Here is a 57,671-nt window from a genome sequence, read left to right as displayed (position 1 = left end):
CCCCATTCCGTAATCATCGCCGGCAAGGATAACTAGACCAGTGCCATCAGCCATATATTTGCGTGAAGCATCGTAGATAGACATGACTTCCTTTGTCGGGAAATAAGTTGTGTAGCCACCTTCTGTACCTTCTGCGATTTGATTTTTGATGCGAATATTCGCAAACGTTCCGCGCATCATCACATCATGATGGCCTCGTCTTGAGCCATATGAGTTGAAGTCGCGAATCGCAACACCTTGCGCTTGTAAAAATTGACCTGCTGGAGTATCTTTCCCAATGGCGCCGGCCGGTGAAATGTGGTCAGTCGTAACGGAGTCACCGAACTTCCCTATCACCCGAAGGTCAGACAAAGTTTCCACTTTTCCTTTTTCCTTCGATAAGTTTTCAAAAAATGGTGGGTTAGCGATATACGTTGAAGTATCGTCCCACTGATAAAGCGCCTCATCTGTTGTATTGATGGCATTCCATGCTTTATTTTCATCAAAAACACGCGCGTATTGTTCGCGGAATAGTTCAGGTGTTACGGTTTCTTCCACAAGTTGTTTCACTTCGTTTGAAGAAGGCCAAATATCTTTTAGGAAGTACGCCTTTCCGTCATTTCCGTGCCCAATTGGCTCATTTTCTAAATCGATATTTGTTGTGCCCGCTAAGGCATATGCCACAACAAGCGGAGGCGAAGCTAAAAAGTTCGCTTTTACAAGCGCATGAATCCGACCTTCAAAATTTCGATTTCCACTAAGAACAGCTGACACAAGCAAATCATTTTCTTGAATCGCCGCTTCAATTTCATCTTTTAATGGACCAGAATTCCCGATACATGTTGTACAACCGTAGCCGACTAAATCAAAGCCTAGTTTATCTAAATAAGGTAGCAATCCTGCTTTCTCCAAATAACCGGTTACTACTTTTGAACCAGGAGCAAGCGAAGTTTTCACAAATTTAGGCACTTCAAGTCCAAGTTCCACTGCTTTTTTTGCGACTAAGCCGGCTGAAAGCATGACATATGGATTGGACGTGTTTGTGCAACTTGTAATCGCGGCTATGGCAACCGAACCTGTTTTCATCACGGATTCATCGCCGTTTCCGTACACGACTTTCGCATGTTTATTTAGCGCATCTGGTTCTAAGCCGAATCCTTGATTACCAGCAGGCGCTGAGATGGATTTTTGGAACGTTTCCTTCATATCAGATAAAGGAATTAAATCTTGCGGACGTTTCGGTCCTGAAAGATTCGCTTCAATTTCGCTTAAGTTAATTTCTACCGTATCTGTATAATCAGGCTCACGGTTTTCTTTCGTAAAGAATAAATCATTTTCTTTTAAATAAGCTTCAACAAGGCGAATTTGTTCCTCGTTGCGGCCCGTTAAACGCAAGTATGTCAGTGACTCAGCATCAACAGGGAAAAATCCACAAGTTGCCCCGTACTCTGGCGCCATGTTAGCCACCGTTGCGCGGTCTGCAAGCGGTAACGTCGACACGCCTGGTCCATAAAATTCCACGAACTTCCCTACGACTTTTTTCTCCCGAAGAACTTGTGTCACTTTAAGTGCAAAATCCGTAGCCGTTGCGCCGTTCGGTAGAGCGCCTGTCAGCTTCACACCGATAACTTCAGGAATTGGGAAATACGAAGGTTGTCCGAGCATTCCTGCTTCAGCCTCAATCCCGCCAACGCCCCAGCCGAGCACCCCAATACCGTTAATCATCGTTGTATGGCTGTCGGTCCCAACGAGTGTATCTGGAAACACGATAGTTTCGCCGCTTTCCTCTTTTGCGATAACAACGCTCGCCAAATATTCCAGATTGACTTGATGCACAATTCCAGTTGCAGGCGGCACAGCGCGGTAATTATCAAATGACTTCTGCGCCCAGTTCAAGAACTGATAACGTTCCATATTGCGCTGAAACTCAAGCTCCATGTTGATTTTAAGCGCTTCTGGATTTGCATAGCTGTCTACTTGAACAGAGTGGTCCACAACAAGGTCTACTGGAATTTCCGGATTGATTTTCTCCGGATCGCCCCCCAAGTCCGCCATCGCTTTACGTAGTGAAGCCAAGTCAACAACAGCAGGGACACCCGTAAAGTCTTGTAAAATCACTCGTGCAGGTTTAAACGGAACTTCTCCGTCGTTTTGACTTGCTTCTTTCGACCAATTGCTAAGCCCCTTAATATGTTCTTCTGTGATTGCCTTGCCGTCGCTCTGTCTTAAAACCGATTCCAAGAGCACTCGAATCGAATAAGGCAACCTTTCAATGTTCGCTTCTAACGATTTTAATTTAAAATAGTGATACGTTTTATCATCCAATTGAAAAGATGATTTTGCTTTCGCTTTCAAGTTTGTCATCCACGTTTCCTCCTTCATTTCGAAACGATTGATATTCCCTACTTTATTTTACTGGAAAGTACATGATAAGTAAACTAAGTTATTTTGCATAAACACAATAAGTTTTAGTTATAAGCATAAAAAAAGGCATAAAGTTATGCCTTTTTATGCCTATCTTGCGAGCAATAATAATTTACCTTCATCAAGTTCGCTAACAAAATGAGCGATTTGTTCATCTGTTAAATCGAAATCCTCTAGTAGACGTTTCACCGTTTTATCATTTGTACGTGAAAACCATTTAGCAAATGGGCCTGCTGCATAGAGTGCACCGTACTTCGGATTATATGCTTGCGGAATGACAATGGCGCCACTTAAACTTTGCAGAATACCGGAAATGATGCCGAATGCTTCTTCGTTTACTGGGCGTTCCTGTTCTGTTTCAGTTCGTTCGGCTATTTCCTCACTCATTTTCTTATTTTTAGCTAGAACAGAAATATCCTCTTTTGTATATCCTTTTTGAACAAGTTGTTCGATTTGTTTGACTGCTTCCTCTTCATTTTCTACTGACAAAACTTCCCATTTATCCATTTTTCAACGCATCCCTTCTTTATTAAATGTAAGTAGTGCTTTCATCTCATCAATGGTGAGTTTGTTAAGCAATTGTTCACCAGGTTGAATGAGCGCATCTACTAAGGCTTGTTTCTTTTGTTGAAGCTCAAAAATGCGTTCCTCAATCGTTCCTCTTGCAATAAAGCGAATGACTTGCACGACTTTCTTTTGTCCAATTCGGTGCGCTCGACTAGCCGCCTGTTCTTCAATCGCGGGATTCCACCACAGGTCGAATAGAATGACCGTATCGGCACCCGTTAAATTTAAACCCGTGCCGCCTGCCTTTAAGGATATTAAAAACACATTTTTTTCTCCTTGATTAAAAGCTAAGACATCGTCGACACGTTTTTTTGCATTCGTTTTTCCATCGAGATAAAAATACGGAATTTCTTGTTCTTCGCATCCTTCTGCAATTAATTGTAGCATACTTGTAAATTGAGAGAAAATAAGAACACGTTTCTCCCCTTGAAGTGCTGTCCCAAGCGTATCGAACAGTTGCGTAACTTTGCTTGACTCCCCTGTGTATTCTGGCATAAATAAGCGCGGATCACAGCAAATCTGTCTAAGGCGCGTCAAACCGGCAAGCAAACGAATATGCTCCTCACCTTGATTTAAGCCGCCGGAAGCAAGTTCAGCTTGAATTTTTTCCACATAGGCTAAATAAATTTGTTTCTGTTCAGTTGTAAGCTCTGAATAAAGATTCGTTTCGATTTTCTCAGGCAATTCACGCGCGACATCCTTTTTGAGCCGTCGAAGTAAAAACGGTCGAATGAGCGCAGCTACATGTTGATGGTCGACCTCTTTAAATTTGCGTAGTGACGGGAAAAAGCCTGGTAAAATCGTTTGAAAAATCGTCCATAATTCATCCACCGAATTTTCAAGTGGTGTTCCGCTAAGCGCAAACATCGATTTACGGTCGAGCAATCTGACTGCCTGAGAAACTTTCGTCGTATAGTTTTTAATCATTTGTGATTCATCTAAAATAATTGTATGGAACAAGTTGCCTTCAAGCAAATCCGCATCTTGGCGCAGCGTTTGATAAGAAATCAAATACACTTGATTTTTTTTGAGTTCCGCCAATTGTTCTGCGCGTGAAAACTTGCTTCCTTCCACTATTTCCACGTTTATGCTACTTGCAAACGTCTGGAATTCATTTAGCCAGTTATAGAGGAGCGAGGCTGGTGTCACAATTAAAATTGGCTCGAGTTCTGCGTTTTCCTCCAGCTCAGATAAAAGAAATGCAATCGTTTGAATGGTTTTCCCAAGCCCCATATCATCAGCTAACACGCCACCTAGTTGGTATTTCGAAAGGGATTTCATCCATTCAAAGCCAACAATTTGGTAGTCGCGAAGTGTGGTATTTAGGGCTTTTGGAACGTTATAATGTTCATCGGAAAAATGTTGGACTTCTTCAAGCAATTCGCGATATTTCTTACTGAATTTTTGCCGATCTTGTTGGCCTTTTTCCAGTTCATAAAGCTGGATGCCGCGATAGACGGGCAACTGCATCGTTTGTTTGACTTCATTTTGCCGAACGTCAAGCAATTCGAAAATCCGTTTAATTTGCTCAAAGCTTTCGTCTTCAAGCGATAAAAATTGGCCATTTTTTAAACGATGATACGTTTTTTTCTCACGTAAGGATAAAAGTACATCTTTTGTTTCATCTTCTGGAATGCCCAAAAATTGGAAGGACACTGATAGAAACGTATTGTTTTCTGCCACATCAAAGGAAGTCACTGGCTGAATATCTTGAAATGCCATGTTTTCCATACCGTCTGCCATGAAGATTGCAACATATTCGCTAAGCTTTGGCACAATATGCGCATAAAAATGGTATAAGTCTTGTTCTTTCGCGCTTAAAACCATGCGATTTCCAGAAAATAAAATGGGGGCATTTTCAATAAGCTGCATAATTTTTGTTTCTGTTTCAATGTCACGGATAACAATTCGCTCGGCGCTCGCTCCATTTTCCCCCGTGTGAAAAGGTTCAAAAACCCAATCTGCATACTCATATTGCAGGCGCAGCTCATGTTTGTCGTCTTCTGTCATTGAAATAAAAAGCTTTGCCTCAAGTGGAAAATTGATGATGCGATTTTGAATGGTCTCGTCCACATCGACTGTGCCACTTTTTTGTAGTGCTGGCAAAACGTAAGACACCATTTCGCTTAATCTAGCTTCGTTGAACTGTACAACATCACTTTTCGTTACTTTTTGGAATTCGAAAAGTGGCATTATGCTTAGCCATTCTTTTCGTTCTAAGTGATGAAATGTGCCGTCTAAAAAGATGAGTTGATATTTTTCTAAAAAAACAGCTTGTTGCAGCGATTCGAGTTCAATTTGGTATTTCCCGTTTGACGTGCTTCTGAAAATATAGTTGAAATCCAGTTCCCCTTTGACCATCTTAATAGCGGGATAGCGCATTAAAATTTCATTTTTTTCGTTCATTATTTGTAAACTCGCGTTTTCCCCTGTGAGTTTTTGAAGTAGCTCTTCTGCCAAATACGGCGTCACGATGAGCGTTTTGTCGTCTTCGTAACTTCTTGAAAAATAGCTGTCGGACAGTTCATACATCTTCTGGATATCGCAAATTTGCGTGAGCAGTTCGAGAATGGCGGAGTCTTTTTCTGAAAAAGTATGTTCATTTGGATCAAAGCTGAAATTTTTTGTAAAAACGAGCAACTGGTTGTAGCGCACGGCATCAAGAAAGGCTTGAATGTTTTTTACAACATACGTCCGCTCGGCGCCGACTTTTAGCTCCAGCACAATTTGTCGCTCTTCGTTTTCTGTTTTTAATGAAACATTGTAAACAATTTGTAGTGTTTTCTTTGCATCTAAAACAGGCACCTCAAATTGGTCCGCTAAACTTTCTTGAAAAAGTGCTAAAAGCGTGACGGATTCTTGTTCTAAAATGCGTTCTTTCAAACTGATTTTTTTCTTTTCGTGCAGCAACTCTACTTTTTTCAAATAAGTGGCATACATATGTTTACAGACGCGTTCCCCGTAAAGGTGGCTGTCGCACGTGCAGTCCAGTACATCTGGTTCCGTTTCCGTGACAACTTCCCCGTCAGAAAAGTAAAAATTGGTCTGCTCGTTTTCTTCATCTATTTTATATAAGGCTTCACTTTTTATAAGTCCTTTGGCATCTTGTTTCGTTTGATAAGGCACCATTTCATCTTGAATGTTGATTTGCCGTTTCATCATTATCCCTCGCTTTAAGAGTCCTCTAAACCTTTATTTTAACATAAAAAAAGGCGTGAGGCTTGTTTATATACACCTCACGCTTTTTTTAAGTTTTTTAATAAGTTTTCTTTACTTTAACATCGCCAAAATCATCTGGTGAAAAACGGCTGTTATAAACTGAACACCAATCTGTTTATGAAATACAAAAAGAGACTCGCGACTTCTCTTCGCCGCGAGCCCTTTTATGTGTGTAACACGAACTCCGTCTTGCTTCCTTGGTTCGTCGCTGTCACTTCAAGCCGAGCCGGAATGCGCTCTTTAAGCTCTGGTACATGCGAAATGATGCCCACAAGTCGTCCGTTTTCCTGCGTTTCCAGCAAACATTCAATCGCCGTTTCCAAAGATTCCGGATCAAGCGTACCGAAACCTTCATCGATAAACATCGTATCAAGCGAAATGCCGCCAGCCATCTCCTGCACCACCTCAGCTAAAGCCAGCGCTAGCGCAAGTGACGTTTTAAAACTTTCACCGCCCGATAACGTTTTCACATGGCGCGTTAAGCCCGTATATTCGTCATACACCTCAAGCTCAAGCCCGCTCTGCGCGTTGCCTTTTGCTTTATCGCGCTTTCGGCTAAGCTCAAAACGCCCATTTGTCATCTTCAGTAAACGCACGTTAGCATGCTGAACAATTGTGTCGAGGAAAGTCGCGAGCACGTACCGCTCAAACGTAATCCGCAAATCATTTTTCCCGCGCGCAGTATCCGCAAGCAGACCCAAATCTGCGTATTCCGCTTCAAATTTAAGCAATTCTTCTTTTTTGGAATTAAAAAGCGTATAGCGACTGGACGTTTCACTTCCACGTTCGCGCACAACTAGCATTTTTTGTTCGGCCTCACTTTGAATAGCTTTCGCCGCATCTAGTTCTGCTTGCAATTTGCTGACGTCTTTCTTCTCGACGTTTTTTAGTTTTTCTGCTAGCACCTGTTTTCGATCTTCCGCCACAAAAAGCGCTTTTTCATAGTTCGAAAGTGTCGTTTCGGTCGTGGGGATTTCATTTTCGCGCGCCAAATAGGACTTAAAAGTCGCCTCATCTTGGAATCCAAGGTTGACTCGTTTTTCTTCAAAAAGTGTCTGATCGGCTTGCCATTCGTTTGAAAGTTCCGCGAGTTGTTTTTCTGTGCCTTTTAAGCGCGTTTCCATGTTGCTGACAAGCTCTTTTTGCGCCGTAACACCTTTTGAAACTTCCTGTTCGCGTTTTTCAAATTCTAACAGCGATGCCGCAATTTGGTTTTGCAAACGCTTGAAAGCTTCTGGTTCGCGCAAATTTTCCGGAATATCTGTGTAAAGCCAATTGATTTCCGTCTCCAAAAGGTCCAATTCGCGCTGCAACTTATCTTTTTCAATTTGCGCTTCAGTCATTTGATGCGTCAAATTCTGTTTCGCAGTTTGCTGTTCGTTTAGTTGCGCTTTGAGTTTGTTTCGTAGTTCCAGCTGTTCATTTAGCTTCGCTTGTTTTTGTTTGGCAGTTTCAATCGTAGCGGTCAATTTTGCTAGCTGCTCATCAAACACAGCAAAATCATTTCCGCTTACGTCTCCCCACTGCTCAGTCTGCCATTTCAAACGGGCGATTTTTTCCTCAACTTGCTTTAATCCAAGCGTTTTAGTTTCCAGCTCTTTTGAAAGTTCCTCTAGCTTCCCAATATCCAAAGTTCCAGAAAACGTAGCCATTTGCGGGTGTTCCGTCGCGCCGCAGACTGGGCATGGATCACCGTTATGAAGGTGTGTCGCTAAGAGTGCGGCCTGCTCCTGTTTCGAAGCAGCAAGGAGTTCCGCTTCCTCTTTTTGGAGCGCTTTTACAACTGCCGTCTGCGCCTTTTGTTCTTGCCGCAAAACCGCAAGCTGCTCTTCTATTTGCAAAAGCTGGCTCGTTTTCTCAACATTTTCTGCCACTTGTTTCCGCTCGCCCTCTAGTTCGTTCATGTTCTCCAACAGCTGGAAACGTTCTTGCTCAAGGTTCTCAAGCGCCGCAATACGGTCCTCAAGCGAACTCACATCATGCGCAAGTATCTCGAAATCCACTTCAAATCTTTTAAAAGCTTCTTCTTTTGTAGTAAAAGCAGCCTTTTTAAACTCCAATTGTGTTAAGTTTTCCGTAAGCTGCCTCATCTTCGGCGCCATTTTCTCAAATTCAATTTGATTGCGACGCCATTTTGCTACACGTTCTGCCATCTCTAAAAGTTCCCGCTGCCCCTCTTCCCATTTTAAAAGTTCCATGCGCGCATCTTCCGTCTGATTTTCAAGTTGCTTCTTTTCTAGCTGCACCGTGCGTATTTTTTCATTCGTTCGCTCCCGCTGCATAAACGCAGCTTGCAACTCTTTCGCCGCCTTCATTTTCGTTAGCTCCCGCTTCAACTCCTGCATTTTCTCCCGTTCACCGTATAATAGTTCGAGCTCCTCCAATTGCTTCTCAAGCTGTACAAAGTCCGCTTCGATATTTTCCGCCACCGCAACGCTTTGAGCTGCCGCGATGCTCACCTTCTCAAGTGTTGTTAGCTCATCTTGCAAACTTGCCATGTGCTTTTTCTGCTCCGCCAGTTTCGTTTGAAATTGTTCTTCGATTTCGGCAATGGTTAGCGTTTCATCAGCGAATTCCGCTACAATCACTTTCCAAAGTTCGGTTCGCGTATTTTCTGCCAAAAGCTGTAACTCTTTTTGCTTTTCAAATAAAAGATTTTCGACATATTTGTAAAAATCCGTATGCGCCAACCGTTGTAAAATGACTTCCTTTTCCTTGCTTTCTGAAATGAGCAATTCACGAAACTCGCCTTGGGGAATCATTAAAATTTGCCGAAACTGGTCGACATTCAGTTGAATTAATTCTTCCATTTTTACTTTTACATCGCGCACGGAGCTAGCTAGCAATTTTTCGCCATCGTCCGTTATTTCAAACAACTCGGCTTTTTGATTTAAAGAGCGCATGCCGTCGCCGCGCGCCTTTTTTACTTCCTGCTGCGGCATTCGTTTAATGAAGTACGTTTTTTCGCGCAACATGAAAGTGAGTGTCACTTCCGTTAAATCTGAATCCGCCGCAAAGTCACTTCGCATTGATGCGCCTTCCCGGTCAGCTAAATTTGTAACGCCAAAAATGGCAAAACTAATCGCATCAAAAATCGTGGACTTGCCCGCACCCGTTTTTCCAGAAATAACAAAAATACGTTCTGTCCCAAGTTCAGTAAAATCGATTGTCTCCAGTTTTTTATAGGCACCAAATGCCTCCATCGTTAACTTTAACGGCTTCATTCTTTACCTCCCTCACGCGCTTCTTTAAAAATTTCCGTCATCAGTTCTTTTTGCGCCGTTGTCATACTTTTACCTTCAGCAAATTCAAAAAACTGATCAAACAATGCCACATCATCCTTTTTCATCAGCTCATCAAACTTCACTTCAAGCTTGTCTTCCATCTGGTGCCGCATTCGCTCTAAATGCAAAATATTCGGATAGAACTTACGAAGTTGCCCCATCGGATCAAGAAGCGCACCTGCGTCTTCTAACTTCACTTGCAAGTAATCTTCTTTCTTGTCTAAAATATTGGTCGTAAGTTCGCTTAAGCTTCCGCTCACAATTCGCATGTCGCGTATTGGTTGCAAGAATACTTCACGTACGTCGAGCGTTTCTTCGAGTGTAACGATGCGCACACTTTTTTTATCCTTGCTTTCTGAAAAAGAATATTTTAACGGCGAACCGCTATAATGGATGGTGGGGTGCGTGATGGCGTGCGGGTGGTGCAGATGGCCAAGTGCAACATAATCAAAACCAGCGAAGCAGTTTGTAGAAACACGGTCTACATTCCCGACAGCAAGTTGACGTTCAGAGTCACTTGAAATGCCGCCAGCAACAAAGGCGTGTCCAACTAAAATTTGCTTTTTCGTTTTATCAGCACGCGCCCGAATGGAATCGGTTATTTTTTGCATCGCATCTTCGTAAGTTCGAATGTCGCTATCATTAAATTTTTCGCGCACAATTCCAGGCTCATGAAACGGGACAAGCCAAATTTCAGCATTTTGAAAGGCTACTTTTTGTACTGGGTCAGTGATTTTCCCAGCAAGATAAAGTGCCGTTTTTTCATACCATGCAGCGCCAAATTGCAGCCGCTCTGCACTATCATGATTGCCGCTAATCGCAAAAATCGGCAAGCCAAGCATCACGTTCCACTCGTAGAAAATATCGTTTAAAACGTCAACCGCGCTCGCTGGTGGAACCGAACGGTCATAGAGATCCCCTGCGATAATGATGCCATCTACTTTTTCCCGTTTAATAATTTCGGTTATTTGTTCTAAAATATATGTTTGATCCTCAAGCATCGAAACACCTGATACGATTTTTCCAAGGTGAAGATCTGCTGTATGTAAAAGTTTCATCATGGCCTCTTTTCTACTGCTTTATTTTTTTAATGCAAAAATCTGCATTTTTGAGTATACTTATACTAGTTGATGTCTTTTAGGGAGTGAAGAAGTTGTTTTATAAATTTGCGAAAACTGTCGTCCATATTATTTTAATCATCATTGGTGGACGATTTCAAGTACAAAACAAAGAAAAAATACCTGCGGCTCCTTATGTTGTTGTCTCGCCGCATACTTCATGGATTGAAATTATTTATCTTGGCTTTGCCGTCTATCCTGTATCTGTTCATTATATGGCGAAACAAGAGTTATTTAAAGGGAAATTCCTTAATTGGTTGATGACGCATTTAAACGCCTTCCCAGTTAACCGTGACAACCCTGGTCCTAGCGCTATTAAAGCGCCGATTCGTTTATTAAAACAAGGCAAAGTCGTCGGTATTTTCCCAAGTGGCACGCGTAAACAGACGAACTTGCATTTAAAACGCGGTGCTGTAACCATTGCTTTTAAAGGAAAAGTCCCGATGTTACCAGCCTTTTATGATGGCCCGAAAAACTTCAAAGAAATTTTAAAAAGAAAAAAAGTTATCATTCGTTTCGGTGATCCGATACATTTAAATGATACGGATAAAGAACAAAAAGAAGTTTTAGAAGAAAAATCACTTGAACTTATGGCAACATTCGAAAGACTGGAACAAGAAATTCAAGCTACGAAGAAAAAATAAATTTAAAAAAAGCATTTTGGGATTACCCAAAATGCTTTAGCTTGTAGAAAACCTCTAAACTTAAGCCAAACAAAACGTACTACGCACAATCAGACTGATGACAAATGGTGAGATTCTAGGCAAAGCCGAGTACTGCACCGGAGCGTACTCGAGTACGTGAGGAGCGGAACGCAGGTTTTAACGACGAAGATTGCCGTTTGTCATCAGTCTGAAGCATTTTGGGATTACCAAAATGCTTTTTATTACATTGTATCTGTTAAAATATCCGAACCAGCTAAGCCATTATCTTCTAAGATTTTTGAGATATCAGCAGATGCTTTTTGAAGCTTCTCATCAGCACTTGTTGTGTCAACAGGTGTTGCGTTTAAAGCTGTTGCTTCATCGGCATAAGCAGCACTTAAATCCGAAACTGCCTTTTTAAAGTCGTCTGTAGATTTCCCTAAATCCGGAACTTTTTCAGCCGCTAAAGCATCGGAAACCGCTTGTGCAGAAGTCGATGCTTTTTTAGCAAGCTCCGCAAGTTCAGCTTCAGAAGGCTTAGGATCAGCAGTCGAAGCGCTTAGATAGGCACTGTAATCCGCGTTTTTATCACTAATAGTCGAAACTAAATCCATATAATAATTTAGTACATCTTCGCTTGATGTTTTCTTCGATTCTTCTTTTTTGTCTGTATCATTGTTGCTTGAAGATGAACAAGCTGCAAGCGTGAAAGCTAAAACAAACATAAGTAATGCAATTAACGTTTTCTTCAAAATATTTCCTCCTTTTTATCACATAAATGTGACCTTCCTCATTATAACTTTTACATAAATCTTACACAAGTATTTTTACGAATAAATCGCCTCATTCTGCCATTTCTTTAGCAGGTTGAAGGTTTTTAGCGACGTTTTTATATTGAAAATACATCGCAACACGCCACGGAACAATCATCGCGAACGCCATAATCCAAAACATTCCTGATAATTCCCCAACTTCAAGGCTACCACTAATTAAATATTTGATTAAAATTCGAATAAGTAACAGTGACATCAAAATGACCGGAAATGCCTTTGTACGTTTAATAAACACAAAATCCTTTTTAATTTCAAATTTCGTCGTCCAAATGAGAATGACAGAAAATACTAGCCCCATTAAAATGGCTTCGATAATATCAAGTCCCGAAACGCGGAAATACGGGACAACAAACATGAGCGCACCAGTCGACATCATCACTGGCGGTAAAATAATGCCTTTTATAGACGCTGGTCGTTTTGATGCTTTCATGCGAATTAAAATAATCATTGAACCAAAAATGAGTGTAACAATAATAGATAAAATAAGTGACATATCTGATTCCTCCTACAAAGCTTCGTTAGCCATTATAGCGCTTATTTTAAAGAAAAGAAACCAAAATGTTTACAATTCCATGCCACTATTTTGCAGTTGGTACATCGAATGATAAACTCCACCCGTTTGTAAAAGTTCGTCGTGTGTACCGCGTTCAATAATCTCGCCTTTGCTTAAAACTAAAATCAAGTCAGCATCTTTAATTGTCGAAAGTCGATGCGCAATCGCAATCGTTGTCCGACCTGTGCGCATGCGTTTTAAGCCCGTTTGAATTAAACTTTCCGTTTCCGTATCGATGTTCGCTGTCGCTTCATCTAAAACAAGAATTTGCGGATTCGTCACAACCGTACGTGCAAAGGAAATGAGTTGCCGCTGTCCACTTGAAAATGATGCTCCGCGTTCAATGACCTTATGGTCGTAAGTCCCATCTAACGTTTGAATAAAATTGTCTGCCTGTACAAATTTGGCCGCCTCTTCCACTTCCTGATCGGAAATTTCCTGGTTGTACAGCCGAATATTGTCCCGAATATTACCGTAAAACATAAAACTATCTTGCAGGACAAGACCCGTTTTTTTACGCAACTCACTCGTTTTATAATCTTTAATCGATTTTCCATCAATTAAAATTTCGCCGCGTTCAAATTCATAAAAGCGCATCATTAAATTAATAATCGAACTTTTTCCGCTTCCTGTATGCCCGACGAGCGCAATCGTCTGCCCAGATTCTGCCGTAAAGCTAATATTTTTCAAAACATCATGCTCCCCGTCATAAGCAAAGGATACATCTTTAAACTCAATTTTTGCGCTTTCAATTTTAGCTTGCGCATCATTTTTCTGAGCGGGCACTTCTTCTGTTTCGTCCATGATGCGGAAAACGCGCGCTGCCGCAGTAATCGCTTCCTGGTACATCGCAAGACGCTCCATCACATTATAAATGGCTTCTAAAAAGCGATCAAAATAGCTGACGAAAGCATAAATCGTACCGATGGCCACTGGACCGATGAGCGATTCTGCTCCGAAAAAGCCAAGGATAATTACGACCGCAATCGCATAAATGAAATCAATGGCTGGACCTAGTAACAGCGCATTAAATTTAATATTTTTTATCCCAACATCGTAGTAATCTTTGTTGATGACTTCAAATTCGCGAGCTAGACGTCTTTCCTGATTAAATTGTTGGACAATCGACATTCCTGAAATCGACTCGCTAATATTGGCGTTTAGTTGACTTAATTTTTCGCGCTTCGCCCGGTAAAATTTTGAACTTTTCTTCCGGTAAACGATAATAATAAAAGCGATGAGCGGAAATAGTGCCAAACAATACAGCGCAAGTTGCGCATCAAGAGCAAACATCGCTACGTACATACCAATTAGCATGAATAAACTTTGAATCGCAGTGGAAAGCACATTAATAAACATGTCTTTAATCGCTTCCGTATCGTTTGTCACACGCGACACAATACTACCCGCAGGGGTTTTATCAAAATAGCGCATGCCAAGCGTATGCAACTTCGAAAATATATCAATGCGAATGCGTTCCACAATCTGAAAGGCAATTTTTTGAAAGAAAAAGAGTTGGAAATACCAAATGATAACCTTTGCTAGCGCAAGTCCAAGGTATCCCGCCACAAGAATTGTAATCGCCTCTACTGCAAAGTTCATCGGTGTCAAATAATCATCTAAAAACTTCCGAATGATGAGTGGCGACACAACATCAATTATCGTCACAAACAACACGAGAAAACCAGTTAAAATTAATAGTGGAATATGGAAACGTGTGTAGCGCATCAGACGTTTTAAAACTTGCCGATGTTCTTTTCCTGTCATCGTTAATAAATCATCATTCATTTGCTCATTCACGTTCCCCACCACCTTTCAAATGTTCCGCTAATTGTTGCTCCCGGTATATCTCCGCATACCAACCATTTTCTCTAAGCAATTCTTGGTGTGTGCCACGTTCAATGACCCGCCCGTTATCCATGACGATAATGAGGTTGGCATGTTCGACGGAACTCAGGCGATGCGCACTAATGATGGTCGTTTTATCCGCTCGGCTCGCCTTTAAGTTTTCCAAGATGCGCTCTTCCGTCTTGGCATCAACTGCCGATAACGCATCATCTAAAATGAGCAATTCCGGATCCATAATTAAAGCACGCGCAATCGCAAGGCGTTGTTTTTGACCACCCGAAAGCGACACACCACGTTCGCCCACAACCGTTTGATACCCATCTGCAAAACCTTCAATATCATCATGCACCGCCACGGTTTTCGCAATCTTCCTCACATCTTCAGGCGCCGCTTCTGGCACCCCAAAGCGAATATTATCTAAAACAGTCGTCGAAAACAAAAACTGATCTTGCGGCACATAGCCAATTGCTTTCCGAAGCGCATTTGTCTGATAATCTTGGATTTTGACTCCGCCGAACGAAATCGTGCCTGCATAGTCATCGTATTCGCGAAGCAAAAGTTTTAAAAGCGTCGTCTTCCCTGAACCTGTTCGCCCAACAATTCCCAGTTTTTCACCTGCATTTATCGTGAAGTCAATATTTTCCAACACTGGCTCTTTTTCATCCGGATAAGAAAATCGGCTGATATGAGTGGCGAGAGCTCCGCTAGGCGTTTCTGCGCGCGCGTCTTCGTGGTCGACAATATCTTCTCTTTCGTTTAAAAGTTTGGTGATGCGGTCATATGAGGCACTTCCGCGTTGAATAATGTTGTACAAAAACCCAAATGCGAGCATTGGCCAAATGAGTAGAAATAAGTAATTGACAAACGCAATGACTTGCCCAATTGTGAGCGAACCTTCAATGACAAATTTCGAACCAAATCCTATTGCGAGCACAAAAGAAATGCTTACAACAATCGAAATCATCGGGTCAAACATGGCATCGACGCGCGCTACGGCAACGTTCTTCTTCACGACAGCACTCGTTTGTTTGGCAAAATCCGCAATATCTTCTTTTTCCTGTCCAAACGTGCGTGTCACTTTAATGCCTGAAATACTCTCCTGTGTCTTATCATTTAGTTTTGAGAAAGCTCTTTGTGCGCCGTGAAAGCGTTCATGTAGTTTTTTCCCTAAAATCGATGACCCAAAAATCATAATCGGCATTGGAATGAGCGCAATGAGCGTCAACCGCCAATCAATACTAATCGCCATCATTAAAATAACCGTGCTACCTGTTAAAAATGAATCGGCAAGTGTCAGCACCCCAATGCCAGCAACTTGTTGAACGGCTGCAATGTCGTTTGTCGCATGCGCCATTAAATCGCCAGTCCGGTACCTCTGAAAGAAAAACGGTGACATCTTCGTCAAATGTTCAAATAACCGTAAACGCAAAGTTCGTTGCAATTTATTATCCGAACCAAAAATCATCAAGCGCCAAACGTAACGTCCGAGATAAGTCAAAACCGCAACAACAATCAAAATCACAATCCATTTTATTAACGTCTCTTTTGTCAAAGTCGAATCCGCTATCGCATCAACAACTTTCCCTATGACAAACGGCGGTATAAGCTGCAAAAGCGCAATGATGAATAAAATCGAAACCCCAAAAGTATACTGCTTTTTTCGTTCTTTAAAAAACCAGCCTAAATCCTTAAAAATCTTCACATGGCAACCCCTCCTTTTCCCTTTTTAGACAACAAAAAATAATGGACATCACTTCTGCCCATTATTACTTAAAAAGTATTATTTGCCGTCTATTTTCCGCGCACAAAGCAAAGCATGCGAGAGGTCAATAAATCCCCTTTATACTTAAAGAATCGGTACGGAGCGACACAAATAATGAAATTTTAAGCAATAATGATTTTCCTACATATTTACGCATCTCGCATACCTCCTTTAAATTTTTTTATGCAACGCTTACATTTTACAATATCTTGAAAAAAATTACAACACCTTTTTTCAAAATTTTTCGTCATATAGCTTTTCCGCCACAACAAATAGCTGTAAATCAAGCGCAAGTCGATGCAGCTCACGAAGTGAACACCCGGATAAATCCTCTGGAATGAAAACGAGATCCATCGCTTGCTGTGCAAGTACCATTCTCCCTTCATCCGCCGCATTTTCCACCACAAACTGCCGCCCCAAAAGAGCAAGCACCTTCGCTTCCGCACCATGTTCCAGCTCCTCATCTAAAAGTAGCCGAATCACACCATTCTTCCTCGCGTCATGCTGAAACCGCGTCGAAAATAGCAACGCATAACCAATTTTCAGCCGATTCCCCGAATTATCCCCTAAAAATGGTGTCACATAGCCCGATAAAGTTTGCTCTACTTCTGATTCCAGCCGGTACAAACTGCGCTCTAAAATTAATGCTGCCTTCGCCTGTTCCATATTCTCTCCTCCTTTTCCCATATAAAAACGCCCTTTTAAACAAAAGGACGATCTTTATATTCTCAAAAAATGAAATTCGCTAACAGAAAATTATTTTTTCTTCTTCCCTGTTTCTTTTTCTGTTTGTTTATTCATCGCGCTCATCATTTGATTGATTTTCTTTTGAGACGGCTTTTGTCCCATTTGCGCCATCATCATTTGGAGCATTTGCTCATTGATAGGCGGGTTGTTTTTCAAATAGCTCATCATGTAGCGTCTTGCGATAAAGAAGCCACCAGCTAGTCCTGCAAGTAAGCATACAAGACCAACAAGAATGTAAATCCACATAGTTTCTTTCTCCTCCTTGAACGAATATACCTTCTTTATTGTACTTGATTTACGCCTCACAAACAACTCTTTTTTACAAAAGAAAAAGACGGACATTCAAATCACGAATATCCGCCTTGAAAATTATAAACTTTCGACTGTTTTTACAATGTTTTCGACTGTAAAACCATAGTTTTCAATAATCGTTTCACCTGGTGCTGAAGCGCCAAATTTGTCAATACCAATGACTTTACCATCAAGCCCGGTGTATCTCTCCCAACCAAAGCTCGCGCCCATTTCAACGGCTACACGTTTACGTACAGCATTTGGTAAGACACTTTCTTTATAGTCAGCAGATTGTGTTTCAAAAAGGTCAAATGATGGCACTGAAACGACAGAAACATCAACGCCTTTTTTAGCTAGCTCTTCTTGTGCTTGAACAACTAAGTGCACCTCAGATCCGCTTGCAAGTAAAATCGCATCAGGCACATCTTTTTTCGCTTTAGACAGAACGTAAGCGCCTTTGCGTACGCCTTCTTCAGCAATTTCACTCGTATTTGGAAGTACAGGCAACCCTTGGCGTGTTAACACTAACGCATGTGGTTTGTTAGTTGATTCTACGGCTAATTTCCAAGCCACATTCACTTCGTTCCCGTCAGCTGGGCGAAGAATCGATAAACCTGGCATTGCACGTAGCGACGCTAATTGTTCAACGGGTTCATGCGTCGGTCCATCTTCCCCAACAGCAATACTATCATGAGTTAAAACGTAGGTTACTGGTAGATGTTGGATAGCTGCAAGGCGAATGGATGCGCGTAAATAATCCGAAAATACGAAGAATGTTCCGCCGTAAACCTTCAAGCCTTCATGAAGAGCCATACCATTTAAAGCAGCTCCCATCGCAAATTCACGAACACCAAACCAAATATTGCGATCTTGTGGTGTATCCTTTGTAAATTCACCATCTGTTTTAATCGTCGTATTATTTGAACCAGCTAAGTCAGCTGAGCCACCAAATAATTGCGGCAATGTTTCAGCAAGCACATTAATAGCTTCACCGCTTGTCGCCCGACTTGCAAGAGCTTTATCGCCAACTTCATATTTTGGTAATTTATCGGAAAATCCTTCTGGCAATTTGCCATCTAAGCTATATTCCAATTGTTTCGCAAGCTCTGGATATTTTTCTTTGTAAGCAACAAACATATCAGACCATGCTTTTTCAGCTTGTGCTCCGCGGCTCGCGATTGTGCTACCAAAGCGTTCATAAACTTCATTCGGCACATAAAAATCTTCTTCGTAATCCCAGCCATAAGCTGCTTTTGCTGCTTTCACACCGTCAGCGCCTAGAGGAGCGCCGTGAACTTTACTAGTGCCGGCATTAGGAGCACCAAAACCGATTACAGTTTTCACTTCAATCATCGTAGGTTGCGATGTATTTTGTTTCGCTTTTTCAATGGCCGCTAAAATTTCAGCTGTATCATTGCCGTCTTTCACAAGTAAATGTTCCCATCCGTAGCTTTCAAAGCGAGCTTTCACACTTTCAGAGAACGACTTATCTAAATCGCCGTCTAAGGAAATATCATTTGAATCATACAGCACAATAAGACGACCTAGTTGTTGATGACCAGCAAGACTCGCTGCTTCGGCAGAAACACCTTCCATTAAGTCACCATCGCCACATAACGCATATGTATAATGATCTACAACTTTAAACGTATCACGATTGTACATTGCTTCTAAATGACGTTCTGCCATAGCCATTCCAACAGCCATCGCAATGCCTTGACCAAGTGGACCTGTAGTAGCATCAACACCGTCAGTATGGTGGTATTCAGGGTGTCCAGGCGTTTTGCTGTCCCATTGGCGGAAGTTTTTCAAATCATCGAGGCTTAATTTGTAACCACTTAAATGAAGCAGACTGTATAAAAGCATAGAACCATGTCCAGCAGATAATACGAAACGGTCACGGTTAAACCAGCGTGAATTTGCTGGATTAGCATTTAAAACTTTAGACCATAATGTATACGCCATAGGTGCTGCACCCATAGGTAAACCTGGATGACCTGAATTTGCTTTTTGAATGGCATCCATTGAAAGTGTGCGAATCGTGTTAATCGCTAATTGATCAGTTTTATCGAACAAATGAAACATCCTCTCTTAATTTAAAATTTTAACTACCTCCATTTTATTCCTAAAACTTAAATTACACAACCAAAAAAGCATAAATGATCAAACTTTTTGTTCGTTTGTTCATTTATGCTCATTTCAGCTATTTATTTTCTTTTTTTGCGCATTTGTTTCACCTTTGAAGGGGTGATATCCTTTCCATTCGGATCTAAGATTGTTGTATTCTCAATGGTTCCTTTCATATGTGTCCGAAATGATTTTAAATATTCTTTCCGCAATTCTTCTTGCTCTATTTTTTCATCAGCTGTTAAGCCTTCTGATTTTTTCTTACGAGAAAGTTCATTAATTCGATTAATTTTAGCTTTTTCCAACATAAATTTCATCCTATTCATCAATGTGTTTCTTTTATTATAGCATAAAATGTAAAACCAGTTCGTTGCGACCGATTGCTGCTGAATATATTTTTAGTTCGTACCCTTTATTTAAAACGTATTACTGTACAAAATTACTCATTTGCTAATTGAATTGTTGAGTCGCGGTTCATCTCATTTTTCTTAATCGGAATAACAATTTCATCTCCCGCTTTTAATGTGCTGTTATTTAAATGATTTTCTTTTTCAACCCACTTAATAAAAGTCATTTTATCCATGTTCGCTTTTTCGGCATGTTCATTCGCAAGAACCCATAATGAATCTCCAGATGCTACGTCAATCGTTGAATATTTATTTTCATTTGTTGCACTCGCATAAAATAGTAATGTTAATCCCATAAGTACAGAAGCAACAACAAAGATAATCGCAATATAGTATTTATCCCAAAATAATTTCAAAGTCATCTTAATCCCCTCCAACGGAATATATGTTCGCTTTTCCATTATTATAGAACGTTCGTTCGTTTTTGTCAACAAAAAAATCGAACCTTTGTTTGCATATCCAAAAAACATTTGCTATACTATGGGTAACAACTAATTAAAATAACGGGGTGAAAACCATGAAATTATCAAAGCGACAACAAGATATATATGAATTTATAAAATCTGAAGTTAAGGACAAAGGCTATCCGCCCTCTGTTCGTGAAATTGGCGAAGCTGTAGGTTTAGCTTCAAGTTCAACTGTCCATGGCCATCTTGCTCGTTTGGAAACAAAAGGACTTATTAGACGTGACCCGACAAAACCTCGTGCCATTGAAATCTTGTCGATGGAAGATGATGTTCCTACTCCTGCTGTTGTGAATATCCCCTTAATTGGGAAAGTGACGGCTGGAATGCCTATTACTGCGATTGAAAACATTGATGAATACTTCCCGCTGCCTGAGAGCATGGCTGCCGGTGAAAAAGATATTTTTATGTTAGAAATTGATGGTGAAAGCATGATTAATGCCGGCATCTTAGACGGAGACAAAGTTATTGTTCGAAAACAAAGTAATGCAACAAACGGAGAAATTGTAGTTGCAATGACAGATGAAGACGAAGCAACTTGTAAACGTTTCTTTAAAGAAGCGAATCATTTCCGCTTACAACCCGAAAATGACACTATGGAACCCATTATTTTAAACCAAGTATCGATTTTAGGGAAAGTCATTGGTTTATTCCGTGATATTCGTTAATAGTCACACCTTTTAACCCGCCTCATTCAGGCGGGTTTTTAAATTGGGAAAGTCTACCGTTTTATAGCAAAAATAAACACACCTTCAATCCATAGATTGAAGGTGTGCGACAAAAAGTCACTTTCTAGTCTCCTAATTCAAAGGTATCATGCAAAACTTGGGCTGCTTCAATCATTTTTCGATCTGGCACGACAGTAGAAACTTTAATCTCTGACGTGCTAATCATTTTGATTGCTACGTCATTTTCAGTGAGCGCCTCAAACATCCGCGCCGCCACACCAGGGTTCGATACCATACCAGAACCAACAATGGAAACTTTGGCTAAATGTTGTTCAGATTCAAGTTTTTCATATTGGATTTCTGCTTTTTTATTTTCAAGAACAGCAAGCGTGTTTAAGAGCGCCACCGATTTAATTGTGAAGGAAAGATTGCCATGGCCAAGTCCCGTAATGCCTTGAATAATAATGTCCACGTCAATATTATTTTTCGCAAGTTCCGAAAACACTTTTGAGACACGCATATTTTCTTTTTCGCTCCAATGAATCGTCACGCGCGTAATTTGGTCCTCAAACGCGATGCCGCGAACTACTTTTGCACTCTCCACATAAATCTCCTCCTCAATCATCGTCCCATTTTCCACCCCATGGCTTAAACGCACTTCAAGCGGGATTTTAAAATTCTTCGCATATTCCACAGAACGCGGATGTAAAACGCCGGCCCCTAAATTCGCAAGCTCCAACATTTCATCATACGTTAATTGCGCCAGTTTTTTTGCTTTTTTAATAAACCTCGGATCAGTTGTATATACGCCGTCCACATCTGTACATATCGCACATTTTTCGGCTGCAAATTCGGCTGCAAGGGCAACCGCTGTTGTATCGGAGCCGCCGCGACCAAGCGTTGTAATTTCTCCGCTTTGCGTCACGCCTTGGAAGCCCGCAACAATGACAATTTTGCCCGCCTGAAGTGCCGCTGTAATTTTTTCTCTTTCGATGTCTAAAATTCGGGCGTTACTATACACTTCTTCGGTTTCAATACCCGCTTGCCAGCCTGTAAAGGAAACAGCCTCCTGCCCCATTTCTTGAAGCGCGATGGAAAGAAGTGCAATCGTCACTTGTTCGCCTGTTGAAAGCAACATATCCATTTCGCGTTTGCTAGGCGTTTTGGAGATTTCTTCTGCCATTTGCACCAGCTTATCTGTAGATTTTCCCATAGCAGATACGACGACAATAACTTGATGCCCTTTTTCAGATTCACGGATTGCCTGTTCTGCTGTTTTTTGAATTTTAGCAACGGAACTTACCGAAGTTCCACCAAATTTTAAAACGACTAGACCCATTTCGTTCCCCTCTATTCTTCTTTTTCAGCTAATTTTGCATTCACTTCGCGGACTTTTTGATAGACGGCTTCTGCGACTTGTTTTGGAATACCGCTTTCAGCAAGTTCTTCAACCGATGCCGCTTTAATTTTTTTCATGGAGCCAAAATGGCTTAAAATTTTCTTCTTACGTCCCGGTCCGACACCAGGAATGCCATCTAAAATGGACTGGAAGCCAGATTTACTGCGCAGTTGCCGATGAAAAGTGATGGCAAAGCGGTGGACTTCATCTTGAATGCGTTGCAACAAGTAAAATTCTTGGCTATTTCTTCCAAGCGGAACGATTTCAAGTGGGTCCCCGAACAGAAGCTGACTCGTGCGATGCTTATCATCTTTTGCAAGTCCTGCAACGGGAATATCAAGCCCTAACTCATTGATTAAAACATCTTTTGCGCTATCAATTTGGCCTTTTCCTCCGTCGATTAAAATTAAGTCGGGTAATGGCAAGCCTTCTTTTAATACGCGCCAGTAGCGTCTTCGTACAACTTCACGCATTGTAGCGTAATCATCTGGCCCTTCAACCGTCTTAATTTTATATTTACGATAATCATTTTTACTTGGCTTACCATCTAAAAAGGTGACCATAGCAGAAACTGGATCAGTTCCATAAATGTTGGAATTATCAAAAGCTTCAATGCGCGAAGGTGTTGGAATGCCCATTTGTTCCCCCAGTTTTTCAACAGCACCGACTGTTCGCTCTTCATTCCGCTCAAGTAACATAAATTTCTCATTGAGCGCAATTTTGGCGTTTTTATAGGCTAGCTTCACTAGGTCTTTTTTATTCCCACGTTTCGGTACGATGATTTTCGTATCTGGTAAAAGAGCTTGCACCGCTTCATGGTCGATATCATCTGGCAAATAAATTTCTTTAGGCGGAATATGGTTTGCTTTTTGATAAAACTGGCCGATGAACGTCAAGAAATCTTCTTCAGCTTCTGTATAAAACGGGAATTGTGACACATCGCGTTCGATGAGCTTTCCTTGGCGAATGAAGAAAACTTGGACGCACATCCAGCCTTTATCAATGGCGTAACCAAATACGTCACGGTCAACAAAATCGTTCATCGTCATTTTTTGTTTTTCCATTGTCGTTTCAATCGCCGTAATTTGGTCGCGGAATTCGGCTGCCTTTTCGAACTGCATATCGGTTGCGGCCGCATCCATTTTGACAATCAATTCCTTTTTGACATCTTTGTACCCGCCGTTTAAGAAGCTGACGATTTCGTCCGACATTTTTTTATAGGTGGCTTGGTCCACTTCAAAAACGCACGGCGCCAAACACTGGCCTAGATGGTAATATAAACAGACTTTGTTCGGCAAGGTAGTGCATTTGCGAAGTGGATACAGCCTGTCTAATATTTTTTTCACTTCATTTGCGGCGTATACATTCGGATACGGTCCGAAGTACTTCCCTTTGTCTCTTTTGACTTGTCTTGTGATAATCAGACGCGGGTGCCTTTCATTCGTAATTTTAATAAAAGGATAGGTTTTATCATCTTTTAAACGAATATTAAAGCGCGGATCATGCTTTTTAATCAAGTTAATCTCGAGGAGGAGCGCCTCCACGTCCGAGCTCGTTACAATATATTCAAAATCCTCTATTTCTTGGACTAAACGCTGCGTTTTAATGTCGTGGGCGCCAGTAAAGTAAGAACGCACACGATTTTTAAGTATCTTGGCTTTCCCCACATAAATGATGGTGCCTTGCTTATCTTTCATTAAGTAACAACCTGGCTGATCAGGTAGAAGTGCTAATTTATTTTGCAAGTGTGCGGATACCATTTGATCAACTCCTTATCATCATACAAAAGACATCGCAAAAATTTGCGATGTCTTTATTTTACCATAATTTGGTAGCATTATACATATTTATTAATGACTTCGTCGAGCTCTTCTTTTGGACGATAGCCAATGATTGTATCCACTACTTCGCCATCTTTTTTAATAAGCAGAGTTGGGATACTCATAACGCCAAATTTGCTTGGTGTTTCTTGATTTTCATCTACGTCCATTTTGACGATTTTTAAGCTTTCGCCACGTTCATTCGCAATTTCTTCTAAAACTGGCGCAACCATGCGGCAAGGACCACACCACGTTGCCCAGAAATCTGTAAGCACTAAACCTTCTTTTGTTTCTTGTTCAAAATTTGCATCGGTAATTTCAAGTATATTAGCCATGCTTGTTTCAACTCCTAACACAATTTGTATACTTAGTATAGCACCAGCTAGACGCATAGAGCCATCTTTTTGCTCACTACTTCAATTCAGCAATTGTGATGCCATTTCCGCCTTCAGCTGCATCGCCAAAACGAATACTTTTTACCATGCGGTGGTTTTTCAAAAACTCCGTGACGCCCGTTCTAAGCGCGCCAGTTCCTTTTCCGTGAATAATCGCCACACGCGGATAGCCGGCAAGTAGCGCTTCATCAATATATTTATCGACTTCAAAAAGTGCGTCTTCGTAACGCATGCCGCGGAGATCAAGTTCTGCGCGCACTGGTTCCGTATTTCGAACATTTGTAATTACGCGTTGTTTTTTCGGCTTTTCAGGCTGAATGTATTCCAAATCAGTTTCTTTTATTTTCATTTTAATAATCCCAATTTGGACGTTCCATTCTTTTTCGCTCACTTTGTCTAAAAGCACGCCTTTTTGACCTAAAGAGAGCACCCGAACGGCGTCACCTTCCTGATATTTATGTGCCACTTTTTTGACAGGATGAACAACATTTTTTTGAATGGTTTTCGGTTTTGCGCCCGCTAGACGCGATTTTGCATCAATCAACTCATGTTCCTTGACGCCTGATGCCCCGCGAAGTTGCAGTTCGCGCAACTCCCGAATGATTGACTCCGCCTCCACTTCCGCCGCTTCCACAACTTCACTTGCCTTTTCATTTGCGCGTTCGAGTAACTTCTCTTTTTGCGCATAATACGTTTGAATTTCCTTTTGTAAATCCTTCAAAAGTTTTTCGGCATCCCCTGCAAGTTCCGCCGCTTCCTCGTATTCTTTTTCGGCCAAATTGCGTTTTTCTTCCAAGCTCGAAATCATCTCGTTTAAATCGGCACTTTCCGTATCAACAAGCGCCCTAGCTCCTTCAATAACAGCATTGTTAAGCCCTAAACGGCGCGAAATTTCAAACGCATTGCTTCGCCCCGGAATACCAATTAGCAATTTATATGTCGGACTTAGCGTTTCCACATTAAATTCAACCGATGCATTTGTCGCAAAAGCACGATTGTACCCGTAGGCTTTTAATTCTGGATAATGCGTTGTCGCCACGACACTCGCCCCGCGTTTCGCGACCTCATCTAAAATAGCAATTGCAAGCGCCGCCCCTTCTTGCGGGTCCGTTCCCGCGCCAAGCTCATCAAAAAGGACGAGCGAACGATGATTCATTTTCTGCAAAATCGAAACAATGTTTGTCATATGCGAAGAAAATGTACTCAAACTTTGCTCTATCGACTGTTCATCACCAATATCTGCAAAAACATCATCATAAATCGCAACAACTGATTCTTCTTGTGCCGGAATTTGTAGCCCCGCTTGCGTCATAATCGTCAAAAGTCCAAGCGTTTTCAGCGTAATCGTTTTCCCACCTGTGTTCGGCCCTGTAATCACAATCGCAGAATACCCATCACCTAGCAGAATATCATTTGAAACCACATGCTCTTGGTCTAAAAGGGGGTGTCTAGCCGCAAACAATTTGGTAATGCCTTCTTCATTCAAATGTGGCGTAACCGCTTTTAGTGACTTCCCAAACCTTGCTTTAGCCAAAATAAAGTCAAAACGTCCTAAAATGTACGAATTATGATGGATTTCTTGAATGAATTCCGCCAATTTCGCGGACATTTCAGCGAGAATGCGCTCCATTTCTTGATTTTCCTTCGCTTGAAGAGCGCGGCGTTCGTTATTTAAATCAACAACGCTTTGCGGCTCAACGAAGAGCGTTTGGCCAGAAGCCGACTGATCGTGAATGACGCCGCCGTAATGACTGCGATATTCCTGCTTCACGGGAATAACATAACGATCATTTCGAATCGTAATAATCGCGTCGCTTAACATCGTGGCCGCATTTCGGTCGCGCAGTAAGCTTTCCAATTTTTCGCGCACACGACCTTCCGTGCGAGTTAGCGAGGAGCGCACAGAACGGAGCGTTTCGCTCGCCGTGTCCAAAATATATCCGGCCTCATCAACCGTTAAATTAATTTCTTCTTCTACATCACGGAGGACTAAAATCTCTCTAGCCAGCTCAAATAACAGCGGTAGTTCAACGCCAATTTCTTCTAAATCGTCCATGAAGTTTTTCATCAGCCGACTGACACGCAAGTTACTTCCCACTTGGTAGACTTCAAGGCCGTTTAAATCCCCACCAATTTCTAAACGCTTCAGGTGCTGAGCTACATCGCTCAAGCCAGTAATCGGCGCACTTCCCTTCAAACGAATGATTTTGGCGCCTTCCTCTGTTTCGCTTTGCATTTTTTGAACCGTAGCAAGCGAGGTTTCGGGCTCTAAGCTGCGAATGGCCTCCACACCAAGCGTAGAAACGGCGAAGGGTTCCAGTAATTTTTTTATTTTATCAAACTCTAAAACATGCTCGACTTTTTTCTCCATATTTTTTCATTCCTTTATTTCTTCTGCAAAAACTGCTTGAAAGCCTCTTTCGACATCGTGTTGATGATATCCTCTTTTGAAAGCCAGCCTTTTGTAGCCGCACGCACGCCAAGTTCCATAAAATCCAAATGACGCGTATCATGTGCATCTGTATTAATTGCAATTTTTACATGATTTTCTTTCGCAAGCTGTAAATGCTCTGCGTTTAAATCAAGGCGCTCCGGATTCGCATTAAGTTCAAGTGCCGTTTTAGCTCCTTGCGCCATTTTAACCAATTCTTCCATATTGACTAAATACGGATTTCGCCTGCCAATCACACGTCCAGTCGGGTGCGCAATCAAACGAACATACGGGTTTTCTACAGCTACCGAAAGCCGCTGCATGATTTCTTTTTCCGACCCTGAAAATCCCGAATGAATCGATGCAATGACAAAATCGAGCTCGCTCAAAATCTCGTCAGAAAAATCAAGCGTTGCATCCGTTAAAATATCCATTTCTACGCCGTGATAAATGTCAATTTCCGGATATTGCGATGCCGCCTTTTGGATTTCCTCCATCTGCTTTTTGAGCCGCTCTTCGTTTAAGCCATTTGCAACCCGCAAAAATTTACCATGGTCGGTAATCACCATGTATTCATAACCTTTTTGAATACAGGCCTGAACCATTTCCGCAATCGAGTATGCCCCGTCTGACCAAGTCGTATGCATATGCAAATCACCACGAATATCCGCTAGCTGGACAAATGAATTTTCCTTTGCAATTCGACTCACTTGCGTGCCATCACGTCTTACTTCTGGTGGAATAAATGGCAAATCAAAATGCTTGAAAAATGCCGTTTCCGATTCAAATACGAGGTTTTCGCCTGAATTATCCTCAACGCCGTATTCACTAATTTTTTCCGAACGCGCCTTCGCAATTTGGCGCATTTTAATATTATGTTCTTTTGAGCCCGTGAAATGGTGCAGTGTCGTTGCGAAAAATTTTGGTTCCACCAAGCGAAAATCAATCGAGATTTTAATTCCCGCATCAAGCTCTGCCGAAACCTTCGTATCCCCCGCGCCAATCACTTCATCAATCAGCTCGAAGGAAAGCAATTTCTCGCGGACTTTTTCGATTTCTGTTGTGGCAATGACAAAATCCAAATCCTTAATGGTTTCCCGTAACCGCCGCAAACTTCCGGCTTCCTGGTACGTTTCAATTTCAGCGATGCCATTTAAAAATTGCGCCACTTGTTTCGCAACAGGCAGCACTTCTTTAATTGGATAACGCTCGGGGCGGTCGCCTAACGCCTTTACACCTTCCACCATTTTATCGACCGATTTTTGCCCAAAACCAGCTAGCGCCGTAATCTTCCCTTCCTCGGCCGCTACTAAAAGCGATTCTTTATCCGTAATGCCCAGTTCTTGATATAAACGTGCAATCTTTTTACCACCGAGTCCTTGCACATCAAGAAGCGGCACAAGACCAGCTGGCACCTCTTTTTTCAGTGTATCAAGTTCAGGCGATTCCCCGGTCGCTAAAAAATGCGTAATAATACTTCCTGTTGTTTTCCCAATACCAGAAAGCTTCGTAATATCGTCCATTTCGCTTAAACTTCGGTCATCTAATTCAATACTTTGCGCTGCTTTTCGAAACGCTGAAATTTTAAAGGCATTTTCCCCTTTTAACTCCATATATAATGCAATTTCTTCAAGTAAGCGAATAATATCTTTCTTACTTTTCACCATCACCTTCACCTCTTTGTAACTACCTTTTCCTTAAATAAGACCAGCTTTTTAAGCTGGTCTTATTTTACAAACTTTAAACTTAAGTCAAACAAAACGTACCACGCACAATCATACTGATGCTAAATCATGCATTGCCGAGTACCGTACTGGAGCGTATTTGTATACGTGAAGACCGGAACGGCGGCAAGAACTCCGAAGATTGCCATTTATCATCAGCTTAAAAAGCTGGTCTTGAGGTTATTCAGGTAAAACGCCAGTCATCCAGTCGTAGAAGCGTTCGGAAAGAATAGGTGTGTTTTCGAGTATCCATTCCGAAATACTTGAGCCTTGAATCAGATTCTCTGCCCATTCAGCTGGGAAAATCGCTGTTAAGTATAGGACGACAAAGATAAATAAATAAATCGCAATGACGCCTAAAATACCACCAATCAAACCATTGACTTGGCTAATAACAGGAATTTTTGTACGATTTCCAATTAGTGAGCTTATCATATGAACGATGATAATTGCTGCTAAAAAGATAAGAATAAATGCAATGGCATTATAGTAAGCTTCCTCTGTATGCAACACTTCAAGCAGTTTGTAGACTGAATCTGTTGCATCAGCACCCGGATACGGGATAAAGCTTAAGTGCGGTGCTAAATCTGAAAAATAATGATAAGCCACGAAGAAAGATAAAAAATAACCTAATGTCACGACAAGCTGTCTAATAAAGCCATTTCGGTAGCCGGTAAAAAAACCGCCTATAAGTAAAATAATAATGATAATATCTACAATCATACGTCTCTTCCTTTATATCTCGCTAATTCATTTTTTAGCGCATTATATTTTTCTTCTAACAACACATAATCGTGTGTTGCATTAACTGCTGTCAAGACAGCAAGACGTCCACTGTCTAATGCACGATTTTGAGCACTAATTTCATGCATTTTGGTGTCTACTAAATGCGCAACATGCTGTAAATGCTCGGTCGGTTCAGAGCCTACAATCGTATAATCACGCCCATAAATGGATGTTGTAATTCTATTTCTTTCATTTTCTGCCACTCTGTTCCCCTCCTTACCTCGCATTTTTGAATCGCTCTCGTAAATTCATATTATCACGAAAAGCTTTTTATGAAAAGATATAGCATTTAATTTCTAAATAATCAGCCTCTGGACTTAAAACTGTTTTGGCGTCCTTAAAATTGTGATACAATACGATTGACCAATCGTGAGAGGAAGAGGACTTATCGCAAATACCGTAATACAAGTAGCAACCAATCAATTGGGGGAGATGAAGCAGGCATATGCGAAATTTCTGAACCCGAAGCTCCCACCAGGCGCTATTTTTTCTGCCAAAAAAGGTAGTGTTTCGATAACGGCCTATAAATCTGGGAAAGTGATGTTTCAAGGGAACGGCGGTGAAGTTGAAGCAGCCAAATGGGGGCAAATGCTTCCGAAGCAAGCGCCTAAAGTAGCAACAAATAGCTTGCCAGAAGGCTTTGCCAGAAAAGATGTTTTAGGTTCTGATGAAGTTGGCACGGGTGACTTTTTCGGTCCGATTACCGTTTGTGCCGCTTATGTCGCGAAAGAACAAATGCCGCTACTCACTTCGCTTGGCGTCAAAGATTCCAAAGCGATGAAAGATCCTGAAATTTGCCGCATTGCTGAAAAAATTATGCCGATTATTCCGCACAGCGTTTTGCTTTGTCCAAATCCCAAATACAATGAACTTGTCGATGCGGGAATGAATCAAGGACAAATGAAAGCAATGCTCCATAACCGCGCACTCGGCAATGTTTTACGACGTATGTGGCCTGCCCAACCAGAAGCGATTTTAATCGATCAATTCGCGGAAAAGAACACCTATTATCGTTATTTAGCTAAAGAAAGTGATGTTGTTCGCGAACATGTTTATTTTGCCACCAAGGCAGAAGGACTTCATTTATCGGTTGCGGCCGCTTCCATCATTGCGCGCTATAAGTTTGTTGAAGCCTTTTCAGAAATGGAGCAAGAACTTCACATGCCGCTCACAAAAGGTGCTGGCGCAAAAGTCGACCAAGTTGCCGCTCAAATTATCAAAACCTACGGAGAAGCTACTTTGGAAAAATATACGAAAAAACATTTTGCCAACACGGAAAAAGCAAAGCGTTTGGCACGATTATAAGCGAATCCCCGAACAGTTTTTTGTTCGGGGATTTTTTATAAGTTCGGAATTTGCCAGTTTATTGGCGTTACACCATTTTGGGTGAGGTACATGTTCGTCTTGGAAAACGGTTTAGACCCAAAGAATCCGTAGTTTGCGGAATACGGGCTTGGGTGGGAACTGGTTAACGTGAGGTGATTGGGATTCGTGAGCACGGCTTGTTTTTGTTTGGCATTTTTGCCCCACAATATAAACACGACGGGCTCTTCTTTTTCGTTTAAAAGCGCAATAATTTTATCTGTCAGCCCTTCCCAACCACGATTATGATGCGAATTCGCGCGCCCTGCCTGAACAGTTAACACGGTATTTAGTAGCAATACGCCTTGGTCTGTCCACGGTTTTAAATAGCCATTATTCGGAAGCGCACAACCTAAATCCTGTTGCAACTCTAAATAAATATTTTGCAAAGACGGCGGAGCCTGAATTCCTTTTTGCACGGAAAACGAAAGTCCATGCGCTTGATTTGCTCCGTGATACGGGTCTTGTCCTAAAATAACGACTTTGGTATCAGCGTACGATGTATATTTCAGCGCATTAAAAATCGAATACATATCCGGATAGATTTGCCGCGAACCATACTCATATTTTAAAAATTCACGAAGTTTCAAGTAATAGTCTTTTTCAAATTCTGCTGCTAAAAGTTCGTCCCAATCATTTCCAAGTTGAATCATGTTTTGTGCCTCCATCTGTCTGTTTCATAATTTTATTATAGCGAAAATATGGAACTGATGCCAAATTAAAAAGCAAAAATCAAGCGAAAATGCCATTTTAACACGGCTTCGCTTGATTTTTGCTGTTGCTTAACGTTCTTCGTGTCGTTCACCTTTTGTTGGAACGAACGGCCACCAATTGCTTCTGCCAAATAGTTTGACCATGACTGGAACAAATAGTGGTAAGACGACAAAGGCGTATAGGATAAGGCCGATTAAGACGACTGTCGCAATTTCAAGAAGCGAAAGCACGCCAGCTGGCATCATCGCCGCAAAAGTTCCGCCTAGAATGAGAACCGCAGAGAAAATAACGCCGCCCATATTTTTCATCGTCAAAATCATTCGATCCTTAATTGCCATGCCTGTATATTCGTTAAAACGGCTCATGAGGAAGATGGAATAATCGATTCCGAGTGCAACGAGTACAACAAACCCGAAGAACGGCGTCGCCCACGTTAGCCCGCTGTAATCCAAAATCCTTGTGAAAATAATTTCCGCAAAGCCAAGCGCCGCATAATATGTTAGCACAATAGAGCCAACAAGGTAGAGTGGCATCACAAGCGAACGAAGTAAGATGACTAATGTCACAAAGACACTGACGAGAACTAAGATGACGACTAAGTGATAATCCGATGTGGACATATCACGCGTATCGTAGTTTGTACTTGTCATACCACCGATACCAACATTCGCGTTTTCCAGTTTTGTGCCTTTTAAGCTTGCATCTAATTGCGCGTTAATGTCATCGATGGAATTCATCGCCGCATTGGAATACGGGTTTTTCGTTAACACGACATTAATCGTCGCAAGCTTCCCGTCGCTTGAAATATATTGGCTGAGCGCCTTATTATACGTTTCATCCTGAAGAAGCGCATCTGGCACAAACACACCAGACTCGGAGTACGGCGCCTTCGCCCACTCTCCGACTAAACCGCTCGCACTCGTGAGCCCGTCTTGAACTTGTCCCAGCCCGTCAACGCTTGCTTGTAGTCCTGTCGAAAGTTGACCAATTTGCCCACTCATTTTGGAAAAACCGTCTTTCAAGCTTCCTTGGCCCTGTTCAATTTGGGTGAGCGCTGATTCGATTTGCGGCATCTGACTCACAACTTGTTTTTGCCCTGCTGCCGCTTGATTCAAACCAGATTCGAGGCTGGACAAGCCCGTTTCAATCGCCGCTAAACCAGTGTTAAACTGGCTAAGCCCGCTTGAAATTTGCTCCGACTGTGCATTCAGTTGCTGCATCGCATCTGATAGTGCAGCAATGCCCGCATTCAATTGTTCCATTTGCGTTTTAATTTGCGCCATCTGCTTGCCAATTTCCGATTTAAACTGTGTTCCAGCCGTTTCTAGTCCCTTTACATCTTGAACTAGTTGATTAAACTCCGGATTTTGAGCCGCCTGCGGATGCGCCGCTGCAAACGTTTGAAGTGAAGCCCCTACTTTTTTAATTTGATTGGTAAGCGCAGAAGTATCAATCGCAGATCCGTCCGCATTTTGCATGCTAGAAAGCTGATTGGAGATTTTCTGCAAATTCGCCTGAACTTCCTTGTAGCCGTCTAAAAGCTGCGTTTGCCCATTTTGCAGTTTGGTGAGCTCTGCACGAGCCGTTTTAACGCCCTCTTCTAGTTCGCCAGCTCCACTTGCGCCGCTTTCAATCCCTGTTTGAATTTGTTTTAGAGCCGCTTCAAGCTGTGAAACGCCCGACTTTGTTTCGCTTGTCCCCGACTGAAGCGCATCAACGCCTGAAATGGCTGAATTTAATGCCGGCCCCGATTTACTTATTTCGGAGTTCGCCTCATCAAGTCCGTTTTTAATTTCACCAACGCCACTGTTCGCTTTACCGACACCTTGATTTAGTGCGTCAGCCTGATTTTTTACATATAAATCATCAAGCCGTTTTCCAGCTGGCCGTGAGGCGCTCATCACCATGTCGACTCCTTTTAAATTTGCAAGGTCTGCCGAGATGTTTTCAATCAGTGCGATATATTCGCTCGTTTTCATGTTGTCGTCATTTTCAAGATAAACTTGTGTTGGCGCTACTTGACCTGCCCCGAAGCTATCTGATACGATTTCAAAACCTTTTTTCGATGGATATTTATCACTAATTTCATCGAGTGAGTTAAAGCTTTCTTCACCCGTATGCAAAATAATTGGCGGTATCGTAATGAGCCCAACGATGAGGAGCGCAACAAACGGACGTAGGAAAGCGAGTGTTCCAGCAGCGCCCCACAATTTATTTTCTTTATGCGCAATATTTTTACTGAGCGGCCAGAAAAGATGCCGACCGAGTGTTGCCATGAAAAATGGTACTAGCGTGTAAATCGAAAGCATGAGCACCACGATGCCTACACCGACTGCAACTGCAGAGCGGTATAAGTCGAATTGTACAAAATAAAGCGAAAGAAATGCGACAAGGACTGCGATTGCACTATAAATGACTGTTCGCCCAGCTGTACGATAAGTTTCTATCACAGCTTCGCGCACAGAAAGCCCACTGCCAACCTCCTCTTTAAACCGACTCATCAGTAAAATACAATAGTCGGTCCCGATGCCAAACATGATACAAACCATGAAAATTTGTGTGTAGGTGGAAACCGGGAAGTTTAAATATTGCACAAGAAACGCGACAATACTTTGCGCCGCTAAATAACTAATCCCAACCGTGACAAGTGGGATAAACGGTGCGATGACCGAACGGAACACAAGAAATAGCACAACGAGAATGAACGCTACCGTAATGCCTTCTGTTTTATGTAAACCGTCCTCTGAGCCTTGCACAACGTCCTCTTGAATGAGCGCGTTACCCGTTAAATACGTGTCAACACCTTGAACATTCATTTTTTTGTCTAAATCAGCACGAATTTCTTTTACCGGTGTGTCGCCTGCGTCGACCGTCAAACTCGCGACAAGCGTCTTGCCATCCTTCGATAAAAACTGATCCTTCAATTCAGGCGTGTCAAAGCTATCGAGTACTTCCGTGACGTGTAGTTGTTCTTTATCCTTTTTAATCGAATCCAGTGATTTTTCAATATTGTCAAAGTCTTTGTTCGTAAGTTTTGTGTCAGACGTATAAACCGCGATGTAAGCTTCACCTTTACTATCTGGATTATGTTTTTTCTGGAGGTCTGTTGCCATAGTTGATGGATAGCCGTCCGGCAACTTTAATTCCCCTTTTTCGCGAACAAGATCAGGCATGCTTGGTGCGACTAACATCAGGACTGCCGCTGCTGCAATCCATGCTACCAAGATTCCCCACCTTAGTTTCATGACCCAATTCATCATACTTTATTTCCTCCTCTTGCGTGCGTCTCCACAACCGAATCCATGACTTTATCATATAAATTCATAAACAAATCCGCATCTTCATCGCCAAGTTGTTGCAACCATTTATGAACAAGATTTTTCATTTCCATTTCGCACAGTTTAAAAATACTATTCCCACTTTCTGAAATATGAAGCATAATTGCACGTCTATCGGTAGGATTTTCAGTACGCACTAGTAAGCCTTTTTCTTCCAAATTGTGAATTTTAGCAGAAATCGCACTTTTGTTTACGTTCAATGAATTCGAGAGCTCTGTTGCACTCATGCTCCCATTTTGCGTTAGCTCGCGTAACAAAAAAAACTGTTCGACCGAAATCTTTTTCTGCTCAAATTGAACATTTTCAATGGCTTGATTCACTTCTTTAAAAGCAAAAATATATGTGCGCATGTAGCTGTTTACAAAACGATTAATTTGCTTCTCATTCATAATGATTCACCCCCTGAACTAAATTTAATATACGCTACTCACTTGAAAAAGTAAAACAAAAAGAATAGCCACGTCTTTTTAGACGTAGCTACTCTTTATTCCACTGATTTCAGCGCTTCAATCATATCAATCCGTTTAAGTTTAACATGCATGACGAGCATCACAATCGTGGAAAAAACAAGGGTCAAGATGGCTGAGTATAAATAGCTTGGCCATCTAATCATTGGACTAAACATCATGTTATCAATTTCCGCCGTTGTAATCACATACTGGTGCAGGAAAAATCCTAACACAAATCCGCCTAAAATTCCCATCATACTTAAAATAATATTCTCACGGTACACGTACAGCGTCACTTCTTTTGGATAGAAGCCTAGCACTTTAATCGTTGATAATTCACGGATTCGTTCGGAAACATTTATATTCGTCAAATTGTAAAGCACAATAAAGGCTAAAATAGCCGCCGAAACAATTAATACAATCATCACGACATTTAAGCTATCCAGTGTATCTGTCAACAGCGAACTAATCGTGTTTGAATAGGTGACTTGAAGAGCAGCCCCGTCATCAATGAGTTTTTCTGCAAAACGATTCTCGGTTTTTTGTGAGGTATCTTTGAGATTTAGTAAATCAGTGTTATATTTTGGTGCCTCATGAAAGATTTTCGTGTAGTAGGATTTCGTCATATAAGCGTAGTGCCCGGCGTAGTTTTCGGCAATTCCCGTCACTTTTAGCTGGTGCTCTTCGTTATTCGCATCCCGCACGGTTAGCGCATCACCTGCTTGTAAATCAAATAAATCGGCGAGTTTCTCGGTGATGACGACGCCATTATTTGAAAGTGGCACAGCGGCGTGAGTTTTCCGGTCACGTAATACAATAAAGTCGTTTAAGTCAGCTGTCGACTCAAATGCGGTCACGTTAACGCTTTGATTTTTCCCTTTTTGAATCGCGTCCATTGCATTTAGCGAAGCCGATTTGCGTGCGGTAATATTAATATCTTGCATCAATTTCTCATATTCTGTATTTTGCGTTTTCGTTGCAGTAGTATCGCGCGAAACAAGTGCATCATATTTCATAATATTACCATATTGGAGCGTTGCAATATCGCTAATCGAATCGCGCAAACCAAAACCAGTTAGAATCAGCGCTGTACACCCCGCAACCCCAATAACCGTCATTAGCATACGCTGTTTATAGCGGAAAATATTGCGTGCGGTTACTTTGTCAGAAAAACGCATTCGCTTCCATATCGGTGTGACTCGCTCAAGTAAAATGCGCTTCCCTTTTTTAGGTGCTTTCGGTCGCATTAGTGTTGCCGCACTTGCTTTTAGTTCTGCGTAGCAAGCTACAAACGCCGTTACAGTCGTACAGACGAGCGCCACAATAAGCCCAATAATGCTGTAGCTTGGATAAAAGGCGATTTCAATTGGTGGCATTTTATACATCGTCCCGTATGCATTGAAAATGACATTTGGGAACAGTTGAAAACCAACGAGGAGCCCAAGAACAGTTCCCACCAAACTAGCAAGCGATCCGTAAACTAAAAACTTCTTCATAATATCCGTGTTGTTGTAGCCGAGCGCTTTGTAAGTACCGATAAACGTTCGCTGTTCTTCCACCATGCGCGTCATGGTCGTCAAACAAACAAGTGCTGCAATTAAGAAGAAGAAAGCTGGAAAGGCCGTCGAAAGTGACGTGAGGCGCTCCGTATTTTCGTTATACTCATTGTATCCCGGGTAACTCGAACGGTCTAGCACGTAATATTTCGGTTTTTCCATATCCGCCAGTTTTTCCTTCGCAATTTGCAAGTCTTGTTCCGCATCAGCCAGTTCAGCTTCCGCTTTTTTCTTTTCCGTATTAAACGTCGCCAAGTTTGCCTCATATGCAGCTTGACCAGCATTCAATTTGGCAAGCGCCGCATTTAGTTCACGTTCACCCTTTGAACGGCCAGAACGAAGTTTTTCCTCGCCCGCGTTTAATTCAGCGACACCTGCTGCATATTCCTTTTCACCAGCCACCAGTTTTGCTTTCGCCGCATCTAGTTCAGCCTGCTTCGTCGCAAGCGTTTTTTCTGCCGCATCTAATTTTGCACGCTCCGCCGCCAGTTTTTGATTTGCCGCTTCAAGCTGTGCCTTCGCCGCTTCATTTGCCGCCCCTTCCATTTGAACAAGCGCCGCACGTTTCGCATCAAGTTCGGCTTGTGCCGCGTCTAAATCGGCTCTTCCGGCTGCCAATTGCTCTTTCGCCTGTTTGATTTCCTGCTCACCCGTTGCAATTTTTGCCTTCGCGTCCGTCATGTTTTGCTGTGCGACACGCAATTTTTCGCGCCCTGTCGCGAGTTCGGCCTCGCTCGTTTGCATCTGCGCATCAAATTCTGCCTTCGAAGTCTTATATTTCGCAAAGCCACTATCCAGTTCCTGCTTCGCCGCATCTAATTTGGCTTGGTTTTCCGCCAGTTCAGCACGGCCATCTTGCCATTTCTGTTCGCCGTCAGCAATTTTAGCTTTTGCGTCATTTTGAATTTTGGCGAACCTTTTATCCGCTTGCTTGTCGAGGACTTTTTCAATTTGCTTTTCATTTGCGTCCGCCGCCTCATTGTAAGCATCTGAAAAAGCCGCTTCGCCTGCCGTATTCGTAAATGTCAAATTGGCTTGCGTATAGACCGACATATCGAAATCTTGCTTTGGCACAACAGCAATCGCATCTGTTTTTCCTTTTCCAATGGAACTCGTCCCGCGACCGTTCGTTTCAATGAACATCGGACTGTTCACAAAACCGACCACAGTGTATGTATCACGCTTCAGCGTATCGCTCGGCTTGGCGCCATTATTTTTAACAAAAGTGACCTTGTCTCCGATTTTAAAGTCTTTTTTCATCGCCTCCGTGGCGTCAAGTGCGACTTCTCCTGACTCTTCGGGGAGGTGACCAGATTCAACTTGATATTGGTTTACTTTTTGCGTTTCCGTGTAAGAATATAAGCGCATGACCGCTTTATTTTGCTTTAAGAGCAAGTCAGCCGTATATTGCATTTCAACGCGTTTCACGCCCGGCGTTTTTTTTAGTGCCGCTTCGTCCGTTTCGTCTAATCCATAAGTCGATTGCACGACGTTATCAGTCAAACCGTAATCCGTATAATATTGATTCGCCGTTAATAACATATTGGGACCCGTCGCTTTTAAACCTGCGAAAAAAGCAACGCCGAGCATAATTAAAGCTAAAATCGAGAAGAAGCGACTTTTCGTCTGCCAAACTTCGCGCCAAATATCTTTCCATAAAGCTTTTTTATTCACAAAAATCCTCCTCTACCACTCTATGCTGTCAATCGATACTGGATTTTTGTTTTCTCGAATATCCCGCACCTTCGCATTATTAATTTCAATAACGCGGTCAGCAATTGGCGTTATCGCAGAGTTATGCGTAATGACAATGACCGTCGTTTTCGTTTCACGACACGTATCTTGTAAAAGTTTTAACACCGATTTTCCTGTTTCATAATCGAGCGCCCCCGTCGGCTCATCGCATAAAAGTAGTTTTGGCGCCTTCGCAAGCGCACGCGCAATCGCCACACGCTGCTGCTCACCACCAGAAAGCTGTGCTGGAAAATTGTCCAAACGATGCGCCAAGCCAACATCATTTAAAACCTTTTCTGCGTCTAAAGCATCGGGTACAATTTGCGCCGCAAGCTCCACATTTTCCTTTGCCGTTAAGTTTGGCACCAAATTGTAAAACTGGAAAACAAAACCGACGTCCGTTCTTCGGTAACCCGTCAATTTCTTCGCCGAGTATGCGCCAATGTCCGTCCCGTCCACAATGATGGCCCCCTCGTCTGCCGAATCCATACCGCCTAGTATATTTAAAACCGTCGATTTCCCCGCGCCTGATGGCCCAACAATAATGACAAATTCACCTTTTTGAATTTGAAAATTAATGCCATCGTTCGCGACAACCGTCGTTTCCCCCATTTCATAACGCTTATACACATCTTTTAGCTCCACAAATGCCATATTCTATCCTCATTTCTTTTGAAGTTCCTTGTTCTATTATAGCCGAACAATGTGAAATTTCATACAAAAAAGTTGCAGGAAAACTTCCTGCAACTTTTCATGTTTAACGAATAACCGCGCCTAGTTTTTCTGTCAGAGCCGCCATCACTTTTTGATTGACTGCCGTAACTTCCTCCTCGACAAGTGTTCGTTCTGGATCCAAATAAGTTAGCGTATACGCCATTGATTTTTTGCCTTCGCCAATACTTTCGCCTTCGAAAATATCGAATAATTGCACGGCGTGAAGCAATTTACCACCATTTTCCTGAATCACATCTAAAATGGCACTTTGTGTCGTGTCTTTTGAAACAAGTAGCGCCACATCGCGCGTCATTTCAGGGTAGCGCGGAATCGTTTGGTAAACAACCGTCTTCTTCTCCGCGGCAACAATTGCTTGTAGGTTTAACTCAAATACGTATGTTTCTTTTAGATCATATTCTTTTTGAAGCGCCGGATGAACTTGGCCGATAAAGCCGATGGACGCATCGCCTAAAAATACTTGCGCTGTGCGCCCTGGGTGCATATCTTCTTTGACCAACTTCTCAAAACGAAATGGCGCTTGTAGACCTAAACGCTCGTGCAACATTTCCAGTATGCCTTTTAGCACAAAGAAATCGACTGTTTTTGTTTCTTTTTGCCAGTCAGGAAGCACACGGTTCCCCGTCATAAGGCCAGCGAGGTGCTCTTCCTCGACCGGTAGCGCGTCGCCTTCCGTGCCATAAAACACACTTCCCACTTCATAAAATGCCACATCTGTATTTTTGCGGGCTACATTATAGCTAGCCGCGTGCAGAAGCCCTGGAATAATGCTCGTTCTAAGCTTACTCCGCTCCTCACTCATCGGCATCGCAAGACTCACAACCCTTTCTTTAGATAAAGCGAGCCTTGTAGCCTCTTTCTCTGAAGTTAAAGAATAGGTGAGCGCTTGATTTAAGCCGGCCCCCTGGAGTGCGTCATGCAGTTCGCGCTTCAGCGTTTGAGCTGGCGTTAAGCCACCTGCCGTCGCCGTTTCTGGTAGCGTCACAGGAATTTTATCATAGCCGTAAATTCGTGCGATTTCTTCCAAAATATCCGCCTCAATGGTAATATCCCAGCGGCGTGACGGCACGCGCACTTCAATTTGATCAGCTAAAATCGTCGCTTCAAATCCTAGACGATCAAAAATAACTTCGACTTCCTCGCTTGAAATGGCCGTACCTAGCAAGCGATTCACACGTGTCAGTGTGGTTGTCACAACATTTTTGTACGCATCCCGGTTGTCTTCCTCGACAGAACCAGCAAGCATCTTCCCACCGCTAAGAAGCGCAATTAATGCGGCGCCATGCGCAAGAGCCTGTTCCACCTTGAACGCGTCGCTCCCCTTGTCGTAACGAATACTCGCTTCCGTACGAATGCCTAGTTCGCGTGACGCTTGACCAATATACTCACTTGCAAAAATCGCACCTTCTAGTAAAACGGTCTTTGTCACACTGGACACTTCTGAACTCTCACCGCCCATAATGCCGGCAATTGCAATTGGCTCTTTTCCATTCGTAATGACCGTATGCCCATCATTTAGAGTTCTTTTTTGCCCATCAAGCGTCGTGATTTCCTCGCCCGGAGTCGCTAGACGCACGACAATTTCACTACTCCCGATTTTCTCATAATCAAAAGCATGTAACGGTTGCCCGTAAAGCAAATTAATATAGTTTGTGACATCGACAACGTTGCTATGTGGGCGAATCCCGGCTTTCATAAGCATTACTTGAAGCCAAAGTGGCGAATCTTTAATTTCGATATCTTCCACCATTCGCACTGCATAATAAGGCGTCGTTTGCGCATCTTGAATCGCAACTGAAATGCGTCCTTCAATCGAACCCGTTTCAGACACATCAGGTTGTTCCGGAAGCGCCGGTTTCTCGTGCACAATCGCACCGATTTCATGCGCTACCCCTGTCATGCTTAAAGCGTCGGCCCGATTTGGCGTAATCGCCATATCAAGAATCGCGTCATTTAAGCCGAGAAGTTCCACCGCGTTAGCCCCAACAACCACATCATCAGGCAAAACAAAAATGCCGTCTTGATAAGCTTTAGGGACAACACTATTCTCAAAGCCCAATTCTTGCAGCGAACAAATCATACCTTCCGAAACTTCACCGCGAAGCTTCGCGCGTTTAATTTTCAGCCCGCCTGGTAAGCGCGCCCCAACACGTGCCACAACAACTTTCTGACCAGCTGCCACATTCGGCGCCCCGCAAATGATTTGCACCGTTTCGCCGCCGTCCACTAAAACAGTCGTTTTATTTAGCTTATCCGCACTCGGATGCTTCTCACACGTTTTAACTTCCCCAACAACAATATTTTTTAGATCCGCATCTAAATAGTCAACGCCTTCAATTTCAATGCCGGTACGTGTAATCGCCTCCGCCAAATCAGCCGCATTTAAAGTTAAATTCGGGAAAAATTCCTTCACCCAATTATAAGAAACTAGCATTTTTATTCCCCCATTTCCTTCGCAACAAATTGATTCGTAAACCGTAAATCGTTCGTATAAAGATGGCGAATATCGTCCACCGCGTATTTCAACATCGCCACACGTTCAGGACCAAGCCCAAATGCAAAACCGCTGTAGCGTGTCGAATCAATGCCAGACATTTCCAAGACGCGCGGGTGTACCATACCAGCGCCTAAAATTTCAATCCAACCCGTGCCCTTACAAACACGACAACCCTCACCACCGCACGCAAAACAGGAAATATCCATCTCAACAGACGGTTCTGTGAACGGGAAGAAGCTTGGGCGCAAACGAATTTCGCGTTCCTCACCAAACATTCGTTTAGCCAAAATCGTCAGCGTTCCTTTTAAGTCCGAAAACGTAATTTTTTCCCCTACAACAAGCCCTTCGATTTGAGTAAACTGGTGCGAATGCGTGGCGTCGTCGTTATCGCGACGGTAAACTTTTCCTGGGCAAATAATTTTGATGGGTCCATTTTTAAAATCATGTTTTTCCATCGTCCGCGCTTGAACGGGCGACGTTTGTGTCCGCAAAAGCGTATTCTCCGTAATGTAAAAACTATCTTGCATATCACGCGCCGGGTGCCCTTTCGGAAGATTCAGCGCTTCGAAATTGTAATAATCGAGTTCAACTTCTGGCCCTTCGGCAATTTTATAGCCCATGCCAATAAACATATCTTCCAGCTCGCGAATAACTTGCGAAAGCAAATGCGCTTTGCCAAGCGACACTTTTGTACCTGGAAGCGTCACATCAATCGTTTCATTTTCAAGTTGCACAGCTTGCGCCGCCTCTTCTAGAAGTGTTTGTTTCACTTGAATTTTCTCGCTAATTGCTGTGCGCACTTCATTGGCTTTCGCCCCAACAAGCGGGCGCTCTTCATTTGACAGCTTTCCCATTTGTTTCATGATTTCAGTCATCGGTCCTTTTTTACCGAGATATTTGACGCGCAGCTCATTTAATTCTTTCAAATCAGCCGCCGCACTTACAGCCAAAACGGCTTCTTTTTCCAAAGCTTGCAGTTGTTCCAGCATTTAAAAACACTCCTTTTCGTTTTTAGACAAAAATAAAAAACCTCTATCCACAAAGGGACGAGATTTTGCTCGCGGTACCACCCTAATAGAAATGCCAAAACATTTCCACCTTCATTTGAATAACGGCTTAAACACCGATCTGCCTTTCAAATTTAATCCCGGCAGCGACTCGTGGAGCTGAAATTTTCACTATGCTTACATGCGAAATGGCTTTCAGTCTTTGACCATTTCTCCCTGTCCAGTAAAACAAAGCTACTTGTCTCCGTCATTGTCTTTGTCTTATTTAATTACTTTCTATTATAGAGGGAACTTAGCATGAATTCAAGTATATTTTATAAGCCACTTATCAAGTAGCGGCAAAAGGACTGGCGCAAGAACCGCGTAAAACGCCGCATTCCCAAGCGCATGAAGGAAATCAAACGACAAGCCCGCAACATAATAAACGAGAAAATAATGAAAACCATAAAGCGGTGCAATGAATAACGCCTGAATAAAACCGTACAAAAAACCTGTAAACGAAGCGTATAAAATCATCAACCAAAACGGCATTTTGTCAAACCGCGGACGAATAACAAAAGCCGTCAAAGCCGCGATGCAAAGATAACCAGCAATTTGCCCAATCGTCCATATGCCCATACCTAAAATCAAGTTAGAGCTAAGCATAACAAGCGTCGCAAAAATCGCACCGTAGCGAAAGCCAGTTAAAAGCGTCACCAAAATGACAAGCGTCGTCACCGGTTGAACATTAGGAATAAAAGCAAATAAAAGCCGCCCCGAAACCGTAAGCGCCACTAAAATCGCCATTAGCGTAATCACTTTAACATTTGTAAGCCGCAATTTCTCAAACTCATTATTTAGCTTCATGCAAATCAAAACTCACTTCGTCACCATTTTTAAGTTTCAGTTCCTTGGCACCTTTAGCCGCCATCTCCCCGTTCACCTCGTACATCCAGTAAAGCCCTTTCGACTCGTCTTGTGAAATGCCCTCGATACTCGTAATAAAACCATCTGTATCTTTTAGTTTAAAGTTCTTGTTCATAGCCTCATACACGGTACTGCCAGATGCCACCTTCACCTTTTTTGCGCCCACTTCGCCCTGTCCATTATTTCGAGTCACATGTAGCGAAACCGAAATTGTATCCGCACTTTTCGTTGTTGTTTCGCCGTCCGAACAGGCGACGAGTATCAGAACCAAAATTGCCGACAACGCAAAGAAAATCCCTCTTCTCATTTTCTTTCTCCTTTTTTAACCAAAATAAAAGACATAACCATCGTTACGTCTTAGGCTTGTAGAAAACACAAAACAAAACGCACCACACAAAATCAGAGCGATGACAAATGGCGAGATTCTAGGCAAAACCGAGTACCGCACCGGAGCGTACTTGAGTACGTGAGGAGCGGGACGGAGGTTTTAACGACGAAGATGGCCGTTTGTCATCACTCTGAGACATAACCATCGTTACGTCTTTCATTATCGCATTAGCTTTCCACTTTCTCAAGTGCAATCCACTTATCTGCCCAGCACTGGACTTGTTCCATGACTTCTTTAAGATCTCGACCTTTATCTGTTAAATCATATTCAATCCGAACAGGGGTTTCAGGATAAACGTGACGCGTCACGATTTCCATTTCTTCCAGTTCTTTTAAGCGTTCTGCAAGAACACGATCGCTCATTTGTGGAATCTCACCTGCTACTTGTTTAAAGCGCTTCGGACCAGTAAGCAAGACATTGATGATTAGTCCTGTCCAGCGTTTACCAAGAAGTTGGAACGCAGACTCAAATTTCGGACAAACTTTATGTGCTTCATTCATAACTCTCACCTCTCACATATTGTAACACAAAACCGTTCAGAAAGTAACTAATTAATATCAATTTACTTATTTTTAGTAAGTTTTACTTCAACATTGAAAAAAATGATTTTTGGGCATACAATAAAAGTAATCAAGGTGAAAGGATGAACGCATATGCCAAGTCATCGCTATGTTGTTAAAAGCTCTGTCGAAGAAACTATGGATATGATTAAACTTTCGCAATCCACAAGCACTCCCATTTTTGATGAAATCCGCACATTTGGTGACGGAAAAAAACTTGCCACTCTAGCTTATGAAAGATACTTTTTTCGGGCAAGTAATCGTGCTGCCCTTTTTATTACGATTCATAATTTCCATGGCGATTCAGAAGTGACAGCCATTTCAACTGGAAGTTCGGACAATTTAATCTTCAATTTCGATTGGGGCGCAGCAAACAACTACATCAAGAGCGTCAAAAATGCACTCTCCCCAGTTCTCATTAGCGAAACAAAAATAGACGTGCCCAACTAAATTTAATTGGGCACGTCTATTTGGCATTATTTCCGGAAATGATACATTAAAATCCCCGCCGCAATGGCCACGTTTAAGGACTCACTTTGTCCGAAAATCGGAATGTATACTTTCTCATGAATACGTTCCGCGACATCATTTGAAATACCGCTACCCTCATTTCCAACAATAAGAGCTAGTGTTTCTTGACGTGGAATGGTGTCGTAAACTTTTGCCTGTTCATCGAGGAAAGCGCCAAAAACTGGGACCCCTTCCTCTTCCAAGCGACCAATCCATTCGAGTAAAGGCGCTTGAATAACCGGAATATGAAAATGGCTCCCTTGCGCACTACGAATCACTTTTGGATTATATAAATCCGCACTTCCTCTTCCAAGCACAACCGCATCATACCCCGCAGCATCCGCCGTCCGAATAAGCGTCCCCACATTTCCTGGATCCTGCACACGGTCCACTAATAAAAGCTTTTTCCCGTATAAAAGGAGAATGTCCGCCTCCGTCATGTTAATGACAGCAAAGATTCCTTGCTCCGTTTTAGTTTCACTAAGAAAATGACTCACCTCTTTTGACACATAAAACGTTTCAATGTCCTCTGGCAATTCAAGTGGCGAATAAACTTCCTCCGATAGGATCAACTCCCGTACAAGCCCATCTTGCCGTAGCGCTTCCTCTACCAAATGAAATCCTTCCACCATGTACGTACCCGACTTTTGTCGCCCCTTAGTCGTAAACAATTTCTTCCAATTTTTAACGCGTTCGTTTTTCGTCGACCGTATTGTATCCATATAACGCTCCTCGTAACATTCTCGTAACATAAAAGTGGTTTTACTAAATAAACAAAGTATGCACTCTTTTAAGCTAATAGTCCAAAAGACTCACGACCATATTCAGCCAAACGCCATGCTACCTTCCTTTTGTCCATTTTGTATCACTTAGTTTTGATACGTTATTTCTTTTACTTTGTCTGCATCAAGCCGTTTGACAACTTCTGTAATAAGTTTAACTGCCGCATCAAAATCATCACGATGTAATATAGAAGAATGCGAATGAATATATCGCGTTGCAATGGTAATCGGCAAGGAAGGAACACCATTTCCTGTTAAATGCATCGGCCCCGCATCAGTACCACCACCTGGAATAGCCTCAAATTGGTACGGTATACCGAGTTCATCAGCAACATCTGTCACAAAGTTCCGTAAACCAGCATGGCTGACAAGCGTTGCATCATAGATGATAATTTGTGGTCCGTCACCCATTTTACTTTGTGCTTCAGTCGGTTTAATACCCGGTGTATCACCAGCAATGCCAACATCAACGGCAAAACCAATATCCGGTTGAATCAAATGTGCAGACGTTTTCGCGCCTCTTGTTCCAACTTCCTCCTGAACCGAACCAACACCATAAACTGTATTCGCATGCTGCTCTTTTCTTAAATTTTTTAAAACTTCAATCGCAATCGCTAAGCCAATCCGATTATCCCAAGCTTTAGCTAAAAGATATTTTTCATTTTTCATTACTGTAAAATCAAAAGCAGGTACAATCATGTCGCCTGGTGTAATCCCAAAGCTTTCTGCCTCTGCTTTATCTTTCGCACCAACATCAATAAACATCTCTTTAATATCAAATGATTTTTGACGTTCAGCAGCCGTCATTAGATGAGGCGGTTTTGAACCAATGACACCGACAATTTCTTCCCCCTCACGTGTTACAATGGTTACTTTTTGCGAAAGCATCACGTGTGGCACCCAGCCACCTGTTGGTTGAAACTTGATAAAGCCGTTTGCATCAATTTGCGTCACCATAAACCCGACTTCATCCAGATGTCCTGTAATCATAATTTTTGGTCCATCTTCTGAACCTTTCTGAATCGCAATACTACTTCCTAATCCATCATGCGTGATTTCATCAGCAACAGGTGAGATATATTGTTCGAACACACGTCGAACCTCACGCTCATTTCCCGGAATGCCTTTTGCATCCGTTAAGTCTTTTAACATCTTTAATTGCTCGTCCAAAAAAACCCCTCCTCCATCAATACTTTCCATTCCGTATTATAGCAGAAAAATAAGGAAAAGGCGCAGAGAAAAGCACAAAAGCCGAAAATTAGGAGTGAAGTAGTTTTCCTAATTTTCAGCTTTTAATTTTTATAGCGCGTTTGCAAATGTTTCTTTTCTTAATAGCGGTATCATACTAATAACATGATAATGCCGTTCTTTTTCAGATGTCATGGCGATTTCTGACGGATTTAACATTTGATTTGACGCGAGTGCAGTTTCACTTGATGAATGATCAAATAAAAATACCGTTTTATATCGCAATGGCGAATGACTTTCTGAACTGTATAATACTTCGACTTTATCACTTTCAATCCAGCCACTTACAAAGTCAGAAAGCTCTACTTGATACCAAATTTGATTGTTCGCGATTTTAGCTTCGCGTTTAATCTCAATTTTAGGGCTCACACCATTTGAAAGTTTGGCAATTAATACCGCATCTTTTGTCCCTGCTGGATTGGTCCAAATATCCACTGTTTTACCAGCTTTAACTTGTCCTACTGCATGAAAAATCTTATCAGATGTTTTTTCTGCATAAGCGGCATTCGCCACATCATACTTATCTAAATTAAATTTTTCAATGACCTCAATTAATTTTTTGGAATAGTTTGGATCAGTCGAATAACCCGTGTGATCTAACGCCTTAGCCGCAAGACGATAATCCGTTTGATTAATTAAACTGCTGTATAAATCTTTATTCCAGCTTGGACCATTCACAAATAAGGTCGCGTGGTCATTTAATGATTCAAACCATGTTGGATAGGCTTTAAATCCTGCACTTGTTCCAACATAAGAAGAACCATTATGTTCCCTTGTCCCCATCACAATGGAGTTCCCATTGTAGGAACCTTTAATTCCGAATAAATTCTTCCCTTTTTGCGCAAGCTCGCTTTTCCCCCAATTTGATTCGAGAATAGCTTGAGAAATTGTAATACTTGCCAGAATCCCGTTTTCCTTCTGTACGATCTCTGCATGCGGCGCAATCTCATTAATAAACGCTTGTTGCGAGGAAGTAGCGAGGCTAGAATTAGCCTTTACTTGCATAGGAAGAGCCATTACAGTAATTGATAAACTGATTAAACCCACTTTAAGCAAGTGCTTCTTTGCAATATGTAGCATAATGAATTTTGCACATCCTTGTCTTTTTGAATTATCAAAACGTGTGTTCTTTCTTAGCAACCATTTCATTCTAACAAAACTTTTATGTAATATATATTTCTTTTAAGTAACAAAAATAACAAAAAAATAAAACACTTAGGCGTTAAGTGCTTTACTTCTTCAAAAATTTTTCTTTTGTAGTGAAAAAAAGGATACATATAGGTCTAAAAACCTACTAATAAGACAAGTTTTTTAGACCCTTTTACGTTGTTTTTTTCTATTTTAGAGTAACATAATCCGCTTTTATCCAACCTATTACTTTGTCATCTACAGCAAATTGATACCATTTTCCGCTACTTGTCTGTGCAACTTGCACAAGTTGTAAATGATCGCGACTATAATACTGAATATCTTCTACTTTCTGCGCACCAACAAGCCCGTAAGGTACCGTCCAAACCGTTGCATGCTCTTTCGTACTTACATCAGCTACTTGCGAAATTTTCTTATTGGACAAAAGTTGATCTTGAATATTATCGTAGAGATGCAAATCATATTTTTCAACGATACTCACCAATTTACTCGCATAGTCTGGGTCAGTTGCGTAGCCTGCTTTCATTATTTCCTCTGCAGCCGCTTGGTAAGTTTTGGCAGAAAGAACGCCGTGATACTTCGTTTTTGACCAAGATGTTCCATTCAAAAATAAATTTGCATGATCATCAAGCGATTCATTCCAATTGGCATATTTACGGAAATTAGCTTGAATCTCAATCCATTGCCCGTCTGAAAACTCTTTTGTCGTCATGTTCACGACTGGCTGCCCCGCCCTACCTTTCACACCAAATAAATTATTCGCCTGACTCGCAAGCTCGCTCTCACCCCAGTTCGACTCTAAAATCGCCTGCGCAAGCGTCACGCTCGTCAAAATTTGATGCTCTTTCTGAATTTCCTGTGCATGCTTTGAAAGCTGATTGATAAACTTCTCTTCTTTTGTATTAAAAGCAGGTTCTGGCGCTGTTAAATCTAAATAAGCTTCCCGTATAAAAGACGCAATGACACCAACTAGAATGAGGCCGATAAATATACCTAACGTCATAAATAACTGACGCTTCTTTTTTCGTTTCATTTTTTTCCGCAATTGTGTGTCACACCTTTCTGTTCCCAGTCCCTGTCTACACAATACGTCAATTTGTAGCGAAATGCAATCCTCCTCTAGCCTAATTTAACTTTTCTTAAAAAGAGGATAAAAGCAAAATAAGCTGTCGGCAATTCGCCAACAGCTATTATATAGAAGAAACTCGTTTTATTTATTTCGAACGGTGAAACGTTCTTTAACATGTTTTGGTTCTTCAATTTCGTCAAGCATCGCTTTTGCAAAGTTTGCATAGCTCACTTCACTTTGTCCCGTTTCATCTACTAAAAGTTGATTTTCTCCTAAAATATAAGTACCTGTTCCCGCTCCTTCTGGATTAAAGAAAGCTGATGGGCTCATATAAGTCCAGTTTACTTCCGCTTCTTGTTTTAGCGCATCGAGCGCTTTTCCCATATGGCTTGCAGTTGGTAAAAAGGCAACGGGGAAATCGGGTGTGTCCATTAAACGTAACGATTCTGCTTCATCGACATATAAACTTCCTGCTCCACCGACGACAAGTAGACGATTTGTTTTTCCTTTTAAAAGCGAGGTTACATGTTTTAATGATGTTTGGTGAAGCTCTTCTTGGCCATGCGGGGCATTGAACGCATCAATGACAACATCTTGATCTTGAATATCTTCGAAAGTTAAGTCAAATAAATCTTTTTCTAAAACTTGCACATTTGGATTCGTTATTTTTTCTTTATGCCGCACAATTGCTGTAACTTCCATGCCGCGGCGCACCGCTTCTTCTAAAATTTGGTTTCCAGCTTTCCCACTTGCTGCAATAATAGCTACTTTCATTTGTATTCCTCCTATTTCGTAACTGACTTAGTTACAATTTGTTTTATTTTTAGGGCAAGCCTTTAGTTTTGGCTTGCCTTTGTTGTCATTTCGGCAATGATATTGGCTAAGGTAACTTGTTTCAACTCATTTTCCATTTTTTGTTGAGCTGTTTGAAAGGTTTCATTTAACGTATCTTGAATATTTGCCCCGACAAAACAATTTGGATTAGGGTTTTGATGGATGTCAAAAATCGTTTGCGAGCCTAAAGCTGCCTCATAAATTTCATAAAGAGTCATATCATCCGGTTCTCGCGCTAAATAGGTGCCGCCAATACCAGGTTTTGAATGTAGTAAACCGGCTTTTTTTAAGCGGCTCATAATTCTTCTAATGACTACTGGGTTCGTACCAACGCTTTCTGCAATAAAATCTGACGTAATTTGTTTGTCGCGATTTAAATAAACGAGTGTCAAAATATGCACAGCGACACTAAAACGTGTTGAAATGGCCATTTCCTCACCTCTTTGTAACCATTATAGTTACAAAACGTTTTTTTGTCAACAAAAAAAGGACGCATACAGCATCCTTTTTAGCGATAAACTTATATGAAACAAAAGATTAGTTTTATGAGCTTTTTCCTGTAAAACGTTTGATAGCCTTTAGCATGAACCATTCCAGGCTTGCAATTCGGAAGCGCAGGTGCGCGTTTTTTAAAAGTTGGCGGAACATTTTTTGCTTAGTTTTTGGGAGCGTTTCAATTGCGTTCGTTTGGAGACTTTCTTTCATGTAGTCGGACACCCATTTTTGAACGGTGCGGTAATCCTCCTTTTTAACTAAGAAAAGCCATTCAATCATTGAGAAAAGATCGATTTCAAGATATTTCTGCTCTTTTTTGTAGCGCAGTGTGATGTCTTGAATCGTGGCAAAAGCCTCGTCGCAAACGTGTAGCGCATCTAAGCGGTCGCGTGTCATGCGCAAGTTATTTTTTTGCTGGGTGATAGATTTATCGCCAGAAACTCTGTGACGCCAGTAATAGCCTACATTTTTCAAGATGTTGACATGCTCGGCTTTTAAGTAAGCGGGAATGACAACGGGAATATCTTCATACGTTTTACCGACTGGAAATTCCAGTTTTGCCTCGTTCCAAAAAGAAGCACGATAAATTTTATTCCAGCTCGTTGTATCGTATAAAAGTTCTGGTGTTTCAAAAATCGTCGTATCAAACTTATCCGTTTGCATAAAACGCTCATGCAATGCTGAGCGGTAAACATCTTCCCCCGCAAGACGTGCCACGCCAATCGTGACGATATCCGCGCAGGAAATTTCTACAGATGCCATCATTTTTTTATACATGTCGCGGTCAATCACATCATCGCTGTCGACAAAGGCAATAAAATCGCCAGTCGCAAGCCTTACGCCATCATTTCGCGCTGCAGATAAACCGCCATTTTCTTTTGTAATCACTTGCATCGTCGGATATTTCTCTTGTAAAAGCGCCAACTTTTCCCCCGTGTCATCCGTCGAACCATCATTAATTACAATAACTTCTAACTTTTCATAAGACTGATTCATCACCGAATCCAAACACGCCTCAATATACTCCCCGACATTATACGCCGGAATAATCACACTTACCTTCATTTTTCTCTCCTTTTAAAAACCCGTTTGCTGTCTTCTTTTTTCAAACGGTACTTTCCAAACTAAATCACCTAAATGCACAAAACCTTGCAAATACAGGCGAACAGCCAAATATTTCAACTTCGCGGTCAAGCCGCTACCAGAGCGGTACCCATTTTTCTCCCACTTTGGAAAATGCGAGTTCATCGTTTCTCGTACAATTTTAAGCACTTCTTTACGCTTTTTTGTCCCCTCCAAATAAATGATTTTCCGAAGTACAGTCCGGTACACTAAATGTTCCATATAAAGTGTTTCCACTTCCGCCTTGGATGCCTCGAAAATATCAAGTGCTTTCAATTCGTTTGTGACATTTTCAAGCATTGGAATGACATCTAAAAATTTCGTATCATTTTGCAAATTCGACTGCGAATCCGCTCGGTCCGTTATGTAAAAATAAAGCGCATCGTCAAGTTTCACTGGCTTTTCAGCGCGCAAAACGACAGCTGGCACCACGCCGAGATCCTCATACCAATAGCCGGTCGGAAAACGGAGCTTTTCCCATAAAGAAGCCGTATAAAATTTATTCCACGGGACACTTCCTGCATCTGTCAAAAGATGCCCGCTATTCCGCGGTATGTACTGCATGTCGCCGCTTTGATTCACATTATAAGAAGTAAACATCACGAGGTCCGCCTCTGTTTGCGTGACCGTTTTCAAACATTTTTCGACTAAATTCGGCGCTATATAGTCGTCGCTATCCACCATGATGACGTAGTCGCCTGTCATCTGATCAAGCCCCGCATTGCGCGCCGCCGCCTGACCACCATTTTCTTGCGTAATCACGCGAATTCTAGGGTCAGAAAACGTTTCTAGCATCGCACCTGAACTATCCGTTGAGCCATCGTCAACAAAAATAATTTCTAAATGCGCGTACGTTTGCTTAAAAATACTTTCCGCACACCGCTCCAAATAGTTTTCCACATTATAAACTGGAACGATAACGCTTACTAAAGGTTCCATAAAAATTCTCCTCACAGAATGTTTTCACCCTTTAAGAATACCTTTTCCAACCGCATTTGTCTAATTTCACAAAAAAACCGCAGCGAAAAACTGCAGTTTAACTTTTAATTTTAAAACGAAGCACCGTTTTCATTTTTTCAGGCGCTGTTTTTCGTGGATCTGACAAATAAATTTCCTTATGGTCCTTTGACAGCCGCACCCAATCATTTTCCAAACAGAATTCCTCCATTTGTTCAAAAGAAGCGGGTTCTGTGTCGTAAGGCCCTTTGTGGAGCATCTGCACGCTTGGCCCTTCCTCAATCGTTTCAAAGCGCAGCTCGGCCAAAAGCTTCGCAGGAATTTTTTCAGCGAATCGCGGCTTCAATTCTTCAAATAGCGCAGCTGTTACAAAATCAGGTTGGCGAATCATAATACGATACTCAAATAAGCTCTTGTCAAGCGGACCATTATCGCGCTGGCTCGTCGTCCATTCCCCTTCAAGCGGATAAAATGTGTATTCAAAATATCCGTCCGGCGTCACGCCTTTTTTAGGAAGCATCCGAATCGTATAAGCTGCCGCATAAAGTGCCCCAACACGCTCGCTAAAAGCTCCTTCGTTCGGATCCCCTTTTCCCGTAATCGTAATATAGTTCATCGCCGGCACATCGAGTTTCATTGGTTTATTTTTGGGTAAATAAAGCCCCTTTTCAGCTTTGCGCCATTCATATTTTGTCATAGTCTTCGTCCTTTCGTGTTGGAAGTTAAGCAGCAAGTGAATCCCCGCTCTATTTAGATTATACCAATTTTAGGAACGGAATTGAATTTTATGATGCAGCAGAGCTTGAGGGGGTGGCGTGTAGACTAAAAGTAAGTAACTTATTACCTTTTATAGTGCATACTTAATTAATTGCTGAAAACGGGATTTACATTTCACAATACAGAGATTAAAACAGCTACTTATTTCAGCCCTACTCCTATAATAGCTCAAATGAGCATTTCTATCGACCTTTTCATTATTTGGTTTTTGGGTGTGATTTTCACATCTCAAAATCAGTCATATTTACACGTTTCCCTTCTCCCCTAAAGTTTCACAAAAATCTGTCGCCCCCTTGGTTTTTCACATTATCTCCGGTCGACAGAAAAATAGCGCGAAGTTTTGGCTTCGCGCTATTTTGGGTTAAATGAATTTTGCTGTAATCGAATCTGGGACGGCTTTCAAATCGGCTGGTTTTCCTCCAAAAAGAATTCTTCCGCCTTTGCTTCCGCCTTCTGGGCCGACATCGATAATCCAGTCGGCTTGGCGAATAATATCGAGATTGTGCTCGATAACAATTACTGTGTTGCCAGCATCGACCAGTCGGTTCATGATTTCGACAATATGCTTCGTATCCGACATGTGAAGCCCTGTCGTTGGCTCGTCCATAATATAGACGCTGCCTTTTTTATGAAGTTCTGTCGCGAGTTTCAAGCGCTGGCACTCACCACCTGATAGTGTGCTTAAAGCTTGGCCAAGTGTCAAGTAGCCAATTCCAACGTCCTCCATCGCCTGAAGTTGCTTTGTGATTTTTTTCAGTTCAAAAAACTGCAACGCATCAGTGACCGTCATTTCGAGGCAGTCACTAATCGTTTGTCCATTTAATTTGTATTGCAACACTTCTTCTTTAAAACGCTTGCCAGAACAAGCTTCGCAAGGTGTGCGAATCGCATCCATGAAAGCCATATCCATCGCAATGTAGCCGAGACCTTTACATTCTGGGCAGGCGCCTTTTGAATTGTAGCTGAAAAGCGATGGACTGACATCATTCGCCGTTCCGAATAGTTTTCGAATGCTATCCATAATCCCCGAATACGTTGCGGGGTTTGATCTGGAATTAGCATGAGCAGCGGATTGGTCAATCACAATTGCGTCGGGATATTGTTTTCTGAAAATCCCATTAATAATCGTACTCTTACCAGAACCCGCCACCCCAGTTATGACGTTCAAAACGCCTGTCGGAATTTCTAAGTCAAGGTCACGCACATTATGAAGGTTGGTTTTTTTCACAGGTAAAAAGCTTCGCGGGGTTCGCACTTCACTTTTTAAACTTTCGTGGTGTCCCATGAAGTTTCCGGTGAGCGTATCGCTTTTTAGAAGCTCCTCGTAAGTACCGTGGAAGGTGACTTCACCGCCGTGTTTGCCGGCTTTTGGCCCAATATCAATGATGTAATCCGCAATGCGAATGACGTCTGGATCATGCTCAACGACAAGTACGGTGTTCCCTTTATCGCGCAGCTTCTCCAAAAGTTCGTTTAAGCGGTGGACATCACGCGGGTGAAGCCCAATACTTGGTTCATCAAAAATGTAAATCATATCCGTTAAACTACTATTTAAATGACGCACCATTTTCACGCGTTGTGATTCTCCGCCAGAAAGCGTGCTCGTTTCACGGTCAAGTGTGACATAATCAAGACCAATATCAATCAAATGTGACACGCGCTCGTCGATACTCGCTTTCATCGCTTCCGCGTAAGGATTATCAATTTTAGCGATATTCTCCACCACTTCATCAAGTTGCATCGCCATATAATCCGCAATATTTAAGCCGTTAATCCGACAATCAAGCACTTTTTTAGAAAGTCTAGCGCCCCCACAAGCATCACAAGCCACTTCGGTTGTAAAAGCATCGACTTGTTTTTTCGTCCGCTCGCCCATTTCGCCTTCTTTTTTCAAATATAAGCGATCGAATTTTTGGATTAAACCCTCATAAGTTGAATTAATTGGGCCGCCTGCCGTTTCAAGTACAAACTTTTCTGTCTTACCATTTAGTAATTTTTCCATTTCTTCCGCAGAATAATCTTCCAATTTTTTATCGAGGTCAAAATAACCAGATAAAGCATAAATGTTCCAATACCACGAACCAACTGAGAAATTCGAAAATTGGATGGCTCCTTCATTTAATGATTTTGAGTAATCAAGAAACTTTTCTAAGTTTAGCGTAATTTTTCGACCGACGCCTTGACAATCCGGGCACATGCCTGACGGATCATTAAACGAAAATGAGCTTGCTGGTCCAGCTTCTGGCTGTCCAATTCTGGAAAAAAGAACGCGAAAAAGAGGATTGATATCCGTAATCGTGCCGAGCGTTGAGCGCGAGTTACCGCCAATCCGTTTTTGATCAATAATAATAGAGGCACCTAAACCACGAATGCCGTCCGTATCCGGCTCGCGATATTTTGGTAAAAAGCCGCGAACAAAAGCACTGTGCGTTTCGTTTAACTGACGTTGTGATTCTGTGGCAACGGTTCCAAAAACAATAGATGATTTCCCGGAACCAGAGACTCCTGTGAAGATAGTAATTTGACGTTTCGGAATTCTCACAGAAACATTTTTCAAATTATTTTCCCTAGCACCTTTAATTTCGATGTATTCTTGTGTCATGTCATACCCCCTAGTTTTATTACCTGAATGAAGCCATCAGGGTTTATCATTGTACCGAAATCAAAGCCCCCTGTCAACCAGAAATATGCTAAAATAGAAAAAAAGTAAGGAGGGGAAATTTATGTTAAACCTACAAAAGCTCCCTCGGCTTAAAAAGGGAGATACAGTCGCAACAATTAGTTTATCATCTGGCGCTGCCGGTGACCCAGAACTACTCGGACGCTATGAAGTCGGCAAAAAACGATTACAAGAACATTTTGGCTTAAAGGTCATCGAAATGCCGCATACGCTCGCCGGCTCTGATTTTATATACCACCACCCTGAAAAGCGCGCCGCAGACTTGATGGCCGCCTTCCAAAACCCAGATATCAAAGCGATTTTCGCCTGCATTGGTGGCAATGACAGCATCCGTATGTTGCCGTATATCGATTTTGCAATCATTCAACAGAATCCTAAAATTTTTATCGGCTATTCCGATTCGACCATCACGCATTTAATGTGCCTAAAAGCAGGCATATCCAGTTTTTACGGGCCGGCAATTTTGAGTGACTTTGCAGAAAACGTGGCACTTCCTACGTTCACCAAAAACGCGTTCGAACAACTTGCTTTCCATCCAAGTCAAGCTCTTCGGTTTGAAACAGCCCCTGAAATAACGGGTGAATTCCTGCCATGGCTCCCTGAAAACAGTGAAAAACCGCGCAAATTCGTGCCAAATGACAGCTATGACATCATTCAAGGAACAAACCGCGCGTCTGGTCCGCTTATCGGCGGTTGCATGGAAGTTCTTGAAATGGCTAAAGGCACAGCTTTGTTTCCAGAGCTTGCCGCTTTCGACGATGCCATTTTATTTTTGGAAACCTCAGAGGTGAAGGCGAACCCGTGGTGGTTTGAAGATCAGCTGCGAAATTACGGTATCATGGGCGTTTTATCACGCGTGAATGGCATAGTTTTCGGCAAGCCAAAAGAAGGCGCCTACCAAGAGGAGTACCACGAACTCGCGCTTAAAGTGCTCCGCGAATTTCATCTTGAAGATATACCAGTTTTCGCAAACGCAAGCTTCGGCCATAACGAGCCAAAAATCACGCTTCCATACGGTCGTATCGCCGAACTAAATCCTGCAGAAAAAACATTTACCCTACTAGAATCAGCCGTATACTAAATTAAAAAGAGATTGGGAAAATTCCCAGTCTCTTTTTAATTACTCGAATTTAACGAAACAAGTTCATATGTAATGATGGTCGCATCGCTTTCCCAAATGAGTTTTCTAGGGATAACGAGTCCATTCACTTCTCCGTCTTTCGTTTTGCGGAGCTCAATGGGTACATCAATCGGATAAATGCGGTACCCGTCTTTTTTTAATTCAAAAAAGTTTTCTGTAATTCTTTTCTCACGG

At 42.1% G+C, this 57,671-nt stretch carries 47 protein-coding genes, 1 pseudogene and 1 other annotated feature (2 of these 49 only partly in view); of the genes and pseudogenes, 5 read left to right on the top strand and 43 right to left on the bottom strand.

All coding sequences use genetic code 11. From position 1 onward, the window contains the following. The 6 genes and pseudogenes from acnA to CFT42_RS01380 form a co-directional block, all read right to left on the bottom strand. A protein-coding gene (acnA, locus tag CFT42_RS01400) for an aconitate hydratase AcnA (RefSeq protein WP_088808815.1) crosses the window boundary here: on the bottom strand, positions 1-2,343 show its 5' portion. It extends 354 nt beyond the left edge of the window; 2,343 of the gene's 2,697 nt are visible here — the first part of the coding sequence; the start codon lies at positions 2,341-2,343; its stop codon lies beyond the left edge, outside the window. A 150-nt stretch (positions 2,344-2,493) separates the two neighbouring features. Further along, the gene (locus CFT42_RS01395; protein ID WP_088808814.1) at positions 2,494-2,910 is read right to left on the bottom strand and encodes a general stress protein; all 417 of its coding nucleotides are present in this window, start codon (positions 2,908-2,910) and stop codon (positions 2,494-2,496) included. A gap of 3 nt (positions 2,911-2,913) precedes the next feature. Continuing rightward, positions 2,914-6,129 (bottom strand): DEAD/DEAH box helicase, encoded by a 3,216-nt coding sequence (locus CFT42_RS01390; RefSeq protein ID WP_088815210.1) that lies wholly within the window; start codon positions 6,127-6,129, stop codon positions 2,914-2,916. Positions 6,130-6,226: 97 nt separating this feature from the next. Continuing rightward, positions 6,227-6,298 (bottom strand): annotated as a pseudogene (locus CFT42_RS15085) (TipC family immunity protein); the annotation flags it as partial. Between the two features lie 55 nt (positions 6,299-6,353). Further along, positions 6,354-9,413, bottom strand: coding sequence for an AAA family ATPase (locus tag CFT42_RS01385; protein ID WP_088815209.1), 3,060 nt, complete (start codon positions 9,411-9,413; stop codon positions 6,354-6,356). Beyond that, complete coding sequence (locus CFT42_RS01380) at positions 9,410-10,531, bottom strand: exonuclease SbcCD subunit D (RefSeq protein WP_088815208.1); 1,122 nt, start codon at positions 10,529-10,531, stop codon at positions 9,410-9,412. Before CFT42_RS01380 ends, CFT42_RS01385 begins: the two co-directional genes overlap by 4 nt. Before the next feature lie 95 nt (positions 10,532-10,626). On the opposite strand from CFT42_RS01380, the gene CFT42_RS01375 reads away from it, so the two are divergent. Beyond that, positions 10,627-11,235: a lysophospholipid acyltransferase family protein gene (locus CFT42_RS01375; RefSeq protein WP_088808810.1), complete on the top strand. Its 609-nt coding sequence runs from the start codon at positions 10,627-10,629 to the stop codon at positions 11,233-11,235. A gap of 242 nt (positions 11,236-11,477) precedes the next feature. Here CFT42_RS01375 and CFT42_RS01370 read toward each other — a convergent pair whose 3' ends face one another. From CFT42_RS01370 to yneA, 9 genes are all read right to left on the bottom strand, one after another. Continuing rightward, positions 11,478-11,987 carry a hypothetical protein gene (locus tag CFT42_RS01370; RefSeq protein WP_088808809.1) on the bottom strand — a complete coding sequence of 170 codons (510 nt, stop codon included), beginning with the start codon at positions 11,985-11,987 and terminating at the stop codon, positions 11,478-11,480. A gap of 91 nt (positions 11,988-12,078) precedes the next feature. After that, a complete protein-coding gene (locus tag CFT42_RS01365) occupies positions 12,079-12,561 on the bottom strand; it encodes a CcdC family protein (protein ID WP_088808808.1) in 483 nt (160 codons plus the stop codon). Between the two features lie 69 nt (positions 12,562-12,630). Beyond that, entirely contained in the window at positions 12,631-14,409 is a 1,779-nt protein-coding gene (locus CFT42_RS01360) for an ABC transporter ATP-binding protein (protein WP_369821456.1), read from the bottom strand. Between the two features lie 4 nt (positions 14,410-14,413). Further along, positions 14,414-16,171, bottom strand: a complete 1,758-nt coding sequence (locus CFT42_RS01355) for an ABC transporter ATP-binding protein (protein WP_088815206.1) — start codon at positions 16,169-16,171, stop codon at positions 14,414-14,416. Positions 16,172-16,465: 294 nt separating this feature from the next. Next, on the bottom strand, positions 16,466-16,897 hold the full coding sequence (locus CFT42_RS01350) for a hypothetical protein (RefSeq protein ID WP_088808806.1): 432 nt from the start codon (positions 16,895-16,897) through the stop codon (positions 16,466-16,468). A 90-nt stretch (positions 16,898-16,987) separates the two neighbouring features. Then, the gene (locus CFT42_RS01345) at positions 16,988-17,224 is read right to left on the bottom strand and encodes a YneF family protein (RefSeq protein WP_088808805.1); all 237 of its coding nucleotides are present in this window, start codon (positions 17,222-17,224) and stop codon (positions 16,988-16,990) included. Positions 17,225-17,347: 123 nt separating this feature from the next. After that, entirely contained in the window at positions 17,348-19,345 is a 1,998-nt protein-coding gene (gene tkt / locus CFT42_RS01340) for a transketolase (protein ID WP_088809070.1), read from the bottom strand. Positions 19,346-19,476: 131 nt separating this feature from the next. After that, the gene (locus tag CFT42_RS01335; protein ID WP_088808804.1) at positions 19,477-19,704 is read right to left on the bottom strand and encodes a DUF896 domain-containing protein; all 228 of its coding nucleotides are present in this window, start codon (positions 19,702-19,704) and stop codon (positions 19,477-19,479) included. Positions 19,705-19,835: 131 nt separating this feature from the next. Next, positions 19,836-20,165 (bottom strand): cell division suppressor protein YneA, encoded by a 330-nt coding sequence (gene yneA, locus CFT42_RS01330; RefSeq protein WP_088808803.1) that lies wholly within the window; start codon positions 20,163-20,165, stop codon positions 19,836-19,838. Positions 20,166-20,320: 155 nt separating this feature from the next. On the opposite strand from yneA, the gene lexA reads away from it, so the two are divergent. Beyond that, positions 20,321-20,935 carry a transcriptional repressor LexA gene (lexA, locus tag CFT42_RS01325; RefSeq protein WP_088808802.1) on the top strand — a complete coding sequence of 205 codons (615 nt, stop codon included), beginning with the start codon at positions 20,321-20,323 and terminating at the stop codon, positions 20,933-20,935. Positions 20,936-21,059: 124 nt separating this feature from the next. Here the strand turns inward: lexA and CFT42_RS01320 are convergent, their stop codons facing one another. The 7 genes from CFT42_RS01320 to zapA all read right to left on the bottom strand — a co-directional run bounded on the left by CFT42_RS01320 (position 21,060) and on the right by zapA (position 29,717). Then, positions 21,060-22,274: an aspartate kinase gene (locus tag CFT42_RS01320; protein WP_088815205.1), complete on the bottom strand. Its 1,215-nt coding sequence runs from the start codon at positions 22,272-22,274 to the stop codon at positions 21,060-21,062. An 11-nt stretch (positions 22,275-22,285) separates the two neighbouring features. After that, entirely contained in the window at positions 22,286-24,094 is a 1,809-nt protein-coding gene (gene uvrC / locus CFT42_RS01315; RefSeq protein ID WP_088815204.1) for an excinuclease ABC subunit UvrC, read from the bottom strand. 77 nt (positions 24,095-24,171) lie between these two features. Next, positions 24,172-24,489 carry a thioredoxin gene (trxA, locus tag CFT42_RS01310; RefSeq protein WP_088808799.1) on the bottom strand — a complete coding sequence of 106 codons (318 nt, stop codon included), beginning with the start codon at positions 24,487-24,489 and terminating at the stop codon, positions 24,172-24,174. Between the two features lie 76 nt (positions 24,490-24,565). Continuing rightward, entirely contained in the window at positions 24,566-26,920 is a 2,355-nt protein-coding gene (locus CFT42_RS01305; RefSeq protein WP_088808798.1) for an endonuclease MutS2, read from the bottom strand. Between the two features lie 14 nt (positions 26,921-26,934). Continuing rightward, positions 26,935-28,647 carry a DNA polymerase/3'-5' exonuclease PolX gene (gene polX / locus CFT42_RS01300; protein ID WP_179946611.1) on the bottom strand — a complete coding sequence of 571 codons (1,713 nt, stop codon included), beginning with the start codon at positions 28,645-28,647 and terminating at the stop codon, positions 26,935-26,937. 237 nt (positions 28,648-28,884) lie between these two features. Next, a complete protein-coding gene (locus CFT42_RS01295) occupies positions 28,885-29,427 on the bottom strand; it encodes a CvpA family protein (RefSeq protein ID WP_088808797.1) in 543 nt (180 codons plus the stop codon). Continuing rightward, complete coding sequence (gene zapA, locus CFT42_RS01290; protein WP_179946365.1) at positions 29,424-29,717, bottom strand: cell division protein ZapA; 294 nt, start codon at positions 29,715-29,717, stop codon at positions 29,424-29,426. Before zapA ends, CFT42_RS01295 begins: the two co-directional genes overlap by 4 nt. A gap of 160 nt (positions 29,718-29,877) precedes the next feature. Here zapA and rnhC point away from each other — a divergent pair, with 160 nt between their 5' ends. After that, on the top strand, positions 29,878-30,795 hold the full coding sequence (gene rnhC, locus CFT42_RS01285) for a ribonuclease HIII (RefSeq protein ID WP_088815307.1): 918 nt from the start codon (positions 29,878-29,880) through the stop codon (positions 30,793-30,795). A 35-nt stretch (positions 30,796-30,830) separates the two neighbouring features. Here rnhC and CFT42_RS01280 read toward each other — a convergent pair whose 3' ends face one another. The 10 genes from CFT42_RS01280 to CFT42_RS01235 form a co-directional block, all read right to left on the bottom strand. Continuing rightward, complete coding sequence (locus CFT42_RS01280) at positions 30,831-31,505, bottom strand: uracil-DNA glycosylase (RefSeq protein WP_088815203.1); 675 nt, start codon at positions 31,503-31,505, stop codon at positions 30,831-30,833. 129 nt (positions 31,506-31,634) lie between these two features. Further along, positions 31,635-34,823, bottom strand: a complete 3,189-nt coding sequence (locus CFT42_RS01275) for an MMPL family transporter (protein WP_088815306.1) — start codon at positions 34,821-34,823, stop codon at positions 31,635-31,637. Further along, complete coding sequence (locus CFT42_RS01270) at positions 34,823-35,293, bottom strand: MarR family winged helix-turn-helix transcriptional regulator (protein WP_088808794.1); 471 nt, start codon at positions 35,291-35,293, stop codon at positions 34,823-34,825. The genes CFT42_RS01275 and CFT42_RS01270 overlap by 1 nt, the downstream gene beginning before the upstream one ends. 95 nt (positions 35,294-35,388) lie before the next feature. Beyond that, positions 35,389-38,583, bottom strand: coding sequence for an FtsX-like permease family protein (locus CFT42_RS01265; RefSeq protein WP_088815202.1), 3,195 nt, complete (start codon positions 38,581-38,583; stop codon positions 35,389-35,391). 12 nt (positions 38,584-38,595) lie between these two features. Continuing rightward, complete coding sequence (locus CFT42_RS01260; protein ID WP_088808792.1) at positions 38,596-39,297, bottom strand: ABC transporter ATP-binding protein; 702 nt, start codon at positions 39,295-39,297, stop codon at positions 38,596-38,598. Between the two features lie 103 nt (positions 39,298-39,400). Beyond that, complete coding sequence (gene pheT / locus CFT42_RS01255; RefSeq protein WP_088815201.1) at positions 39,401-41,809, bottom strand: phenylalanine--tRNA ligase subunit beta; 2,409 nt, start codon at positions 41,807-41,809, stop codon at positions 39,401-39,403. A 2-nt stretch (positions 41,810-41,811) separates the two neighbouring features. Then, positions 41,812-42,861, bottom strand: a complete 1,050-nt coding sequence (gene pheS, locus CFT42_RS01250) for a phenylalanine--tRNA ligase subunit alpha (RefSeq protein ID WP_088815200.1) — start codon at positions 42,859-42,861, stop codon at positions 41,812-41,814. A gap of 50 nt (positions 42,862-42,911) precedes the next feature. After that, positions 42,912-43,139: a binding site (T-box leader), on the bottom strand. A 43-nt stretch (positions 43,140-43,182) separates the two neighbouring features. Then, entirely contained in the window at positions 43,183-43,725 is a 543-nt protein-coding gene (locus tag CFT42_RS01245) for an ECF transporter S component (RefSeq protein WP_088808789.1), read from the bottom strand. Further along, positions 43,712-44,092: a DUF4430 domain-containing protein gene (locus CFT42_RS01240; protein WP_088808788.1), complete on the bottom strand. Its 381-nt coding sequence runs from the start codon at positions 44,090-44,092 to the stop codon at positions 43,712-43,714. Before CFT42_RS01240 ends, CFT42_RS01245 begins: the two co-directional genes overlap by 14 nt. Before the next feature lie 248 nt (positions 44,093-44,340). Further along, positions 44,341-44,673: a winged helix-turn-helix transcriptional regulator gene (locus CFT42_RS01235; protein ID WP_088808787.1), complete on the bottom strand. Its 333-nt coding sequence runs from the start codon at positions 44,671-44,673 to the stop codon at positions 44,341-44,343. A 153-nt stretch (positions 44,674-44,826) separates the two neighbouring features. On the opposite strand from CFT42_RS01235, the gene CFT42_RS01230 reads away from it, so the two are divergent. After that, a complete protein-coding gene (locus tag CFT42_RS01230) occupies positions 44,827-45,183 on the top strand; it encodes a DUF6054 family protein (protein ID WP_088815199.1) in 357 nt (118 codons plus the stop codon). 26 nt (positions 45,184-45,209) lie between these two features. Here CFT42_RS01230 and CFT42_RS01225 read toward each other — a convergent pair whose 3' ends face one another. The 10 genes from CFT42_RS01225 to CFT42_RS01180 all read right to left on the bottom strand — a co-directional run bounded on the left by CFT42_RS01225 (position 45,210) and on the right by CFT42_RS01180 (position 56,278). Beyond that, positions 45,210-45,965: a TrmH family RNA methyltransferase gene (locus tag CFT42_RS01225; RefSeq protein WP_088808785.1), complete on the bottom strand. Its 756-nt coding sequence runs from the start codon at positions 45,963-45,965 to the stop codon at positions 45,210-45,212. Positions 45,966-46,112: 147 nt separating this feature from the next. Further along, the gene (locus tag CFT42_RS01220; RefSeq protein ID WP_088808784.1) at positions 46,113-47,195 is read right to left on the bottom strand and encodes a M42 family metallopeptidase; all 1,083 of its coding nucleotides are present in this window, start codon (positions 47,193-47,195) and stop codon (positions 46,113-46,115) included. Between the two features lie 129 nt (positions 47,196-47,324). Continuing rightward, positions 47,325-48,353 carry a glucosaminidase domain-containing protein gene (locus tag CFT42_RS01215; RefSeq protein ID WP_088808783.1) on the bottom strand — a complete coding sequence of 343 codons (1,029 nt, stop codon included), beginning with the start codon at positions 48,351-48,353 and terminating at the stop codon, positions 47,325-47,327. Between the two features lie 256 nt (positions 48,354-48,609). Then, a complete protein-coding gene (locus tag CFT42_RS01210) occupies positions 48,610-49,425 on the bottom strand; it encodes a glucosaminidase domain-containing protein (protein WP_167373837.1) in 816 nt (271 codons plus the stop codon). 207 nt (positions 49,426-49,632) lie between these two features. Next, complete coding sequence (locus tag CFT42_RS01205; protein WP_088815197.1) at positions 49,633-50,265, bottom strand: NAD(P)-dependent oxidoreductase; 633 nt, start codon at positions 50,263-50,265, stop codon at positions 49,633-49,635. A gap of 62 nt (positions 50,266-50,327) precedes the next feature. After that, entirely contained in the window at positions 50,328-50,756 is a 429-nt protein-coding gene (locus CFT42_RS01200; protein WP_088808780.1) for an Rrf2 family transcriptional regulator, read from the bottom strand. 112 nt (positions 50,757-50,868) lie between these two features. Then, complete coding sequence (locus CFT42_RS01195; protein ID WP_088815196.1) at positions 50,869-51,885, bottom strand: glycosyltransferase family 2 protein; 1,017 nt, start codon at positions 51,883-51,885, stop codon at positions 50,869-50,871. Between the two features lie 12 nt (positions 51,886-51,897). After that, entirely contained in the window at positions 51,898-52,881 is a 984-nt protein-coding gene (locus CFT42_RS01190) for a glycosyltransferase family 2 protein (protein ID WP_088815195.1), read from the bottom strand. Between the two features lie 97 nt (positions 52,882-52,978). Further along, the gene (locus CFT42_RS01185; RefSeq protein ID WP_088815194.1) at positions 52,979-53,596 is read right to left on the bottom strand and encodes a GyrI-like domain-containing protein; all 618 of its coding nucleotides are present in this window, start codon (positions 53,594-53,596) and stop codon (positions 52,979-52,981) included. A 441-nt stretch (positions 53,597-54,037) separates the two neighbouring features. Further along, positions 54,038-56,278, bottom strand: coding sequence for an ATP-binding cassette domain-containing protein (locus CFT42_RS01180; RefSeq protein ID WP_088815193.1), 2,241 nt, complete (start codon positions 56,276-56,278; stop codon positions 54,038-54,040). Between the two features lie 121 nt (positions 56,279-56,399). On the opposite strand from CFT42_RS01180, the gene CFT42_RS01175 reads away from it, so the two are divergent. Then, entirely contained in the window at positions 56,400-57,437 is a 1,038-nt protein-coding gene (locus tag CFT42_RS01175; protein WP_088815192.1) for a S66 family peptidase, read from the top strand. A gap of 35 nt (positions 57,438-57,472) precedes the next feature. Here CFT42_RS01175 and CFT42_RS01170 read toward each other — a convergent pair whose 3' ends face one another. Continuing rightward, a protein-coding gene (locus CFT42_RS01170; protein WP_088808774.1) for a DUF2584 domain-containing protein crosses the window boundary here: on the bottom strand, positions 57,473-57,671 show its 3' portion. Its footprint extends 44 nt past the window's final position; only the last 199 of its 243 coding nucleotides appear in the window; its start codon lies off the right edge, out of view; it ends in the stop codon at positions 57,473-57,475.

Origin of the sequence: Listeria goaensis (assembly GCF_900186125.1) — a bacterium.
Classification (GTDB): domain Bacteria; phylum Bacillota; class Bacilli; order Lactobacillales; family Listeriaceae; genus Listeria; species Listeria goaensis.
Note: the sequence above shows the minus strand (reverse complement) of the source record. Positions and strands in the feature narration are given on the sequence as shown.

Bases quoted from the DNA above. Each gene is read 5' to 3' on its own strand.
- CFT42_RS01365 (WP_088808808.1), bottom strand. From the start codon at position 12,561: ATGTCACTTATTTTATCTATTATTGTTACACTCATTTTTGGTTCAATG.
- pheS (WP_088815200.1), bottom strand. From the start codon at position 42,861: ATGCTGGAACAACTGCAAGCTTTGGAAAAAGAAGCCGTTTTGGCTGTA.
- CFT42_RS01210 (WP_167373837.1), bottom strand. From the start codon at position 49,425: ATGACGTTAGGTATATTTATCGGCCTCATTCTAGTTGGTGTCATTGCG.
- CFT42_RS01205 (WP_088815197.1), bottom strand. From the start codon at position 50,265: ATGAAAGTAGCTATTATTGCAGCAAGTGGGAAAGCTGGAAACCAAATT.
- CFT42_RS01275 (WP_088815306.1), bottom strand. From the start codon at position 34,823: ATGAATTGGGTCATGAAACTAAGGTGGGGAATCTTGGTAGCATGGATT.
- CFT42_RS01385 (WP_088815209.1), bottom strand. From the start codon at position 9,413: ATGAAGCCGTTAAAGTTAACGATGGAGGCATTTGGTGCCTATAAAAAA.
- polX (WP_179946611.1), bottom strand. From the start codon at position 28,647: ATGGTGAAAAGTAAGAAAGATATTATTCGCTTACTTGAAGAAATTGCA.
- CFT42_RS01270 (WP_088808794.1), bottom strand. From the start codon at position 35,293: ATGAATGAGAAGCAAATTAATCGTTTTGTAAACAGCTACATGCGCACA.
- uvrC (WP_088815204.1), bottom strand. From the start codon at position 24,094: ATGGTATCCGCACACTTGCAAAATAAATTAGCACTTCTACCTGATCAG.
- CFT42_RS01260 (WP_088808792.1), bottom strand. From the start codon at position 39,297: ATGGCATTTGTGGAGCTAAAAGATGTGTATAAGCGTTATGAAATGGGG.
- CFT42_RS01225 (WP_088808785.1), bottom strand. From the start codon at position 45,965: ATGGATACAATACGGTCGACGAAAAACGAACGCGTTAAAAATTGGAAG.
- CFT42_RS01280 (WP_088815203.1), bottom strand. From the start codon at position 31,505: ATGATTCAACTTGGAAATGATTGGGACGAACTTTTAGCAGCAGAATTT.
- CFT42_RS01350 (WP_088808806.1), bottom strand. From the start codon at position 16,897: ATGGAACAGGCGAAGGCAGCATTAATTTTAGAGCGCAGTTTGTACCGG.
- CFT42_RS01175 (WP_088815192.1), top strand. From the start codon at position 56,400: ATGTTAAACCTACAAAAGCTCCCTCGGCTTAAAAAGGGAGATACAGTC.
- CFT42_RS01245 (WP_088808789.1), bottom strand. From the start codon at position 43,725: ATGAAGCTAAATAATGAGTTTGAGAAATTGCGGCTTACAAATGTTAAA.
- CFT42_RS01360 (WP_369821456.1), bottom strand. From the start codon at position 14,409: ATGAATGATGATTTATTAACGATGACAGGAAAAGAACATCGGCAAGTT.
- CFT42_RS01180 (WP_088815193.1), bottom strand. From the start codon at position 56,278: ATGACACAAGAATACATCGAAATTAAAGGTGCTAGGGAAAATAATTTG.
- trxA (WP_088808799.1), bottom strand. From the start codon at position 24,489: ATGGCTAATATACTTGAAATTACCGATGCAAATTTTGAACAAGAAACA.
- CFT42_RS01230 (WP_088815199.1), top strand. From the start codon at position 44,827: ATGCCAAGTCATCGCTATGTTGTTAAAAGCTCTGTCGAAGAAACTATG.
- lexA (WP_088808802.1), top strand. From the start codon at position 20,321: ATGAAATTATCAAAGCGACAACAAGATATATATGAATTTATAAAATCT.
- CFT42_RS01295 (WP_088808797.1), bottom strand. From the start codon at position 29,427: ATGATTGTAGATATTATCATTATTATTTTACTTATAGGCGGTTTTTTT.
- CFT42_RS01235 (WP_088808787.1), bottom strand. From the start codon at position 44,673: ATGAATGAAGCACATAAAGTTTGTCCGAAATTTGAGTCTGCGTTCCAA.
- yneA (WP_088808803.1), bottom strand. From the start codon at position 20,165: ATGACTTTGAAATTATTTTGGGATAAATACTATATTGCGATTATCTTT.
- CFT42_RS01190 (WP_088815195.1), bottom strand. From the start codon at position 52,881: ATGGAACCTTTAGTAAGCGTTATCGTTCCAGTTTATAATGTGGAAAAC.
- CFT42_RS01305 (WP_088808798.1), bottom strand. From the start codon at position 26,920: ATGGAGAAAAAAGTCGAGCATGTTTTAGAGTTTGATAAAATAAAAAAA.
- zapA (WP_179946365.1), bottom strand. From the start codon at position 29,717: ATGCGAGGTAAGGAGGGGAACAGAGTGGCAGAAAATGAAAGAAATAGA.
- CFT42_RS01395 (WP_088808814.1), bottom strand. From the start codon at position 2,910: ATGGATAAATGGGAAGTTTTGTCAGTAGAAAATGAAGAGGAAGCAGTC.
- CFT42_RS01215 (WP_088808783.1), bottom strand. From the start codon at position 48,353: ATGCTACATATTGCAAAGAAGCACTTGCTTAAAGTGGGTTTAATCAGT.
- CFT42_RS01380 (WP_088815208.1), bottom strand. From the start codon at position 10,531: ATGAAACTTTTACATACAGCAGATCTTCACCTTGGAAAAATCGTATCA.
- CFT42_RS01335 (WP_088808804.1), bottom strand. From the start codon at position 19,704: ATGTTGGAAAAAGCTAAAATTAATCGAATTAATGAACTTTCTCGTAAG.
- CFT42_RS01185 (WP_088815194.1), bottom strand. From the start codon at position 53,596: ATGACAAAATATGAATGGCGCAAAGCTGAAAAGGGGCTTTATTTACCC.
- CFT42_RS01195 (WP_088815196.1), bottom strand. From the start codon at position 51,885: ATGAAGGTAAGTGTGATTATTCCGGCGTATAATGTCGGGGAGTATATT.
- CFT42_RS01390 (WP_088815210.1), bottom strand. From the start codon at position 6,129: ATGAAACGGCAAATCAACATTCAAGATGAAATGGTGCCTTATCAAACG.
- CFT42_RS01240 (WP_088808788.1), bottom strand. From the start codon at position 44,092: ATGAGAAGAGGGATTTTCTTTGCGTTGTCGGCAATTTTGGTTCTGATA.
- CFT42_RS01320 (WP_088815205.1), bottom strand. From the start codon at position 22,274: ATGGGTCTAGTCGTTTTAAAATTTGGTGGAACTTCGGTAAGTTCCGTT.
- CFT42_RS01345 (WP_088808805.1), bottom strand. From the start codon at position 17,224: ATGTGGATTTACATTCTTGTTGGTCTTGTATGCTTACTTGCAGGACTA.
- pheT (WP_088815201.1), bottom strand. From the start codon at position 41,809: ATGCTAGTTTCTTATAATTGGGTGAAGGAATTTTTCCCGAATTTAACT.
- CFT42_RS01200 (WP_088808780.1), bottom strand. From the start codon at position 50,756: ATGGCCATTTCAACACGTTTTAGTGTCGCTGTGCATATTTTGACACTC.